Genomic DNA, 46,129 nt, shown 5'->3' with positions numbered 1-46,129 from the left:
GAGGGAGCGCCGTTTACAGGTGCCGGCTCTGCACCGTTCTGGCTGGCGTGCATTTCGTGGCAGTTGTCGCAGTTTCCCCGTGAATAACCAATCATTGAATTTCTTTTTACACCGTAAGTCCCATTGCCGTGGGCTGATAAAAGATACATGTGAACATTGGCAGCAAATGATATATAAACGGAAAGAACCACCAGGAAAGCTGTTAAACCAACAACTTCCAATCTATAACTCCTTATAATTAGCAAATCTACAAATTAAATATACATCAAAACAAGCAAATCAGCAAGAAAATTTAAAAAATTATGCAAAATCTAAATCTTAACACAATATTAATTCAGAAAACTTTAATACAATATCCTCCTCTACGTGGATCCCCCGCACCTTGAAAACTGGAATTAACAGCCTGGACACCGCCAAAAAAGAGATTTAAAGACGAAAATTCAACCAAATCTTTATAAATCTTTCTTAGTTCCTCAAGAACTTTCCCCTCAAAACCCGGTTCTATAAAAACCGTCCCTTTTTCATAATGAATTCGCGGAGAATCAACAGCACTTTTAATATCCATTCCAAAAACAACACAGTTTAAAATAACATTGACAATAGCGCTTCTTATCTTGTTACTTCCGGCGCTTCCAAGCACAAGTTTTGGTTCTCCATTCTCAACGACAATTGTAGGAGACATCATTGATGGAAGACGAATATAAGGAGGCCATTTAAAAAAACCTTTCGGATTTAAATCTTCTTCACCCAACATGTTGTTCAACATAATCCCCGTTTCAGGAATAATGTAACCAGAACCTTCTCCATTAGTTGTCGTTATGGAAGCAGCATTCCCTTCCTTATCTATAACACTTACATGTGTTGTGTTCCCAAACCGATTAACTTTCTTTTTATATTCGGACAAAAATTCCTCTTTCAGAAACCCATAAAAATCTTCTGAAATTCCATCATCAACAAATTGCTCTCTGAAAACTTGAGTCTCCTCCATAGCTTTAACAAGCTTGAGCAGGTGCTCTTTCGACCCGAAAGAGACTAACTCTTCATTCTCAAGAAGTTTTAATGTAAAAGCTATAAGAATTCCACCTGGAAACGGCGGAGGATTTGTCAAAACATCAAGATCTTTAAACTTGAAACTTAAAGGCTTTCTTTCAACAACTTTGTACCTTTCAAGATCTTTCTTTCTTATATGCCCGTGATACCTTACAGAAAGTTCTTCTATCCTGTCGGCTACTTCACCTTCATAAAAAACCCATTGTCCTTTATCTATCAGTAATTTAAGAAATTCTCCATACTGGTGATTCTTAAAAACTGTTTTGTCATCAATCAGCCTTCCATCAGGAGCAAAAATCCTTCTTGAACCTTCAGTAGCAGTAAAAATCGGAGCAAGAAGCTTTACAAAAGAAGCCTGTAAAATAGAAAGATTCACACCTTCAGTAGCATATTTAATTGCCGGTTTCAAAACCTCTTCAAGCGGAAGTATTCCCTTTTCCTTGTGAACCCTTAAAAGACCAGCAACATTGCCGGGAACGGCAACGGCACCACAACCTATGTGAAAATCCTGAAGAGCATCTCCAAAATCGACCGTTATCTTAAAAAAGTCAGGTTCTTCCTCTCTATAAGGAGGAACATCAACGAAAAAATCATAAACAACAGGGGTCTTTCCCTGCTCAAATGCAAGTAAAAATCCCCCACCTGCAGGACTTGTAAGGGCAGGTTCAGCCATATAAGAAGCAAAAACAGCAGCAACTACCGCATCAAAAGCGTTACCGCCTTTTCTAAGAACCCCAGCACCTGCCTTGGCAGTTAATCTATCACCGGCTGCAATAATCCCTTTCATTCAGCCAATCCAAACTTTGCCAGCTTTCTAATAGATTCCCCTTTCTTATAAGCTTCCACCATCCTGTAAGAAATTGGAAACCCGCTCAGGACATTGTACAGATTATCGACTCTTATTCCAAGCCTTTCTATCAATCCTTCCCTATCAAACTCTTCAACAAGTCCGTGAATCCTGCTATTAATATTCTCAACTCCATCAGCATCGATAAACATACCCTCAAGACCGTGTCTTACAGCATTCCACCTGTTTTGCTTCACAACCTGGTGGTAAAACCTTCCCATCTTCTTATCTTTAGACCAGGCAACAAGCAACCTAAAAAAGTCAGCAATAGCCTCTATTCTGTTAAAATCGGGGATAGAATCACATACTCTCAGCTCTATTGTTCCATAGTCAGGCCTTGGTCTCACATCCCACCATATATCTTTTAAACTCTCAACGAAACCCGAATTTTTCAAAACGTTAAACATTCCCTCAAACTCTTCCGTTGAAAAAAACTGCTCCGGAACACCAGCCCTTGGAAGCTGTTCAAAAATTTTAAGCCTGTAGCTGTGAAGTCCTGTAAATCTTCCCTTATAAAAAGGCGATGAAGAAGAAAGTGCTATAAACAGGGGAAGATATTTAAGAGTCATGTTAAAAGCTTCCCATAGTTCTCTTTCCGATTCTACACCTACATGAATATGCAATCCAAAAATTAAAAAGTTCTTCAAAACTATCTGGAATTCTTTTAGTAATCTCTCATACCTTTTATCCTTTGTAATCCTTATCTCACACGGATCGGCAAACGGATGTGTCCCGAGCAAGAGAGGATAAAATCCTTCTTCCTCACCTATTTTTTTAACCTCTTCATAAGCCTCTCTCAAAATATTCGTTGCCTCTTTAGAAGAATTACACGGAGGAGAAACAATTTCAACCATAGACTGAAGAAACTCTTTATGTAAAACGGAAGATAATTTTTCAGAAGCCTTATCAAACAGAACAAAAGATTTTTCTGTCAGCTCGAAAGTAAACGAATCAACCAGCTGAACTTCAAGCTCAAGACCAACAGTATAAGGTTTAGAAGGATTAAATTTCACGACAAACCTCTCAAATATAATATTAGAATAATATTCTACCATAACTACTGTCGAGAATAAAATCATATAGCAGAGAAAATAGGGTAGAATTATTTTTACTTTTTCCATAAATTACTATCCTGCAAAACGGCTGATGGAGGCTTAAAATGTCTAAGAGAATTCCACTTGAAAAGGTTGTAGAAAAAGTTGGAAATTACTACGAAACTGTTCATGTAGCTGCGAAAAGAGCCCGTTTCCTTTACGAACAGGATTCTTACACGTTCGGAGTCGATATTAAGGGAGAAAAGCATAAAAAAACCGTAATCGCTCTTCTTGAAATAGCCGAAGGAAAAATCTGCCCTAAGGAAGAGTGATGAAGGTTAAAGTAGTAGAAAACAGACAGTTATCCGAAAAAGATTTTCTATTATCTGTTTCGCTCCCGGAAAAAGAGATTAAGGCGATTAAACCAGGGCAATTTGCCATGGTGCAGGTTAGAAAAGAAAACCAGCTCGACCCACTACTAAGAAGACCGCTTGGAATATTTGACGTGGAAAGTGACATTGTAAGTTTTATATACCGGATCGTCGGAAGAGGAACAAAATTTTTAAGCGAAATTAAAGACGAAGTTGATGTAATTCTCCCCTTAGGTAACTACATAGAAGAAAATGTCGAAAAATATCTGTTCATAGCAGGTGGAATAGGTATAGGAGGTATTTTTCTGGCGGCGAAAAGATTCCATCAAAAAGGTAAAAAAGTAACTGTCATCTACGGTGGCAGGAAAGAAAACGACCTTTCGGCATTGCCCTTTTTGGAACAATACCAGATACCTTACATAGCAATGACAGAAGACGGTTCAAAAGGGAAAAAAGGACTGGTTACTGACATTCTAGAAAAATTTAAAGACCACAGGTGGATAGCATGCGGACCTACTGGAATGCTCAAAGCTGTTAAGGGAAAGGCAGACAAACTTAAAGCTGACTGTTTTTTATCTCTTGATACACGTATGGCGTGCGGTGTAGGTAGTTGCCTTGGATGTGTTATAAGAACAAAAGAAGGATACAAAAGAGTCTGTGTTGATGGCCCGATATTCAAAGCCGACTTTGTAGAGCTTTAGGGAAAGAGGAGCTTTATGGATAAAAAATTCCTTCAGATAAAGCAGGAATGGCTTGATAGATGTGTCCGTTGCGGTTCATGCAGAAACGTATGTCCCGTATTCAATGCTACAAGAGAGGAACCTTCTGTATCAAGAGGGAAAATTTCTCTGATTGATATGATACAGAAAGGATACGGAAAGTTAGACAGAGAAGCGGCTCTCCTTTTTAAAAAATGCACGACCTGTCTGAGATGCCAGGAAATATGCGCAATGGACGTTCCATACGAAGAGATAATTCTTAAAGCAAGAGAGGTCGCAACAGAAAAATTTGGCCTTTTTCCTCAGGAGAAAGCGGTAACAACAATCCTGAAAAACGAAAAACTGTTTGACAGCGCCGGGAGTTTTTCCCGACTATCCTACTTGCTTTTTAAACCTTCAAAAAGCCCTCAAAACTCAGTAAGCAAATTTCCGATTCCCGGAAAAGGAACTGCGGTAATTCCAGCAATAAAGGAAGGAAAATTTAACTACAAAGACCGCAACTTTCCTGCAAAGACAGAAAGACAAGGAAAACTTATATACTTTCCAGGATGCATGTTCAGCAGAGCCTATATAGACACATCAAAAAACATAATAAAAGTTTTAAATAACCTTGGTTATGATGTATTCGTGCCATCTAAAGTAGTCTGTTGCGGAGCTCCTTCACTTCACGCAGGAGATAGAAAAGGTTTTGAAGAACTGAAAAGTAAAAATATAAAAGTGTTAAACAAAATAGAAGCTGACGGTATTGTAACCGGATGTGCAACATGCTGCCATAACTTAAAGCATAATTACAAAGAACTTAACAAACCAGTATTACAGTTTCTGGAAATTTTAGAACAAAACATAGAAACAATAAAACAATGGAAAGTTAAAAAGCCTATGAAAGTGACATGGCACCATCCATGTCATATAGTTAGAGGACAAAACATTTCTAAAGATCTCCCCCAAAAATTATTTGAATCTATCGATGGAATAACATATATTGAAATGGAAGAAGCAGATAACTGCTGTGGAATGGGAGGCTCATTTAAAATGCTCCACCCGGCAGTTTCTGATAAAATACAAGAAAAGAAAACACTAAACATAACCGCAACTGGTGCCGATACTGTAATAACAGAATGTCCTGGCTGCATAATGAATATTGCTGAAGGGCTGGAAAAGGTAAATAGTAGTATGCCTTGCAATCACACAGCTGATATCCTGGCAAGGTGCATTGAAACAATTTCCGAGTAAAGGTGTTTATGAGCGAAAAAAAAGGACTTGCTGTAATAGCGGGTTTCCTTATATTAACCGCTACATTTCTGCTATTCTCCGGATGCAAAGAATACACGGAGATTAACATACTTGCAGAAAACAAGTATATACTTTTGCCTTTTTATGCAGAGAAAGCCTACGGAAAGTTAAACATAAAAAACAGCATAATAACCCTTAATTACAGCAAGAATAGTGCTGAATTTATAAAATTATTAAACCTAAGCAAATATAACGTCATAATTGTGGACAATATAACCTATGATTTTATAAAAGCGATAGACAACAGCTGGATAAAAATCTGCTCTGTAGGGAAAAAATCTCCTGCAATATTCAAAATGACAAAAACAAATTCACCAGCACCAAACCTATTCTATGCCCTCAACACCCCTTTATATAGATACTTTGCTGATAACAACACCGTCTACATAGACTCTTTTCGGGAGCTGTTAAAAAAACATGGAATATACTTTAAGGAACCTCTAAAATCTTATAAAATAATAGAAAATATAGGAAAAGTAAAATATTTGCTATGTATAAGGAAAGGAAGTCCCGCAGCAAAGCTTAAAAACTTAAAAAAAATTCTGCTTTTATGGCAAGATGGAACAACATACATTTTTGATCCTGCAGCAATTAAGTACATAATGGTTAAATACAACATAAAACAACGAAAAGACATAAACTTCCTAAATTGTATATGAAGCGGAGTTCTCAGATCCTATGAAAGAATACCAAAAACAAATAGAAATAACAAAATATTGGACATTACTCATAGTATCCATAATCATCTCCATATCTATCAGCTTTTTTTCATTTATACTCGTAAAAAAAAGTATCAGATACTCTATGGAAAATCGAATAATCAAACTTACTAAAGCAGATTTAGAATCAAAAGCCGTGATTATTAAAAGCAAAAAAGACCTAAGACCAGAAATACTTAAAGAAACACCCTGTGTAAAGAATATATATATAGGTAAACTCCCGTTTAAGGTTCCAAATAAAGAAAGTGAAACTATAGAACGCGATGGAAAAATAATTGTTTATAAGAAATTTATATTTCCAGACGGAGTAGTTCCAGTAGCTGTAGAACTAAATAGCGAAAAGATAGAAAACGATACATCGGTTCTCGCAGCAAAAATAAGTCTTACCGAGTTTGTAATGGTATTCATCTTTCAAGTAGCACTTTTACTAATAATACGAGACCTGTATCTAAAACCGCTGCGACAGATAAAAACAGACATAGAAAAGATATCAAAAGGAAAACTCTCCATACTTCCTGTATCAGGCAGCGACGAATTCGGAGGAATCAGAAGAAAAATAAATGAAATGATCGAAAACATCAAAGACAAAATGCAAAAAGAAGACCTGATGTATCAGTTCATACACCTGCTAACTGCCGGAAAGGGTTTTAACGGTGAATTTGTCGAACTGATGAGAAAGTTAATAAAAACAAATAAAATTGACGGCGTAATAATAGGACTACCTAAAGATAACTTTATAGAAACAAAAATAATCACAAAAGATAACAAAATAACACGAAAAACACTTCCTGATAATCTCGAAGGTATCGAGAGTTACATGAATACAATGAAAAGAGAAATTGAACTTACAGAAGACAAATTGAGTTATTTAAGCGATTCCGAAAAAAACTCGGAATAAAATATCTGGTTGGATTTCCTCTTTCTACCTTTTCTAAAAACAACGGTTATGTCATATTCTTCAGAAAAGTTAACCAACCTTTAACAGAAGACGAAAAAATTTATCTAAAAAATATTGCGAAATCAATCGCCGTTGCCGCAGAACTAAAAGAACTTATAGAATCTCTTGAAGAAAAGATAAAAGAAGAAAAAGAACTGCTTGAGTCAACTATCAAATCAATGGTAAGAGGTATTGAAATCCGTGATTCATATACAAGAGGACATTCAGAAAGAGTTGCTTTCTATTCCAAAGAAATTGCGAAAAATATGGGACTAAACGAACAGCAGATCGAAAAAATCTATATGGCAGCACTGCTACATGATATTGGAAAAATAGGAATTCCTGACAGCATACTCTTAAAACCCGGAAAGCTTACAAAAAAAGAATTTGAAATCATTAAACTTCATCCGGTTTTAAGCTATGAACTCCTAAAAGACATCAAACCTCTTAAACCTATTGTTGACAGCATTAAATACCACCATGAAAGAATCGACGGATCAGGATACCCTGACGGCTTAAAAGGTAAAGAAATACCTCTCCCCGCAAGGATAATAGCTGTGGCTGACTCCTTTGATGCTATGACAAGTGATAGAATATACAGAAAGGGAATGCCTAAAGAAAAGGCTATAAAAGAGCTAATAAGTCTCGCCGGCGAAAAATATGATTCAGATGTAGTTCATGCAGCAATACCCATCTTTAAAAGCGAAACACCCCCTATCACTAAAAGTCAAGACTTTAAAAGTCTCTCTGAACTTGAAAAACGAAGGCTTGATTACTTCTTCAGAGACTCACTCACAGACGCATTTAACAGAAACTACTTGTTTTTCCTGTTTAACAATCTAAAAGAGAAAAATACACCTTTCAAAGTCATAACAGTGGACATCTTAAAACTGAGAGAATTAAACCTTGAAAAAGGTTGGGATTACGGCGATGAGATCCTTAAAAAACTTAAAGAAATGCTTGAAAGGACTTTTAATCCAATTGCCATAATAAGATATTCAGGAGATAACTTTGTTGTCTTTATAGACAAAAAGATTAAAAACACAGAAATACAGGAGAAAATGAGAAAGCTGGAAGAAGAGCTCGGTGTAATACTAAGCATTCACACAATAAACGAAAAGGACACCGAAAACATAGAGCTTTTAACAAAAACACTAACAAAGATAGAAACAAAAGGCTACCCTGACAGAACTTGAAAAATCGGGCTCAAATATTAATTTAACTGTGAAAACATCAAAGGCAGGAGGTATCATGCTTATTGAAAAGCTTCAAGAATTAAAAGAGGAATATGGAAAAGTTAAGGATAAATACAATGAACTTCGGGGGTATTTTTGACTTAGTCAGGGAAGAAAAGAAGCTTAAAAAACTTGAAGAAGAGATGTCTGCTCCCGGCTTCTGGAACGACAGAGAAAGAGCACAAAAGATCTCCCAGGAAAGGAACCGTATAGAATCCGAAATAAAAATGTGGCAAAACTTAGAAACAGACATAGAGGATGTCGAAGTTCTTTTTGAAATGGCAGAAGAGGAAAACGATGAAAGTCTTCTTGAAGAAGCTGAAGAAACAATAAAAAAACTCAAGAAAAAACTGAACAATCTTGAAGTGAAAACACTCCTCTCCGGCGAAATGGACAAAAACAACGCAATCATTACAATTCATGCAGGAGCTGGAGGAACAGAAAGTTGTGACTGGGCAGGTATGCTTATGAGAATGTACCTGCGCTGGGCAGAGAAAAAGGGATTTGAAACAGAAATTATAGACCTCCAAGAAAATGAAGAAGCCGGTATAAAAAGTGCAACCATTGCAATAAAAGGACCTTACGCATACGGCCTTTTGAAAGCAGAACACGGAACACACAGACTTGTAAGAATATCTCCGTTTGACTCCAATGCCAGAAGGCACACATCGTTCTGCGGCGTTATAGTCGTTCCAGAAATTGAAGACGATATAGAGGTAGAAATAAGAGACGAAGATCTAAGAATAGACACTTACAGGGCTTCTGGAGCAGGCGGACAGCACGTCAACAAAACAGATTCTGCTGTCAGGATAACCCATCTTCCAACGGGCATCGTTGTAACCTGTCAAAGTGAACGTTCACAGATACAAAACAGAATGAGAGCAATGAAAATCCTGAAAGCAAGGCTATTTGAACTTGAAATGAGAAAGAGAGAAGAAAAACTGGCTCAGGCGAAAGGAGAACACAAAGAAATATCCTGGGGCAACCAAATTCGTTCTTATGTCTTTCAGCCCTATCAAATGGTAAAAGACCACAGAACAGGCATAGAAACCTCAAACATCAATACCGTAATGGACGGTGATATAGATATGTTTATAGAGGGATATCTCAAACAGAAAGCCGAAGCAGCAAAGTAAGGGGAGAGCAATGATAAAGGTTTACAACACGCTTACGGAAAAAAAGAAAGTATTTATCCCTATTGAAAAAAGAAAGGTAAAGATGTATGTGTGCGGTCCCACAGTTTACGACGACGCACACATAGGACATGCAAGAAGTGCCGTGGTTTTTGACGTCATAAGGAGATGGTTCGAGTATAGAGGTTACGAAGTTATTTTTGTTAGAAACTACACAGATGTTGACGACAAGATAATAAAAAGAGCAAAAGAAAGAGGCATAACCTGGAAAGAGATAGCAGAAAAATATATAAAATCTTTTGAAGAAGATATGAAAGCCTTAAACGTAAAAGAGCCGACCGTAGAGCCAAGAGTTACAGAGCACATTCCAGAAATCATAGAGATGGTGAAAAGTCTTATAGAAAAAGGACACGCCTACGAATCAGGGGGTGATGTTTACTTCGCGGTTGAAACATTTCCAGAGTACGGAAAACTGTCAAAGAGAAAAATTGACGAACTAATGGCAGGAGCAAGAATTGAACCGGGAGAAAAAAAACGAAACCCTTTAGACTTTGCACTCTGGAAAAAGTCAAAAGAGGGAGAACCTGCCTGGAATTCACCGTGGGGTAAGGGAAGACCGGGCTGGCATATAGAATGTTCTGCGATGTCAATGAAATATCTCGGAGAAACGATGGACATTCACGGTGGAGGTCTGGACCTGATATTTCCTCATCACGAAAACGAAATTGCCCAGTCCGAAAGCTACACCGGTAAAACTTTTGTAAGATACTGGATGCATAACGGTTTCGTAATGGTAAACAGTGAAAAAATGAGCAAATCTCTCGGAAACTTCTTCACAATAAAAGAAATTCTGGAAAAATTCTCTCCCGATGTTTTAAGGTTTTTTCTCATATCAACACATTACCGCAGCCCCATAGACTTTTCATTTGAAAGATTAAAGGAAGCAAAAGCCGCTTTTGAAAGGATTAAAAACTTTCTCAACACCCAAACAATTATAGAAAATATCCCTCAAAACGATTCAAAAGGCTCACCTGTTGATGTTGAAAAATACATAAACGCATTCAACGAAGCTATGGATGATGACTTCAACACCGCAAAAGCATTAGGTACACTTTTTGAAATGATAAAAGAAGCAAACATCTTAAAAAACAGAGCTGTTAAAGAACAGAAAATCTCCAGAGAAGAAAAGAAATCTCTCCTTAAAGCGGTGACTTTCACAAAAGAAATGATGAAAACTCTTGGATTTAAACTTGAAGAGGAGAAGACGTCAAACGACTTAGAAGATAAACTGATAAAGCTTCTCATCGAAATCCGGCAAAAACTCAGGAAAGAGAAAAACTTTATACTTGCCGACGAAATAAGAGATAAACTGAAAGAGATGGGAATTGTTTTAGAGGACCTGCCCGGAGGAACAGTTTATCGAAAGGGGGATTAAAATGGGCATTTACGACAGAGATTACTACAAAGAAAAGAAACAGAAAGAAGATAGAGAAATCGCCTTTTACAGAAAGTTTGCCGTATTTATGAAGTGGCTTTTAATCATTTCTGCAATATTTTCTTTTATTATCTGGCTACTTGCCGTATTTACAAGAGGAAGTGGCTATTAACACGGAGGCAAAGATGATTATCAAACCGTTTAAAGGATTAAATCCGGAAATTGGAAAACGTGTTTTTATAGCTGAAGATGCAGTAATCATAGGAGACGTAAAAGTAGGTGACGATAGCAGTATATGGTATGGAACGATCATAAGAGGTGACGTAAACTACATCAGAATAGGCAAATGCACATCGGTTCAGGACGGAACAGTAATACATGTAACAAACAAAACGGCCCCTACAATAATCGGAAACTACGTTACAATCGGACACGCAGTAAAGCTCCACGGTTGCGAAATAAAAGACAACTGCCTAATAGGAATAGGAGCTATAATCCTTGATAACGTCGTTATAAACGAAAACTCTATAGTAGCAGCTGGAACACTGGTGCCGCCCAGGAAAAAGTTTCCCCCGAACAGTCTTATAATGGGATTTCCGGCAAAAGTTGTAAGAACACTATCAGATGATGAGATCAAAGAATTGAAGGAACATGCTCTAAGATATGTAAAATACAAAAACGAATACCTGAAAGACAAATAAAAAGGCGCCTTTAAGCGCCTTCGATTAACCTTCAAGAACTTTCGCTGCCTCTTTAGCAGTCTTTCCTTCATGGACAATCAGAGAAATTGCTCTAACTATCTTTTCAGGATCCTCATGCTGGAATGCATTTCTTCCGATGGAAACACCTGCTCCACCTGCCTTCATCGCACCTTCCACCATCTCAAGAATCTCCATATCATTACCCATTTTCGGACCACCGGCTATAACAACAGGAATCGGGCAACCCTTAACTACCTTTCTGAACGTTTCAGGATCTCCAGTATAAGCTACTTTGACAATGTCAGCACCAAGCTCGGCAGCCACCCTTGCACAGTGGGCAACCACATCTGGATCAAAAGGATTCTCTATATGCTCTCCTCTTGCATACATCATAGCAATAAGAGGCATTCCCCACTCAAGACAGCTTTCTGCAATAGCTCCAAAATCCTCAAGCATCTTATCTTCATTTATATCACCCAGATTAACATGAACGGAAACTCCATCAGCACCTATCTTTATCGCCTCTTCTACGGAACAAACTATAACCTTAGTGTTAGGCTTCGGAGAAAGAGAAGTACTTGCAGAGAGATGAATAATCAGACCGACATCCTTACCTCTTTTTCTGTGTCCGTGTCTAACAAGACCTTTATGAATGATAATCGCATTGGCTCCACCATTCGCAACCTTATCTATTGATTCCCTTATGTTAATAATTCCCGGAATTGGGCCCATTGAAACACCGTGATCCATTGGAATTATAACGGTTTTTCCCGTTTCTCTGTTTATTATCCTTTCAAGTCTTATAGCTTTTCCTATCTTCATTTTTTCCTCCAGACAGTAAATCGTTTGAAGGGAAATTATACCACTCTTTTTTAAATAAAGTATAAACTCTAACAGACTGAAAGATTAAGCGCCGAACATTGATTTTTCTATAAAATCACATAAAACATGCCCTATTGTTATATGAACTTCTTGAATCCGAGGTGTAGAAAATGTTTTAACAACTATCGGATAATCAACCAGATCCTTTAGCTTACCTCCGTCTTTACCCAGAAAACCGACCGTCAGCAAGTCTTTTTGTTTAGCTTTTAAAACCGCCCTGACAATATTCTCCGAATTACCGCTGGTGCTTATACCTATCAAAACATCACCTTTAAGACCCAAAGCTTCAACCTGCCTTTCAAACACGGCATCAAATCCGAAATCATTACCAACAGCGGTTAAAACAGATGTATCGGTTGTAAGAGCAATTGCCGGCAGAGCTTTTCTGTCAAGAAGAAATCTTCCCACAAGCTCGGCAGCTATATGCTGAGCATCCGCTGCACTTCCACCGTTACCACATATAAGTATCTTCCTGCCATCTTTTATACAATTCAAAATCTTAGAAAATACCTCGTAGAGGTATTCTTTATTCTCTTCTATAAAGTTTCTTTTCAAATCGGAACTTTCAAGGAATGAATAGTAGATAAGCTCTTTCATTATATCCTCATCAGGCGTTCATCGCCTTCAGAAAATCCTCATTGGTCTTATACTTTCTCAACTTCTCCAGCAAAAACTCCATAGCCTCAACAGGAGACATAGATGTAAGAAGTCTTCTTAAAATCCAGACCCTGTTAAGCTCCCAATCAGAGAGGAGAAGCTCTTCTTTTCTTGTTCCTGACTTCTGTATATTAATAGCAGGAAATACTCTCCTTTCAACAAGTTGTCTGTCAAGGACGATTTCCATATTACCTGTTCCCTTAAACTCTTCAAAAATAACATCGTCCATTCGGCTTCCTGTCTCTATAAGAGCTGTAGCAATTATTGTGAGGCTTCCGCCCTCCTCTATGTTTCTTGCAGCACCGAAGAACCTCTTCGGCTTATGAAAAGCATGAGCATCAATACCACCTGAAAGAATCTTTCCGCTCGGTGGTGTTAAAGTATTGTAAGCTCTTGCAAGTCTTGTTAAACTGTCAAGGAGAATGACAACATCTTTTTTATGTTCTACCAATCTTTTCGCCTTTTCAATTACGATCTCAGCAACCTGAGCATGCCTCTCCGGTGGCTCATCAAAGGTTGAGCTTATTACTTCATCAGCAAGAGTATTTCTTTTCATATCTGTAACTTCTTCAGGACGTTCATCTATGAGAAGGATAATCAAATAAGTGTCTGGATCATTGGTCTTTATAGCATTGGCAAGCTTTTGAAGAAGAACCGTTTTTCCTGCTCTCGGAGGAGCAACAATAAGCCCTCTCTGCCCTTTACCAACTGGTGTTATTAAATCTATAACCCTTGTAGAAAGCTCCCCAGGAACTGTTTCAAGCCTGAACCTTTCAGTAGGATGTAAAGGTGTTAAGTTATCAAAATTCGGCCTTGTTTTTGCCTTTGATAAAGGTTCCCAATTTACAGCATCAACCTTCAAAAGTGCAAAATATTTTTCACCTTCTTTTGGAGGCCTAACCTCCCCAGCAATAGTATCACCAGTTCTGAGCCCGAATTTTCTTATTTGTGAAGGAGAGACATATATATCTGTTGAGTTAGGAAGGTAGTTATTCTCAGGAGATCTTAAAAATCCAAATCCGTCCGGTAAAACTTCAAGAACTCCAACCCTGTATATGGCGCCTCTTTTCTTTGCACTTTCTTCAAGTATCTTTAATATCAACTCCTGTTTTTTCACAGACTTTACGTCAAGACCTAAAGACTTTGCTATTTTCCTTAAATCAAAAATACTCATGTTTTGCAGTTGTTCAAGAGAGAGAACCTCAGTTTCCTGAGCCATTATGCTTTTGCCTCCGTTCAGGTTTTAAGATTTTAAAAATGAATACACAAACAGCCTTTTCCCGAAACGTTAAGTAAGTTTATTTTGAAATTCACTTAAAGAACATTACCCTTCCTTACTCCCTAAAACCTTTGCAACTATTATGCTTAACTCATAGAGAAACAGCAAAGGAACAGCCATCATTATTTGAGAGACCACATCGGGAGGTGTTAGAATAGCCGCCACTATGAATATTATAAGTATAGCAAACTTTCTGTTCTTTTCAAGCAATTTATAATTTATAACCCCCAATTTTGCAAGAAGACCCACAACGACAGGGAGCAGAAAAACAAACCCGAACGCAAGAGTAAGCTGAATAACAAAAGAAATATAGTTGCCAATTCCAATTTGAGGAACCAAAAGGTTACCCATAAATCCGAGCAAGAATCTCAGAGCGAAAGGTATCATTATAAAATAGGCAAAACAAACGCCTATTGAGAAAAACAAAAAGGAGAAAAACAGAAACGGCACGACAAACTTTTTTTCATGAGGATAAAGGGCCGGCTCTATAAACTTCCACACCTGATAGAGAATAAAAGGCATAGCTATTATCATTCCGCCAAAAAAGCAGATTTTTAGGGCAGTGAAGAAGGCCTCGGGAGGAGAGAAGAAAACAAGCTTCCCTTTCAAATAGTCAGGAAGCGGTCTTTCAAGAAAGAGAAGGATGTCTTTCCTGAAAGGCCAGCAGATAAAAAAACCTATAAATATGGATACAATCGATTTGAAAAGCCTGGTTCTTAACTCTTCCAGATGGTAGGTTACCGGTGCCTCTTCCGGACGAATCCTCTCCTCAGACATAAAACCACCTTTTACCGTTAATTATGCATCTTTTGAATCTTTGACTTTTATCTTTTCCAGCTCTTCATCTCTTGTAACTTTCTTAGGTTCTTCTTTTTTCTTCTCGTCCTCATCTATAATGCCGGAAGATGCCTTTCTGAATTCATTTATAGCTTTTCCCATTGACTTAGCAAGGTCTGGAAGTTTTGAAGGACCAAAGATAAGCAGTGTAATGATAAGAATAAGTATAAGTTCATTAGTTCCAATTCCACCAAACATTATTTCCTCCGTTAACCGTTATTTGAAGCTTCCTTTATACCATTTTAAGCTCTTTCAACAGCTCTTCAAGTCCAAATTTATCCATCGCTTCTATATTTTTTACAACAGCACTTCCCACTACAAAACCGTCAGCAGCTTCATAAAGGTTAATTATATGCCTTTTCTTTGATATGCCAAAGCCCACGACAACTTTCCTACCGGTGACCGTTTTTACTCTCCTAATATCCTCATTTATAGCGTCAAAGTCAAGCTCTTCCCTTGCTCCCGTGGTACCTGTAAGAGAAACATAATAAATAAAATCACCTGTAACTTCAGCAATTAACTTCAACCTTTCATCGGTACTCGTCGGAGCAGCAAGAAAAATAGGGCTTAAACCTTTACTTTTTGCAAGATCCGAAAATGATTTTCCCTCTTCCGGTGGCAGATCAGGAACAATAAAACCATCGGATCCTGCATGAAAAGCATCTTCTACAAACTTCTCTTCCCCGTAAACAAATATCGGATTGTAATACCCCATTAATAATATCCCTTTATCAGGAAACTCTTTTCTTAATACAGAAACAAGCTCCAGAACTTTCCTTGTATTTGCACCGGATTTCAAAGCTCTTTCGTGAGCCTTTTGAATCGTAGGTCCGTCGGCAAGAGGATCAGAAAAAGGCATTCCAACTTCAACAATATCAGCATACTTCAGAATAATCCTGAAAAACTCGAGAGAGGTATTAAAGTCAGGATCACAGGCAGTAGCATAGATGATTAAAGGTTTTTTCTCTTCAAACGCTTTCTCTATTCTTCCCATAACGTCTCCAGATGAAATATCCCACAAAAGATATAAAAATCAAAAAAGTAGCTAAAAGCTTATTGGTAATAATAATGGATAAAATCTTATCTATCAAGTCACCAACAATAAGGTAAAAAAGTGCCCATAAAAGAGCGCCTAAAACGTTCCAGACAGTAAAGGAAAAGAACGGAACCCTAAACGCTCCCATTACCACAGGAAGAATTGAACGAAAAACAGCAATAAATCTTCCAAAAAGGAGCGTCACTTCACCTTTTTTTACGACAAACTCTCTGACTTTTTCATAATTTTCAGAACTGACTTTAAACTTTCTCAAAACCTCTTTAAGCGTTTTTTCTCCTGCCCAATATCCAAAAAAATAACTCACAGTATATCCGGCTATTGTCCCGATAGAAACTGACAGAACAAAATTAACAGGCGAGATATAACCCTTGGCAACAAGGACGCTACCGAAAATTAACACTTTCTCAGCCGGAAATATAAGCCCAAGCAACAGTGCTGTTTCCAAAAAAGCCCATAGACCTATTATCAGACCGGCTATGTGAGGGTTAGCCTCAAGATACTTCAACGATTCATTGACCACATTAGCAACATCCACTTGACACCTGCTGACCTCTAAAATAAACTTTCATACTGCAATTCATAAAACTGAAAACCAATTATACAGGAGGTTCACATAATGAAAGAAGGAATCCATCCAGAATACAAAGAAACAAGAGTTATCTGTGCATGCGGAAACACATGGATAACAAGATCAACAAAGTTTCCTGAAATTAAAGTGGAAGTTTGCAACAAGTGTCATCCTTTCTTTACAGGTGCTCAAAGAAAGGTATCCATTACAGGTAGAGCAGAGAAATTCAAAGCCAAGTATGGAGACAAATATTAATGGAGATAAAACTTATCTCCTCAACGCAAAACATTCTAAAAACGGTATCTACAGCGGCCAGGGTATGCTACTCTGGCCTTTCCGTTGATGAACTTCTCTCAAAATTCTCACCGGAAGATAACCAGAAACTTATAAAAAAAGTAACGGGTATGGGACATCTTTCTGTTGTTGAACACGCCGTGTTTACCTTTTTTGTCTCCAAATCCTTAAAAGAGGAACTTTTCTCCATTATTACGGAAAAACCATACCTTTCTATCAGCCATATAGAAAACGGCTTTATCGTCACTTTAAATCTAAGAACGATGAAGGAACTCCAAACTCTGTTTCCTGAATTTAAATTTACAAAAGCTGTAGCAGAATATATCCCGGACTGGCTTTTCTGAATTATCCCTTTACATTGTAAATCGGTCTGACGAATCTTTCAATCTCAACAGTTTGAGGCAGAAATTCCAGGATTTCATCAGGATCCTTATAAGCCATGGGAGATTCATCTATCGTTCTGGCAGAAACTGTTGAAGAATAAATTCTGGCATTCTTAACTACATTTTTAAAATCTTTCAGAGAAAGGCTCTCTCTGGCTTTTCTACGGCTCATTTTTCTGCCAGCACCGTGAGGGGCGGAAAAGTTTAGCTTTTTAACACCTTTGCCTCTTCCTATAATAAGACCGTAAACAAGATTAAATGGAATAACAACTTTCTCATCTTTATGGGCTGAGATAGCACCTTTCCTAACGCAATAGTCTCTATCAACATCTATATAGTTGTGAACGCTTTTAATCACTTTAGATTCATCAAATTCCTGTCCGAAAAAACTCTCAACAATCAATCTAAGCATAACTTTCCTATTAATATCAGCGTACGCTTGAGCCAGTCTCATCGCCTCTATGTAATCTCTTCCACCTTTGTTTAAAGGAAGAAAAGAGAGGTCCTTATGAAGGTACGGCATAATCTTTTGAGTGTATTCAACAGCCTTTTTGTGAAAATAAATACACACTCTCAAACCTAAATTCCTTGAACCTGAATGAACTGTCAGATAGTAGTTACCTTTGTCATCCATTCCTAGTTCTATAAAATGGTTCCCGCTTCCAAGCGTTCCCACCTGAAGCAAAGGCTCGTTAAGACCTATTCCATACTTTTTCGTTAAAATCACCGTCATCTCTTTCAAAAACTTCTTTTCATCCTTTAGCAACGGAATCTTTTTGGCGTTACTCTTTGTTCTACAGGCAAGCCCAAGAGGAATATTGCCTTTGACAAAAGCATCTAACTTTTGAAGGTTAACCCTTTCCAGCCTTCCGAGTGGATAGGTATAGACTCCACAACCTATATCAACACCTACAATATTTGGAATAACAACCTCATCAAAGTAGCCTGTAAAACCTATTACGCAACCTTTACCTGCGTGAAAATCGGGCATTATCACAATTTGTTTTTTAAAAAACGGTATATCTTTTATCATGTTAAGCTGCTTCATAACTTCAGGGACAATATTCTTTCCATAGACATAAATAGGAATCTTCCCTTCTATCAACTGCGTTCCATAAGCTCTCTCCTACATGCAGACATGCAAAATAGATTTGCACAAAAACAAAAAAGAAGCAAAGTTTTAAAAGAAAGTATATTTCAACAAACATTAAAAGGAATATATCTATACAACCAAAAAATAACCACAATCAGGATCTGGAAATAGTGGATCAATATTGGCATAAAAGTTGCTGTACCAGAACATGCATCAGGTACATAGAGAATAAGGCTAAATGTTGATTGGATAATATGTTAAAATTGTTAAGAATCTTTAATAATTTACTTCTTGACACAGGAAAGGTTAAAATGGTAAATTTTGATACCGACAATAAACTTCAAAAAGAAGGGAGGTTTTTAAGGATGAGAAAAGCACTCACAGCAGTAACTCTTATGGGACTTGTAGCTGCATTTGCAATTCCTGCACAAGCTACAGAAGTAAACGTAGGTGGCCAAATTAAAACAACTATCACAACTGACAACCAGACAGACTACAACCATTCTGTAGAAGTAAAGGTTCAGGTTAATGCAAAAGTAAACGATGACATTACGGCTCATGTAAGGTTTCTCGCAGACGATGATAAGATGAACTTTACAATTGATGAAGGTTACTTCCAGGTAAACAACCTTTTCAACATGCCTAATCTTCTTGCAAAAGTAGGTTACCAGGATATCGTATTCGGCGACAGCAAGATTATGGATGCTACTCTTGACGCTGTAATCGCAGGATACAACACAGATTACGGACTTGCACTTGCAGGAACAGCAGAAGAAAGAGGAAGCGCTACAACATGGGCAGTAGGTGCTTTTGAGGGTAACCTTAAAGCACTTGGCGTTGACGGTGCATACGAACTTGTTGATCTCTACCAAGATGCTAACGACATAAATCTTGCTTATGCAAAATTTGCTCCAGCTGTTGCAACAGATTTCGGAAAAGTAGGCTTCAGAGCTGAAGCTGCTTACCTTAAAACAAAAGGAACAGATAACAACGGAAAATTCTACGGCGTAGGTGCATCTCTTGATGCTGGAATGTTTGGAGCTAAAATTGGATATGACGTTTACAAAGACGGATTCGTAGCTAACTACGTTACAGCTACAGGTTTCCCGGACTATGATTATGCAGAAGTCCTTGATTACGACAATGGAAACTTTGTAAATCCTAAAATTCTCACTGTAGAAGGAAGCGTTAAGCCTATGGATAAAGTGACTTTGAGCGCTGCTTACGTAAACTTTGATGGTGACAATACTGGTGTTTACAGCAGCGAACATGAAGTTGACCTCAAGGCTAAATATCAGTATGATAAGAATTTGTGTATTCAAGCAGGACTTTATCTCCCAAGTGCAAAACTTGATTATCAGGGTGAGCTTAAACTAACACTTAAATTCTAATCTTTGCATCGAAACCAGAAAAAAGGGGGGCTTAGGTCCCCCCTTTTTTTTTACACTTAATCTATATATAACGGAGACGCAAATGCCAAAAAAATTTAAGCTTACAGACTTATTCCGTTGTGTAATCAAGCATAAATTTATATTTCTTTTATTCACATTTTTAGGTATTATCACGGGAATTTTAATTTCATTCTTTTATACACCGACATACCAAATTACAGCTATACTCTCTACACCACATACAGTTAATAAAGTTCTAATTCCCTATTCACTAACTAACTCTTTAATAGAAGAGCTAAACAGAGAAGCTCAAGAAAAACAGTTTAAACAACTATCAGCAAGACTTAAAATAAAAAAGAACTATATAAAAGGAATTAAGCATATAGGCCTTGAGAACTTATCAAAAAACAGCAAACCAAGATTCATTAAATTGGTAATATTAACAAAATATCAGAAAGATACTGCAACAATTATAAAAGCTTTTGTAAATTACCTTGCAAACCAAAAATTTATAAAAGATAAACTGCAAAAGGAACGTAATATTGCACTTAAAAATCTCTTAATTCTCAAAAAACAAGTTCCAAAATTAACACTAATTGCAAACAAAACGAAAGAAAAGCTGTTAAACAGTAAAGATTTTTTCATCGGATTTAATCCAGCAGATCCAGATATTAGTTTAGTAGAAATTAAAAAAGAAATAGAATCTCTAGAATATATGCTCAAAAACATAGATAATTTTAAGCTTATCAACACTTATACCGAAATAAGCCCTCTCTCTGCATCTAAAAAAACAATCATAATAATCTGTGCTTTCATCGGTTCTTTAAGTGGCATTCTCATCATTTTTCTAAAATACTGCCAATAATCTGTTGACAAAGGAAAATAATCTCATAACTTAACGTATGAAGTGAAAGGACGGGCCTTGAAGGTGTGCCGTTTCTGCTTTCAAGGCCCTTTTTCATTTCAAGAACACTAACTTAGAGAGGTTTTTTAACATGGAAAGATTTACAGGAACAGTAAAGTGGTTTGACTCAAGCAAAGGATACGGTTTCATCACAACAGATGACGGACATGATGTTTTCGTTCATTACACAGGAATTAATGGCGAAGGATTTAAAACAATAGAAGAAGGCGAAAGAGTTATTTTTGACATCACAGAAAGTGATAAAGGACTTAAAGCTATAAACGTAGAAAAAGCTTAAGTTAATTTACAAAGATTAAAGCCCGGTGCGGTAGAAACGGCTCACACCGGGCTTTTTCTATTTACAGAAAAGTTAATTACACAGCTTCAGGAACAGAGGCGAAAGAAACACCAACAATCTTTGAAATCCCTGGAACTTCCATCGTAACGCCATAAAGAATATCGGCAACTTCCATTGTAACTTTTTTGTGAGTAATTACTATGACCTGCGTCTTTTCAGAAATGGTTTTCAGAAGTTCTGTAAATCTGAGTATGTTAATCTCATCAAGGGCAGCATCTATCTCATCAAGAACAAGGAACGGCGCTGGATGAATTGAATAGAGGGCGTAAAGCAAAGAAATAACAACCAGCGTCCTCTCACCACCTGAAAGCAGGTTAATGTTTGAATGTTTTTTGCCTGGAGGTTTTGCCTCTATTTCTATTCCTGATTCTGTGGGATCTTCAGATGTTAAAACGAGCCTTGCAGAACCACCGCCGAACACTCTTTTAAAAGTCTTCCTGAATTCCTTGTTAACGGCTTTAAATGTTGCAAAGAATCTTCTGTTTATTTCTTCATCTATCTTTTCTATTGCGTCTTTAAGGTCTTTAATGGATTTTACGAGATCTTTTTCCTGTTCCAGAATAAACTCATATCTTTCCTTGACTTTATCATACTCTTCTATAGCAAGAAGATTCACAGCTCCCATCCTTGAAATCTTTTCTTTAATGGCAATTAATTCTCTCTTTAACGCATCTTCATCCTCAACGTCGGCAGCAGCCTCTATTGCTTCAGTAACTGTTGATTCTATCGCCAGTATTTTCTGAATGATTTCCTCTTCTCTAACATTTAGTTTTGCTATTTCTATTTCATACTCTTTTATCTTTTTCTGAAGCACCTTCAAGTCGTTCTCTTTCTGCTTCAAAGCCTCTTCTTTTTGCTTTATGATAACTGTCAGCTCGTTTCTTCTACCCTCCAGGGCTTCAAGATCATTTTTGGTGTCTTCTATTGCCTCATCTATACCTGACAGAATCTTCTCAGCCTCTTCTATACCTCTTCTTGCTTTTTCTAGCTCGGAAATCAGCTTTTCTCTTTTTTCGGTAATAGCCTTTATCTCATCTTTAATAGCTTTTACCGCTCTTTCCTTACCTGCAAGTTTTTCTTCAAGGTTTCTGAACTTTTCACGGTACAGGGAAAGATCTGATTGAAGAGATGAAAGTATCTCTTTTACAGACTCAATCTCTTTTTCAACTTCTTTTAAGCTTCTCTCCTTTTCAACAAGTCCTTTTTCAAGCTCTAACTTTTTGGAAGCCAGTTCGGATAACTTGTTCCTGTAAAGCTCATCTCTGTTAGAAAAAGAAGCAACTGCTTCCCTTGCTGTTTTCAACCGCTCTTGCAAGACTTTAATATCTGACACAAGAGCCTTTATTTTATTCTCGGTCTCTCTGATTTTCCCTTCAATCTCAACCTTTTCAACACGCAGAGACTCAGACTTTATATTTATCTCTGATATAGCTTCTTCCACCTGAGAAAGCTCTTTCCACGCAGGCTGAAACTTACCTTTTATCTCTTCAAGCTCCCTCTCAAGTTCTATCTTTTTCTGCTTAAGATTCTCAATCTCTTTTTCTATTTCCAGAATACCACGGGCTTTAAACTTTCCTATAAAAGAACCTTTACCGCTATAAATATTAAGCTCTTTATCAATAAACACGCAGTCGGGATGCTCTTTCGCCAGCTTTTCAGCATTGGAAGATGTAAAAAAAACATTTGAAAATACAACAGAGACGAGATCTTTTACCCTGGTGTCAATCGGTTTTACGTGAGTAATAAGAGGTGTTGCATCTTCAATGTATTTACTTTTTACAGGTGCAACATTTGCAGCAAATAAAAGAACTCTACCGTTCCCTTTTATCCTTTCTTTTATCCATATAACATCGTCAAACGTTTTAACAACAATACCTGCCCCGAAATTTGAGAGAAAAGACTCAACTACTCTTTCCCAACCTTCATCAACCTTTATAAGATTGATTAAAAGGCCTATGTAACCTTTTACTTTTCCGTGCTTACCGCTCTCCACTATACTGTTTTCAAGTTTGCCAAAATCAAGTGTTTCAAGCAACTTTTCCATACTCTCTATTTTTGAAGCGACAGAAACTATCTCTTTTTCTTTCTCCTGGATAGTTCTCTTTATCTCAGAAACCCTCTCCTCTTTCTCATCTTTTATAAGTAAAAGCTTTTTCTTCTCCTCTTTTAAAGCTTCTATCTCTTTTAAAACAGAATAAAGCTTTTCTTCTAATCTCTCTTTCTGTTCAAGATAGTATTTTTTCTCTTTTTCAGCATTTTCTATCTCAAGAGGAAGTTTTTCTATCTGGCGGGAATAGGACTTAACCTTTTCCTCTTCCCTTACCATCTCCATTTCAAGCTTTGAATATCTGGCAACAGCTTCAGAAATTGAGCGGCGAGTTTGCGAAATCTTTTCTTCAAGCTCCTTTCTTTTAAGCTCAAGTCTCTTTAATTCTTCCCTTTTTAAAGCAACTTCTTTTTCAAGAGAAGAAACCTTCTCTTTTAATCTTTCCTTTTCTGACGATAGATCTTCTATCTCTTCTTTTATTCTTTTAAGTCTCTCTATTTTCATAAGCTCTTGAGCATCAATTTCTTTCAACTCGGACTCTATACGCTCTATCTCTTTGCCCAAAAACTCTCTTCTCACAGAAGATTCTTTCTTTGTCTTTTCAAGCTCATAAAGCTCTTTTGAGGTTTCCTCTATCTCCTTAGTGACAGTCTCTACTTCTTTTCTTAAATTTTCAAGCCCCACCTGTAAAGTGGATAGCTCTTTTTCAAGAGAAACCCTATCTTCTCTTAAAACGGTAAGTTCTTTTTCCATGAACTCTTTTTTTACCCTTATTTCTCTTATTTCAAAACCTAAAAGTTTCTTTTCAAGCTCTCTTTCTTTCTGTTTCAAAGATCCAAACTTCTTCGCCTTTTCCGCCTGATTTTTAAGAGTTTTTAAGTTTCTGCCAACTTCATCTATAACCTTTCTAACATTTTCCAGATTGGTTTCTGCATCTTCAAGTTTCTTTAACGTTTCTTCCTTTTTTTCCTTAAAAGGCCCTATCCCTGCTGCATCGTCAATCAAACTTCGCCTTTCTTCAGGTTTGAGTTTTAAAATTCTGTCTATCTGTCCCTGCTCAAAAAAGGCATAATCTTTATGACCAAGGCCTATGGACGAAAAAAAATCCTGAATGTCTTTAAGCCTTACCTTTCTGTTGTTTATCAGAAATTCAGAATCCCCGTTCGATTTTATTCTTCTTGTTACGGTAACTTCATTCTCTTTTATAGGAAGCAGTTCATCTCTATAAAGAGTTATTGAAACCTCAGCAGTTCTCGCAGCCCTTCTTCCGACAGCCCCCTTAAAAACCATATCCTTCATGTTGGAGGCTCTCATTCCTTTTGTGGAGGTGTCACCTGTAACCCACTTGAGAGCATCAACTATGTTGCTTTTCCCACAACCGTTAGGACCCACTATACAGTTTATTCCTCTTGAAAACCTGACTTCTGTCTCATCTGCAAAAGATTTAAACCCCTTCAAATTTAAGGACTTAATGTGCATTGTTCCTCCGGGAAAAACCTGTAACCGTAATTATAGCAGAGAGGGGAATATTCCCCCTCTCTAAATTAATCTTCAAGTGTAGAAAGGTCTCCCGGATCCATTCCAAGCTCTTTAGCCTTAAGAACTCTTCTCATTATCTTACCACTTCTTGTTTTTGGAAGCTTATCAACAAACTCTATTTCTGAAGGCACGGCAAGGGCACCAAGTTCCATACGAACATGATATTTAAGATCCTCTATCAATTTGTCAGATGGTTCATGACCGGATTTAAGGATGATAAATGCCTTTATCGCCTCTCCTTTTACAGGGTCAGGTTTACCGATAACAGCTGCTTCAGCAACAGCTGGGTGAGAAACAAGGGCTGACTCTACTTCCATCGTCCCGATTCTGTGTCCTGAAACGTTAATAACATCATCGGCTCTACCTAAAATCATTATGTAACCGTCTGCGTCTTTTGTCGCAACGTCTCCTGCAAAATAGCAGTTCGGAATAGTCTTCCAGTAACTTTCATACTTTTCAGGATTCTTATGAATCCTTCTCATCATGGAAGGCCATGGATATTTAACGACAAGGAAACCGCCTTTATCTGCCTCTACCGGATTTCCTTCTTTATCAACAACATCGGCAATCACACCTGGCACAGGTTTACCGGCTTTACCAGGCTTCATAGGAAGACCGTCTATGGTCGTTATCATGACTGCACCAGTTTCAGTCTGCCACCAGGTATCAACAATTGGACACTTCTCCTTACCTATTATCTTATAATACCAGAGCCACGCTTCAGGATTTATCGGTTCACCAACAGAACCTAAAAGCCTGAGAGAAGAAAGGTCATACTTATTGGGCCATTCTTCTCCTGCCCTCATAAACATTCTTATTGCGGTAGGCGCCGTGTAAAAGATAGTTACACCATACTTTTCAATTAACTTCCACCATCTTCCAAAGTCTGGATAGTTTGGAGCACCTTCTGCTATAACCTGAGTTGCACCTGCAACAAGCGGTCCGTAAACGATGTAGCTGTGCCCTGTAATCCAGCCAGGATCAGCAGTACACCAGAAAATATCGTCATCTTTAAGATCAAAAACTGTCTTCATAGAGTAGTAAGTCCCGACCATATAACCACCGGTTGTATGTATGACACCTTTGGGCTTTCCTGTGGAACCGGAAGTGTAGAGCATAAACAGAGGATCTTCTGAATCCATAACTTCAGGCTCACAGTAGGAAGGCTCGTTTTCTATAAACTTATAAAAGTCAATCTCTTTCTCACCTATAAGATCAACCCTGGGCTTTAATCTCCTTAGAACAACTACCTTTTCAACTGTTTCGAGGTCTCTAATAGCCTCGTCAACTATCTGTTTTAGAGGAATCGCCCTTCCTCTTCTAATCGTAACATCAGCTGTAATTACCATTTTTGCTTCTGCATCTTCTATCCTGTGTCTCAAAGCAGGAACGCTAAAACCGGCATAAACAACAGAATGGACAGCACCTATTCTTGCACATGCAAGCATAGCTGCAACCTGTTCAATAACAAGAGGCATATAAATTACAACTCTATCTCCCTTTTTTATACCAGCCCTTTTAAGGGCATTGGCAAGTTTATTAACAAGCGTGTAAAGACTTCCATAAGTTACAACCTTTTCATTGCCGAATTCGTCTTCCCAGAAAAATGCTACTTTATTTTTCTTTCCATTCTTAACGTGTCTGTCAAGAGCATTTACTGTTATGTTTGTCTGAGCGTTAACAAACCACTTAGCGTATGGAAGTTCCCACTCCAAAACCTTATCCCACTTGCGATACCAGAAAAGTTCTTCTGCAACTTCCGCCCAAAAAACTTCAGGATTGTCAAGAAATTTCTTATACTCTTCCTCGTAGCTTTTAACGTTTGCATTTTTTACAAACGATTCTGGAGGATTGATTACCGTTGATACATGCAACAAATTTTGAAGCTTCTCTTCACTCATACTTACCTCCCGTAAAATGTGATTTATGGATTTACATTAATTTTACAATATTTAGCTTATATAAGGGAGTCTGCAATGAATAAAGTTCTTTTAACCGGTACAGCAGGATTCATAGGATTTAAAACGGCACAACTTCTTTTAGAGAAAGGATATGACGTAGTCGGCGTTGATAACATGAACGACTACTATGATGTCAGAGTAAAAGAATACAGACTAAACCTACTTAAAGAATATCCAAACTTCAAGTTTTACAAAACAGACATAGAAAATCTGGAAGCTCTGGAAATAATCTTTAAAGATCACTCCTTTGATGGAGTAATAAACCTGGCGGCAAGAGCCGGCGTAAGGTATAGCCTGGTTGATCCGTTCGTATACGTAACAACAAACACTCTGGGAACAACGAATCTACTTGAACTTATGCAAAAATATAATGTGAAAAAGTTTGTCTTAGCATCAACTTCTTCCCTCTACGCAGGACAGAAGATGCCATTCATAGAGGATTTGCCGGTCAATACCCCCATATCTCCTTACGCAGCAAGCAAAAAAGGCGCGGAAGCCATGGCATACACATATCATCATCTATACGGAATAGATGTTACAGTATTAAGATACTTTACCGTTTACGGACCGGCAGGAAGACCTGATATGAGTGTATTCAGATTTATAAAGTGGATAGAGGAGGACACACCTATAACAATATTCGGCGACGGAACCCAGAAAAGGGATTTCACTTATGTAGATGATATAGCAGAAGGAACAATAAAAGCTTTAGAAACAGAAACAGGTTATGAAATAATCAATTTAGGTGGCAATAAACCTTACAAACTAAATTATATGATAGAGTTGATAGAAAAATTTACCGGAAAAACAGCCAAAAAGGTTTATAAAGAATTTCACAAGGCAGACATGAAAGCTACATGGGCAAACATAGAAAAAGCAAAAAAACTCTTAAAGTGGCAACCAAAAATTTCTCTGGAAGAAGGGATAAGAAGAACTGTAAAATGGCACAAAGAGAACGCCAAATGGCTTAAAGAGGTTAAAGTTTAACAGTTTTCACCATTACTTTCCCAGGCTTTATCAAAGTAAAAAATATAAGGTTCTATGAGAAGAGAATTTTCCGTATAAAAACCGTAAGGCATGTTATCATTGTCAACATAAACCATCAAAAGTTTTTTATCATCAACAATAAGCTGATATCTGAAAGATACATCCGCCTCTTTAAACTCTCCTTTTAATTTCTTAATTTCATCTACACACTCTTTATCAAACCTTCCCATTGCAAATAATTTTACACCCTGTCTTACATACTTCTCTAAACTACCTTTGCATCCCAACACGTATAAAGGTTTAATGCCGCTTATTTTAACAATCTTTTCTGCAGAGGAAAGCATCTCTATTACCTTCGAAACGATAGCTTCGTTTCCTTCAAGTATCATCACCTGAGAACCGGTATAACTTTTATCTCTGACTTCAGGAACTTTCCCTTCTATAACGGGAATAAGCTTTTTTAACTCCTGTTCTTTTAGTTCAAACTCAAGTTTCAACTGCGTAATCCTATTTTCAAGGGCTTTTCTTGGACTAAAAGGCAAAAACTTTTTGGGATTTGTATGTTTTATATGGATAAAACCTTTCCTTTCCAGCGCTGAAAGAGCATCATATACCCTCTGTTGAGGAATACCTGCCCACTTAGCAACATTTGTAGCCGTTGCTTCTCCAAGAATTAACAATGCATAATAAGCCTTAGCCTCGTAAGACGTTAAACCGTATTGATTTAAAAGCTTAACAAAGGTTTCATCAATTGATATCTTCGGCATTTTTTCCTCTCCTTGTAAAAAACAGACAATCTTTACTAAAAAATATTACATCAGAAATCAGAACAAAAGCAACCTCTATTATTTGAGTATAAGTTTTTATGAAAAAGAAATCCACGAATGAGTGGTGGAAAGAAGAGAAAACTTTATATATAATTAATCGATGTTAAAAATTTTGCTAAATAATTGGGTCCTACAGAGAGGTATTTTGATGAAAAAAAACTTAAAAGTCTTTTTAATAGTTACTTTTTCAATAATTTTGTCCGTTAATTTTTTAAATAAGGCTTTTGCAAAAGAGACACCCGTATATACAATACAGCTAACCAACACAAAAAGCAAGAAGGAAGCAGAACGTATTTTTAATAAAATCCGAAATCTTGAATATTCCAGAATAGATAAAGTAAAAACAAGATATAAAGTAAGAGTGGGTCTGTTTAAAACAAAACAAGAAGCCAGAAATTATTTGAAAAATCATCCAGAAATCAAAAAAATATCTCCAAGTGCTTACATAACATTAAACTACTACAGCCCTGAAAGGACAATAAAAAAAGGGCATTTTCCATCTGAAATTAAGAAAGCGGAAATAAAACAAACAAAGCAAGAGAAACCGCTCAAACAAAAAACAACTCCTTCCACAGAAAAGAACACTTCAGAAAGTGAAAAGAGCATGACAATCAAAAAACCGCAAAAAGCAGGTAGAAAGGTCCCCCAAAATACTATAACCACAAAAACCATAAACCTGAATAATCCAACACTCAGAAGGTACTTGCTCTGGATAATAATGGCAATATCTGGAACAGTTGCAGCTATTACTGCAGTAGTGTTAGTTAGAAAATTCAATGTAGAAGAGACATTATGCTGTATCACCGATAAATTTCAAAATGTATACATTAACGCACTAAAATGTATTCCCCTTAGAACTTCAAAGAAAATCCTGGAATATCACTACAAAAAAGTAGGTGATTTCCGTTCTTTAATTTTAATGAAATTACAAGACCAGGATTTCAACTTTATACTTAGAGAAACTCCCAAGTATCTTCTTAAACATCCAGAAGATATACTGGTATGGAAAATATACATAGAGGTCCTTGCCCAATTAGGTATATACTCAGAAGCAGCAACAGCCTGTGAAAAACTCGCCGAAATACTGAGAAAAAATGCCCGCCCGGAAGCTGCTGAAAATTATCTCAAAAAAGCGGAAGAATACAGAAAAAAAGTAGCTAAGCCAATAGAAAATGCAGACTAAATAATTTTTGAAAATCGTCCTTTATATCAACAGAAAGACCACCTTTCACATAGAAGGTTTTCCAGTTTAAATTTACCCCTCTGGGAACACCAAACATACCTCTGCTTCCGTTGAAAGAAACAAAAGAAATTTCCGAACCAACAGGAAGTTTAAAAGTTCTGGAATTGGAAACGATAACACTCCTGCCATTTATATTAAGAACAGCACTGACACTTTGTTTGCTTCTGTTTTCTTTCAAAAACGCCGTATAAAGGTCGCTGAAAGAAGGTTTTATCCTAACACCGTATATATCAAAAAACTTACTTAGCATCAAAAGATGAAACCTAACTTTCTCTTTTAAAGAAGGAAGCTGTTTGGAAACTTCCAGACAAAACGCAGGAGTGTCACACTTTGACAAACAAAAATAGGTAAGAGATTTCCGCTGCTCCTTATGTTTTGTATCAGGACTGAAAGTTCTTGTCGAATAAACTGGAATTTTCCACTCTCTTCTGTTTATAAACTTATTAACATAAGAAGACACAGCAGAAGCTACAGAATAAAGATTAAATCTTTTATATACCTTCTCATCTATAACAATACATTGGCCCCACGCGTTTTTGTTAACTGAATGAAACCCAAAACCGTCATGAAGAGAAAGAACAACATCAGGTTTATACTTCTCAATAACACTTTTTATTCTTTGAACATACGGATAATCAGGATCTCTATTTGAAATAAAAGCAAACTTCCTGTTCATATCCCCGTTGTAACCTCTCTTAAAAGCCAGAATAGAAGTGAAATTACTACGGGGTAAAATTATCAATTCACCTTTTTCAACTTCGACATCCATAAGCATATCAGCAGCTTTATAGGCACCCGGTTCGTTTCCGTGAATTCCACCTATTACAATAATCCTTCCACCTTTTGTCTTACCATACCTGTAAGAAAACTCCATAGGTTTATCAGGAAAAGAAAAGTGAAGTCTGTTTCTTTTTTTTCCGGTAGATGCCCAGGATACAGCTGGTAATGAAGCTAAAGAAAACCCAAGCATTTTAATAAAATAGTCTTTTAGAAGCTCTCTTCTCCCAATATTTTCCATTTTTCACCTTCTTTAGTCACATAAAGTAGTTTATGCCCCTGCCAGTTATAATTGTTTGAACGATATTTCATATCAAACGATATTAAATATAATCTTCCGAAGCTTAACAATCTACCATCTCTTGTAATCGCCAGGTTCGATATCTTTATTTTAATCCATTTTTTGCCAGCTGTAACCCTTTTCTTATACTTTTTCCATTCATTAAAGCTGTATTTGTCTGTGACAAAATTCTTGGAATAGAAAGAAAAATACGTTTGTAAATCCTCAGGAGAATTTTCCCACGCCGCTTTCCATTTATAAACAAAATCTACAAGTGAATTTCTTTCGGAAACAAAATTTTTAAAAGGCTCCTTACAAAGTTCATCAACAATTATTACAGGTGTTTCTTTTGGGGTAATAAATTTCCTGAGCCTCTTCAAATCCTTGTTTTCAAGCACTATACAACCGTTGGTGCTGTGGGGTGGCCGTGACGGTGTATCCATACCGTGAATCCATATACCGTGTCCCCCTCTACGGAGAATTTTTCTATCTATCAAATTGGGATAATTTAAGACAAAAGCTCCCGGACCGTAAATTTTAGGAAGATGTCCTCTCCAGTAAAGAGGAATATAGATACCTTCCGGTGTCCTTTGATCTCCCTCTTTTAACTTATCTCCTGGCTTTTTACCGGTAACACAGTCAAATTCTGCAACTATTACGGGCACCCCAGATTTTTCTTTTATAACATACAACTTTTCTATTACTTTATTAACAACCAAAGCATCTATTCCATCTGGTAGATATAGCACATTGCAGGGAATATAATTTCCAGAGAGCAATTCTGCATCGGTTAACTTATCCTGATGAAGCAGGAGGAGAATTTCTAAAAGTTTTTTTTCCTCTTGAGACAGATTTTTCTGAAGATAATAGGCTTTTTCTACCTCACCTTTTTTCAAAGCTTTTATAACATCATCAAGAGTTGAAGCTGATGCTGAAATAAAGAGAAAAATAACTATAAAAAATACCGCCGTAAGTTTTTTCACAATTCCTCCTAATATCCAATGCTAAATAATAGCTATAATTTTAACAAAAAAAAGACCCAGTTCTCTATACTTCAATAAATTTCTTTATATGTTGACAAAAACTTACCAGTAAGGTATAAAATCTTTACGATTCTAACCGGTAAAGGTTGAAAAAATGAAGAGAACGGGAAAGGCTATATTTGCAGCTATTTTGATTGGGCTGGGAATAGGAACGTCCGTTTACGCCGAGCCTTCTGTAAACTATAAGAACATCAAAGTAAAAGGATATCTTTACTCTTACGAAGTTGGAACATTTACAAATAAAAACAAAGCTTTTGAATTTATTCTTAATTTACCCGAAAATCTAAGGAAAAGTGCCTACTTATACCAAATAGGAAATAAATACAGTGTTCGCATATTTTTGGCAACATCTCCATCCATTTTAACCGTATACAAACCTATACTAAAGGCCCTAAATCTGCCTGTAAAAGTGGTTAAAACTCCTGATATCTTTCTTTATTCAATCCAATTAATAACTGCAACAAAAAGAGATGCTGCTGAGCGTCTGTACAAAAGATTACCTCCTGAAATAAAAAAAGAAGCTTTTATATATAAAACAGATTCTGGATACTACACGGTAAGAGTTTTTTTGGCCAGAACCAGAAAAGAGGCGAAGAAATTACAAAAAAAACTGACATTTTTACCGATTAAAACAGTTATAGTTCCAACATCACCTACCAAACTGGGATTGGAAAAACAGCAGGAAAAATTAGAGAAAAAACCAAAAGAACTTGTCCCTTCATCCATTCCTATAATAAAAGCTCCTATTGTTCCAGGGAAAAAAGCAGAAGTTATAATACAGGCCGTTCCGCCAACAGTAAAAGAAAAAGTTAAAAAGATAAAGTTAAAGGAAATTCAAACACCTATAGTCCAATCACCAGAAAACAAAACTCTTTCCGAATTTAAAATTCAGAAAAAGCTGAAAAAAATCGTCCTGAGCTCGGAAAAACTTATAAAAGGGAATAAAACAAAAGCAATAAGGACAAAAACATCCGGAGAAGTTGTGGTTCCTAAAAAAGAACCTTACAAAGCAGGAGAGATTGAATTTTCGAGTCTCCTCCCTCTCATTGACAGAACAGTAAATCTTTATGCTCAATGGCAATATAACACGGTATATAAAGACGGCGACAGAAGCTCTTTCTTTAACGAAAACTACAACTTTAACACACCCGGAGAGGTAACGGACGGCATAAAATATTTGATATCAGTAGGATATTCTAAATATCACACAGACGTAGATACCTGGCAATCAACATTCAGGCCGGCACTAAATACCAGACTAACTAATGACCTTTTCAATCTATCATCGTCAATAAGCCTTATTAATACAAAAACATCTTCGGGATATAACGGAAAAAACAAAAACTACGAACTGATATTTTCTTCAGCATGGAATCCCAAATATCCATACATTAGCGCGGCTGTATCAAAAAATTCCGTATCCTCTGATGATATAAATTCAGATACATACAGTAGAAGATTTTCAACAGGCTACACATATAAAAGAAACCTCACATTAGGTTATTCCTATACCCACTCAAAAACAGAGGATCATGTAAGAGATGTTTTCTCAGAAACAACTAACCACAATGCGAACATATCTGTCAGAAAAGCCTTCTTTAACGGAAAAATTTATCTGTCTGCAATAGAAAGTATATACTACTCTGACAACCGCTATTCTCTGAAAAGCGTTAACGGCTACTACTATAAGAAAGTCTATCCGGTAACCGGGCTAAGCGGCATAGACACGTCTCCTTCTATAGGAACTTTAACGCCAAACGCCCTTCTAACAGATGGAGATTATAACACCAGCGCCGGAATCAACTTACAAACACCGTATGAAAATATAGCAATCAATACAGATTACCAACCGGTTGATTTAATCACTCTCTATATAGGCGGGAATCTAACCACAACGGATATATCAACGCTTCAATGGGATCTATATACAAGTAGCGATGGAAATGTATGGAATATAGTCGCAACAAATGTTCCTTTCACCTATGACAATCAGACAGAAACCTTAAACTTCGTTCTTCCTCAGAGAATAGAGGACAACTACATAAAACTTGTTCTAACATCTACAGGAGCTACCAACATCGGTTATGTAACAGAAGTAGAAGCGTATGAAAAAGTAGCAAATGCCACAACAGTGATAAATGATTCTTCCACCCACGGAGATACAACCAGAGTTGGCATCAGAATCAAACTTCCACTAAATCTTGGATACTCATTCCAGTATGAAAGAACAGGTAGAGACGGAGAAGAAATAAGCAGTAAATTTTCTCACAACCTTTCCGGAATGTGGCGTTACAGGTATATCCAGATAGGAGCGGGTGCAGGAAGGACAGATTACTTTATAAAAGATCAGGACACAAGAAGCTCCCAAAGAGCTAACATCGATATAAAAGCAAAACCTTTAAACACACTTTCACTTAGAGCGGGAACCGGTTACATAGAAAACTTTATCAATTATGACAAAACATCTACTTCTTTTATAATAAGCACCGGGCTAAATGCAAGAATCTTTACAGGATTAAACGCCGGACTTTCAAACGATATTGTTAAAACTACAAACGAGGAAACCAATACAAGCGCTACAAGTTACAACACAAAGCTCAACATTAATGCAAAGCTCTTCCCAAGTCTTCTGGTTTCAAGTTCCATTCAGCACAACGTATCATCAACCACAACCGATATATATTCTGTATCTTCTACCTGGACACCGTCTGAGATTCTTAGATTAACCATCTCCGAAGGCTACATTTCAAGAGAAAATGATAAAAATAGCTCCACCACAAATATAAGCCTTTCAATAGTGCCAAGAGGAGGAGATATTAGATACAGTGTAAGTATGGCTTCAAGTAACGGGAAAGAATCTTATTCGGGGAACGTTTTCTGGCAGGTCAGTGAATACTTCACCGCAAATAGTTATTTAAGATACACACCTTCAGATGATAGCGTTTCTACCGGCGCTACGGTAAATGCGAGATGGTAAGCGAAACACAGGGCAGATTAGCCCTGTGCAAGCTCTTTTTCAAGTTCTGCAACAGCTTTAGAAATTCTTGACATTCTTCTTGAAGCTTCGTTTTTATGAATAACGCCTCTGGCAGCTGCCCTCTCAATATACTTCATAGCAATCCTGAGTTGCTCTTTAGCAAGCTCAAGATTCTTTTCTTCAACAGCTTTAAGAACCTTCTTTGATTCTGTCTTGAGTCTTCTCACATATATTCTATTTCTTTCGCGTCTTTTGATGTTCTGACGAAGACGCTTCTTAGCAGATTTTATATTCGGCATTAAAAACACCTCCTTTCTTTCTATTTTGCAGTGTCAAAGTTTATAGCAAAAGAGAGAACTTTTCAAGCTCAGCGAGACAGTTGAAGCTTTTTAACAACTTCAAACTCTGCTTTCCTATTTTCAACATCTACAGCCACAAGTCTCACGAGAACTCTATCACCTATCCTGAAAAGTGTTTTTGTCCTCTCTCCAAGCAAACAATACTGTTTAGGGATGCAGATGTAGTAATCATTTTTAAGAGCAGAAACGTGAACAAAACCTGGAATCAGCTCATCAACAGTTTCCACAAAAAGGCCCTGTTCGGAAACACCTGTAACTATTGCTTCAAAAACTTCTCCTATTCTGCCGGCAGCATACTGAAGCTGCTTAAGCTGAATAACATCTCTTTCTGCCTCATCAGCATTAATAGATCTTTCAGTAATATGTTTACATATTTTTTCAAGTTCTTCCTCCCAGAAAGGTATGTTTTCACTGTTAAATTTACCTTTTAATGCCATTTTTATTAAGCGGTGAAGTTGAAGATCGGCGTAACGTCTTATCGGAGATGTAAAGTGAGTGTAACAGGTAGAAGCCAGACCGAAATGTCCTATGTTGTCAGGAGAATACTTTGCCCTCGCCATAGTCCTCAACATTAGATAGTTAACAAGCTTCTCTTCCGGCTTTCCGGTAACCTGCTCCAGTATTTTCTGCAAAAGTTTTGGCTGAATATCATTTTTAATGTTTGGAACTTTTATACCTAAAGACTTAACAAAGTTAAGAAACTCCGCAAGTTTTTCCCTGTCGGGAGATTCGTGAATCCTGTAAACAGAAGGATAATCTGCCCAGAACATAAACTCTGCGACTGTCTCATTAGCAACTATCATAAACTCTTCTATAAGTCTGTGAGACCAGAGCCTTTCTGCCTTGTATATATCTACCGGCTCACCTTCGGCATTAAGAACAACTACCGGTTCTGGAAGATCAAAATCTATACTGCCTCTTTTATATCTCTTTCTGTGAAGAATTTGAGCAAGTTCATACATGTGCCTGAGAGATTCAACAACGTGAGGAAACTGCTTAACAGCTTCTTCATCACCGTCTATTATCCTTTGAGCTATGTCATAGGTAAGTCTTGCCTTACTGTGAATAACGCTTTCGTAAATTTTATAGTCAATAACTATCCCGTGCTTATTTATTTCCATCTCACAGGTAAAGGTTAACCTATCAACGTCAGGATTAAGTGAACAGATACCGTTGGAGAGTCTTTCAGGAAGCATAGGAATACATCTATCCGGAAAATAGACACTTGTTCCTCTATTGTAAGCTTCTTTATCAAGGGCACTTCCCGGTTTTACATAGTTGGAAACATCAGCAATATGAACAAAAAGTTTATAGTTACCGTTAGGCAACTTCTTTATTGCAACCGCGTCGTCAAAATCTTTAGCCGTTTCACCATCTATCGTAAACGTTAACTGCTCTCTTAAATCAACTCTTCCCTTTAAATCTGATTCGGAAACTTCCTGAGGTACTTTTTCCGCCTCTTCAAGAACTTCCGATGGAAACTCTACGGGAAGGTCATACTTCCTGATAATCAATTCTATGTCCAGTTTAGAACCACTTTTGCCAAGGTTTTCCACAACCCTGCCTACCGGCCCTCTTGTTTCAGAAGGATAAGAGATTATCTCCGCAACAACATAATCCCCGTCTTCAACATTCTTAAAATCTTCCGAAGTCAGAATTACATCGTAACGAATTCTTCTGTCTTCCGGCACAACGAAACAGTGTTTTTTATATTTTTCCACTCTACCAACAACCTTTTTAACTGCCCTATCAATTATGGAAACAATCTTCCCTTCTCTCTTTCCATCTTTACCTTCTTTCGTAACCTGAACGGCAACTATATCCCCGTTCATAGCACCTGCCATGTTTCTACCGGCAACAAAAACTCCTTTACCGCCTTCAAGCGGATCAACAAAACCAAACCCTTCTTTATAGGCACACAATTTTCCAACAATAAGATTTAACTTCTCCGGCAGGGCATATTTGGCACCTTTGAGTTTTACAAGCTTTCCGTTTCTGGCCATCTCTTTTAGTTTCTCTCTTAAAGCTTCCCGCTCCTCAGGCGGTATACCCAAAAATTTAGCTATCTCTCTTGCCTTAAGAGGCTTATTCAATTTATGTAAAGCTTCAAAAATTTTTTCTTCCATCACTCCTCCTGAAAATAAAGAAGCGGAAGTTGCTTTTGATATAACCCGCCTCTTAATGATTAAATTTTGCCCCTAATTTGTGACTTTTTTATAAAATTTCAACTCTTTAATATTTCCTTTTCAATCCTGTCACCGGTCAAAAGCTCATCTTTCAAATCTTTTGTCAACAAAATCAGAAATTCTTTATTTCCCTTGGGACCCCTTGGCTCAGACAGAACAATATCAACAGGATAAAGCCCTTCTTTTTTCGCAAAAGCAGCAATCTTATCTATGGCTTTTCTGTGAAGCTCAGGTGATCGGATAACCCCTTTACCTTTATCTACCTCCTTTTTTGAAAGTTCAAACTGCGGTTTTATCAGAGCAATTATTCTGCCTCCATCCTTCAAAAATTTCTTAACAACAGGTAATATTTTTGTTAAGGATATAAAAGACACATCTATAACTATCAGATCAACCTTTTCAGGAACTTCCTTCTCTGTCAAATAACGCGCATTAAACTGTTCTATGGAAATAACTCTATCATCGTTTCTCAACTTCCAGTCAAGTTGCCCCCTGCCAACATCAACAGCATAAATCTTTCTCGCACCGTGCTTTAGAAGACAATCTGTAAAACCTCCTGTTGAAGCACCAACATCAAGACAAATCCAATTTCCAGGATTTATGTTAAAGGCCTTCAATGCAGTTTCTAACTTTAATCCGCCTCGCGAAACGTAAGGAATATCTTCTCCCTTCAGTTCAACCTTCGCATCAACAGGAATCTTTGTTCCTGCTTTATCAACAATGCTACCATTAACCAAAACTTTCCCAGCCATTATAAGGGCACGTGCCCTTTCTCTACTTTTAACAAGATTCCTATTGACAAGGATCTTATCCAATCTCTCTTTTTTCATACCACTCTCAGGAATCTTGTATAGAGATACATACCCGTAACTGTTGCTGTAAGACACAAAGATACATTGAAAACGATGTTCATTATCCCTTGAAGAAGCATACCATCTTGAATAAGTGCAACTGTTTCATAACTAAATGATGAAAATGTAGTTAAAGCTCCTAAAAAGCCAGTGATAAAGAATCCTTTCCACTCAGGAGCAATTATGTCTTTAAAGAGCATGGCAAGAATACCGATAATGAAGCTTCCAAGAACATTAACGGTAAGAGTACCAAAAGGAAATGTGCTACCGGTAAGCTTTTGAACAAAACCTGCAATCAGGAATCTTGAAATAGCTCCCAGGAAACCTCCAATTCCAACATAGAGAAATATCATGATATCTCTACCTCTCTAAGTAATCTGTCTGTTATAACCTCTATGGCTTTTTGCCTTGCTTGATCAAAGTCTATGTTATCTATTATAGGGATTCCTTCTTCTTTCGCAAGTTTATAGAGGTAATTCTGAATAAGCCTTATGGATTTGAAGTTTTTCAAATATTTTTTACTGGTTCTTTGAGAAACCTTTTCTCTAGTTTTGAAACGGCTCTTATGGATATCCTCATCAAGAGTTGTGAGAAGAATGGGAACAATATGAGCTTTTTCAATTTCACGAGATTCTTTAAAAGCTCCGGGAATAAGGTGAATACCTTCAACAATTAAACTAACATTCTCTTTTATCGCCCTGTCTATAATTGCCTGTACACCTGTCAAAACTTTTTCCGATTGATCAAGATAACCGTAAACTATCTTTTCCTCTTTTGACATCTCTCCAAAACGATATATAACTTTCCCAGCTTCATAACTTGAAACGTGAATAGAAGGAACAAGATCTTTTGAAATCATCTTCCGCATAACTTCTCTGACTGAATCGGTAGAAACCATTCTGTTTATGTCAAAAATTGTCGTAAGCTCGGCGGCAAGCTTTGATTTTCCCACACCGGTAGCACCAGATATCAAAACAATTATTGGTTTCTTAAGGTTTTTTAATTTTCTCCATACAAGATACCGAGCTGCCACATCCCTACCGTATCTTTCAGTCAAAATTCTTTCGACAAGAGATCTTATTTCCTTTCGCTTTACACTCTGCTTTCCCGAAAGTCTTAAAACCTTCTCAACACTCTTAGCTATTTGAAAGGCTTCAGCAGTATCTAAGCCAGCACTTCTTATGGAGTTTGCCAAAATCCCTTTTGAAAAAGGAACAGAAGCTCTGCAGTTGTCTTCTTCAACCAGTATTTCTTTATTTTTAAGATAGTTCTTATATTTCCTTGCTATCTCCTTACCGTAAGATTCTTTAAGCTCTTTGTACACTCTCTTTGAAAGTTCTTTAAGAGTAATTTCATCTTTAAATGTCCTGGCGATTCTGTCAGCAACTTTATAAGAATCATCTATTGAAAGTCCCAGTTTCATGAGAGATTTAACCAAAACACCTCGAGAAAATGGATATTTTTCTCCCGAATCACTTATAACATACTTCCTCTTCTTCACATCTCCTCCGGGACTATTTTACATGTCTATTGTAATACTTTCTCATCTTTCTCAAATGTTCTTTGTAAGTTTTAGAAAAAACATGTTTACCATTTACGGCAAAAAAGTAAAGAAATGTAGTATTTACAGGATACATAGCAGCTCTTATGGATTTTATCCCTGGATTGCATATAGGAGTCGGTGGTAATCCTCTAACTAAATAAGTATTAAACGGAGATTTTATTTTCTCTATATCTTTGCCATTCAACCTTTTCTTAAAAATCCCTTTTAGCCTGTATGCATATATAACAGTAGGATCACACTGAAGAGGCATCTTCCTTATAAGTCTTTTATAAATAATACCTGCAATGATCGGTCTTTCAGGTTCCAGAGATGTCTCTTTTTCCACAATGGAAGCAACCGTAAGCAATTTCTTAACAGAAACAGAACCAAGGGCCCTTTTAACAAGAGCAGGTGGGTTATAAGTTTTAAAAAGAGGGTTAACCTTCCTGTTAAAATTGGAAACCATTCCAGATACAATCTCGCTGCATGTAGCTTCTCTATCGACAAGATATGTATCCGGGAAAAGGAAACCTTCTAGTGATGTTGAATTAATACCCATAAAACGGACAAATGTAGAATTGAAAGCAAGCCGTAAAAACCGCTCTTTATTGCAATTTGGAAAATGGGAATCAAGAACACCGGCAACATCAAAAAGATCATAACCTTCCGGAATAACAAACTTTACATAGTGAACCTGCCCTCTGGAAAGAATTTTCAAAATATCTTCATCAGAATACGTACCATTCAATATATATTTACCGGCTTTTACCTTTACATTATTAAATCTTGCATAAATCTTTGAGATGAACGGTTCCTTTATTACATGCTCTTTTGCTAATCTATCAATAACAGCATAGGTAGATTCACCTTTTCTAACAGAAAAAGAAACATCCATTTTCCTTGAGGTTTCAAACGAAAAAACCATGCCAAATAGCAGCAGAAAAATAATCAGACATACGAAATAAAAAAAACGCCTTTTCAACTTTAAGATTCTCTCTTGAGAATTTTAATAGTATAGAAAAATCTTTGAAAAGCAGTAAAGTTTGAAAAAAGAGCTAAAAAAAGTAGCATAGAATCAACAAATCCTGTAAAAAGGGCAAAAAGAATGATAAAAAATCTTTCAGGCCTTTCAATCAAACCAACTTTACACTCTACTCCAAGGGATTCAGCTCTTGCCTTGGCATAACTTGTAGCAAATGAACCCATAATGGATAAAAGTCCAAGAACCGCCATTGTTGTATCTTTTCCTTCAACGGCAAGGACAACAAACGCAGCAAGAGGAAAAAAGTCAGCATACCTATCAAAAAAAGAATCCATAAAAGCTCCTGCTTTTGTAACCCTTCCTTTTACCCGTGCCAGTATACCGTCCAGCATATCGCAGGCGCCGGCAAACAGAAAAACAAAACCGGCAATTGCAAACATTCTCCTGTATATCAAAAGCGCACTGATCAGGGAAAGAGAAAAACCCATAAGCGTTAAAATGTCCGGAGTAACTCCCACAGTATCAAAAGCTTCCGCAAGAGGTTTTAACATCTTTTGAATTTTAACTTTAATGTTAGTAGAGCTTATCATGACAACCACCCTGTAAAGTGTTAGATGTATTATATGCTATAGAAGAAGGAAAATAAAAAAAGGGGCGGAAATTCCGCCCCTTCTCATGCAAAACTTAAAATTAAGATTACTGACCGGATTTCATTCTCTTCATTGTTCCATTCATTGTCCCATTCATCGTTCCATTCATAGTGGCATTATCCATACCTGTGCAGTTTCCTGCTCTCGTTCTCTGCCTTATTTGATGCTCTTCACCATGATTCTGAATCATTATGCTCTTCCCACCACCATTCCTGGAAGAACCGCCCTTTGAACCTTTACCGGCAAAAGCCAACGGAGTAAGAGCAGCAAGAATAACAGCCGTAGCAACAAAAAACTTTTTCATAATTTTCCTCCTGAAAGTTAGTCTAATATTAATTTATAGAAATTAGAAAGTGATTGCAAATTTCTTTCAACAATTATCTTTTAATGCCTTCTGTTACAATTTTGAAGATAGTCTCTTCTATAGAATTTATATTTTGCTTAATTCGTCCCTTAGCCTCTGAATAAACCAGATTTTTTACGGCTCCGGAAAGAAAAAGCATAACAATCTTACTGTCAAAATCTTTGAAAATACCCTCCTTTTTCCCTTTTTCTATCATTTTAGTAAGTTTATTTATAAAATTATCATACCAGAAAGATAAACCAAATTTTTCAAGATCTGCAACGGAAAAAGTTCCTACATCACGTAAAAAAAATTTAAAGAAATCTTTATTTTCTTCAAAAAATTTAAAAGCCTCATGAATATAAGCCCTCAAAGCATCAAGCGGCGGTTTATCAGAAATAGCACTGACTATCCTTTTTTCCATCTCAAACAGCTTCATCCTGACGACTTCTCTGTAAAGCTCGTCTTTGCCGCTGAAAAATCTGTATATAGTGCCTACGGCAACGCCCGCCTCGTGGGCGATCATGGCAACTTTGGCTTCATGATAACCATAAGTAGAAAAAATCTTATCTGCAGCCTTCAAAATGGTATCTTTCATTACGTCAACCCCTGAAAGAATAAAAGTTTAGAATTTCAGAGTTTAATTATACATAAACCATGTGTAATCCCGATTTAACATTACCAAAAGGTATAATTCTATTTTACAACTAACCATGGAGAACGCAGATGAAACTGGAAGATGTAAAAAGCTTGGTCTCAAAAGGATTCAACCTTATACCAATATATAGAGAAATAGTGGCAGATTTTGAAACGCCTCTTTCGGCATTTGTAAAACTTAAACCAATAGGAGCGAACATACTGTTAGAAAGTGTCGAGGGCGGCGAAAAGTGGGGAAGATATTCAATAATAGGTATCGGGAATCTGGTTACTGTTAAAAGCAAAGAAAGATTCGTAGAAATAAACCGCAACGGTAGAATAGAGGTAAAAGAAATAAAAACAGATCCCCTGGAAATTCTCAGGGAAGAGTTCAAAAGATATAAGCCTTTCAGAGACAAGAATTTGCCCAGAATGTGGGGCGGATTTTTTGGATATTTAGGTTACGATACCGTAAAATTTTTTGAGCCGAGAGTAACCTCCTTTTCGAAAAAGAATAAAGAAGATTCCATGTTATACGATATGGTCTTTTCAATACCAAGAAATTTAATAATTTTTGATAACGTTTCAAAAACAATGAAAATAATAGGTTACATAATAGAAAGGGACTACTCTCCGATAGAAGAAATCTATGAAGAAACCATAGCATCCATCAATGAAATAGAAAAACAGCTGACAGAAAGTATTCCGGCAGATAGGGAAGCCACAGGAGCAAAAGTAACCCGAAACTGGAAGGTAAACTTTTCAGACGGCGAATTTGCAGGAGCTGTTAAAAAGGCAAAAGAATACATAAAAGCAGGAGATATTATTCAGGTTGTTCTGTCAAGACGTTTTGAAAAACCATTTAAAAGTGACGCCGTTACACTTTACAGGGCGTTGAGATTTATCAATCCATCACCTTACATGTATCTACTTGATTACAATGACTTTCAGATTGTCGGTGCATCTCCTGAAGTACTGATAAGACTAACCGACGGAAAGATCGAAACAAGACCCATCGCTGGAACGAGAAGAAGAGGAAAAACCGAAGAAGAAGACCTTGCAATGGAAAGAGAACTACTTTCAGATGAAAAAGAAAAAGCAGAACACATAATGCTTGTTGACCTTGCAAGGAACGACGTAGGTAGAGTAGCCAAAAATGGAACGGTAAAAGTAACAGACCTTATGATCATAGAGAGATACTCCCACGTTATGCACATTGTTTCAAATGTTGTAGGAAAGCTTAAAAAAGGCTTTGATGCGTTTGACGTTTTGAAAGCGTGCTTTCCGGCAGGAACAGTATCAGGCGCCCCAAAGGTTCGTGCAATGGAAATTATAGAAGAGATGGAACCTTCCAAAAGAGGCGTTTATGCAGGTGCGGTAGGATATTTCTCTTTCGATGGAAATATGGATACTGCAATAGCCATAAGAACAGCTGTCGTCAGGAAAGATAAAGTTTACGTTCAAGCAGGCGCCGGCATAGTTGCCGATTCCAAACCTGAACTTGAAGTAAAAGAAACACTCAATAAGGCAAAAGCTATTTTTAAAGCCGTTGAGTTTGCCGAAAAAGGACTTAAATTTCACAACTGAAATTTTAAAAGAGGTATTCCATGAAACCCTTTGACATAGAGGCAGAACTTAAAGTTCTTGGAACGGTGATTATTCAGCCGTCCTTTGTATTTAGAGCGGTAGAACTTCTTAATCCTGAAGATTTCTTCAAAAAAGAGCATAAAGAGTTTTTCAAATTTATCAAAATACTTTTAGGTGAAGGTTATACGGAAAAGCAACTTAACGAGATATCTTACAAAGATGAACTGGAAAAAAGAGGCCTTCTTGAGAAAGTGGGCGGCGAAGAATACCTCTCCTACATGATAGAGTTTGCTCTAGATAACTATGAAAAGTTTGAATCTGCCTGCAAAATAGTAAAAGACAAAGCACTTCTAAGAAAAATCCTTGAAATCACGGAAGAGATACCTAAAAAGATAGAAGAGACTCCAGACCCGGACATTCTCATAGATAACATAGAGAAAAAGGTTTTTGCCCTATCAGAAGAGAGAATAACAAACAGCTTAATACCTGTTTCTGAAATTATACAGTCGGTAATAGAAGAGATAGAAAAGCTGGCGGTAAAAAGGGAAATGGTAACAGGTATTCCCACAGGCTTTTCCGACCTTGACACAAAAACGTCAGGACTTCAAGATTCAGACCTTATAATCATAGCCGCAAGACCTTCCATGGGTAAAACTGCTTTTGCACTTTCCATAGCCTACAACGTTGCCATAGAGAGAGGCAAAAGCGTAGCCATTTTCTCTCTTGAGATGTCAAAAGAACAATTAATAACAAGGCTATTGGCACAGGCTTCCGGTGTTCCTCTACATAAAATTCGATCTGGATTCCTTTCTTCTCAAGAGCTTGACAGACTTATAGAAGCAGCCGATACGGTAAAAGAAGCACCAATCTATATTGACGATACACCAGGCATATCTGTTCTGGAAATGCGCGCCAAAGCAAGGAGACTTAAAAGTGAAAAAGGGCTTGACCTTATAATTATTGACTACCTCCAGCTTATGAGGGGAATAAGAAAAACGGAAAACAGACAGCAGGAAGTATCCGAAATTTCCCGTTCCCTTAAAGGACTGGCAAAAGAGCTAAATATTCCTGTGATAGCCCTATCTCAGCTTTCTCGTCAGGTTGAACATCGTTCAGACAAAAGACCGCAACTTGCAGATCTGAGGGAAAGTGGATCCATAGAGCAGGACGCGGATGTCGTAATGTTCATTCACAGGCCCGAAGTTTACAAAAAAGATCCCCCGCCGGAAGAAAGAGGCATAGCAGAAATCATAATAGCAAAACAAAGAAACGGCCCCACAGGAACGATAACACTTTCCTTTATAAAAGACCTCACAAGATTTGAAAACCTGAAAGAAACAGAATTAATTAAAAATGAAGAAGAATCTGCCGAAGAAGAACCTCCCATCATAATGGAAGAATCACAACCTTCACCCCCACCAGATTTCACCTTTGATGAGGGAGACGAAGATTACGGTTTTGAGTTCTAAATTTAATTAAACCAACTTGATATTCTGATTATCTTATGCTACATTTTAATTAAAGCATCTTGGGGAATCTAATGAAGAAAATAATAGCAACATACCTATTATTGCTTACCCTTACAGGAAGTGCTTCTTCAACAGAAAGTTTAAAAAGACTATTTGAAAACCAAAATTACGATGAAATAATTGGAATTCTTCAAACTATTCGGTAGTGTACGATATTTTGTGTAAGCTTGAGAAATGGGATAACCTCCTGGGGAACACCCCACAAATACCAACCCCAGGAGGCAAAAATGGAACTACAGAAGATTTTACCAGACCTAGTTAAGGAAGTGGTAAAGCAAACCTTAGAGTCAATCATGACGGCTGAAAGAGAAGTGTTTCTTAAAGAACATGGAGGAACAAAGAACGGCTTTTACGTTAGAAACTTAGATACTGTTATCGGTAAGCTTGAAAATCTGAGAATTCCAAGAGATAGAGAGGGAAAATTCAGAACAAAGTTGATAGAACCTTATAGAAGAAGAGATATCAATCTTGAAGACTTAATACTTGGGATGTTTGCCTCTGGTATGAGTGCAAGAGCAGTAGCCCAGGCTCTTGAAAGCGTGTTTGAACTTAAATACTCACCCTCAACCATAAGCAAAATATCGCAGGTAACCTTAGAGGAAATA

At 37.1% G+C, this 46,129-nt stretch carries 47 protein-coding genes; 22 read left to right on the top strand and 25 right to left on the bottom strand.

The window, feature by feature from the left end:
* From BLW93_RS04145 to BLW93_RS04135, 3 genes are all read right to left on the bottom strand, one after another.
* Positions 1–221: hypothetical protein (locus tag BLW93_RS04145; RefSeq protein ID WP_144444003.1), on the bottom strand; the 221-nt coding region annotated here is incomplete at its 3' end.
* A 113-nt stretch (positions 222–334) separates the two neighbouring features.
* Positions 335–1,837, bottom strand: a complete 1,503-nt coding sequence (locus tag BLW93_RS04140) for a gamma-glutamyltransferase family protein (protein WP_076712850.1) — start codon at positions 1,835–1,837, stop codon at positions 335–337.
* A complete protein-coding gene (locus BLW93_RS04135) occupies positions 1,834–3,018 on the bottom strand; it encodes a carboxylate-amine ligase (protein WP_078058128.1) in 1,185 nt (394 codons plus the stop codon). Before BLW93_RS04135 ends, BLW93_RS04140 begins: the two co-directional genes overlap by 4 nt.
* A 38-nt stretch (positions 3,019–3,056) precedes the next feature.
* Between BLW93_RS04135 and rpoZ the strand changes: the two genes are divergently transcribed.
* The 10 genes from rpoZ to BLW93_RS04090 all read left to right on the top strand — a co-directional run bounded on the left by rpoZ (position 3,057) and on the right by BLW93_RS04090 (position 11,474).
* On the top strand, positions 3,057–3,263 hold the full coding sequence (gene rpoZ / locus BLW93_RS04130; RefSeq protein ID WP_076712848.1) for a DNA-directed RNA polymerase subunit omega: 207 nt from the start codon (positions 3,057–3,059) through the stop codon (positions 3,261–3,263).
* Positions 3,263–4,003 carry a dihydroorotate dehydrogenase electron transfer subunit gene (locus tag BLW93_RS04125; RefSeq protein ID WP_076712847.1) on the top strand — a complete coding sequence of 247 codons (741 nt, stop codon included), beginning with the start codon at positions 3,263–3,265 and terminating at the stop codon, positions 4,001–4,003. Before rpoZ ends, BLW93_RS04125 begins: the two co-directional genes overlap by 1 nt.
* Before the next feature lie 15 nt (positions 4,004–4,018).
* Positions 4,019–5,254 carry a (Fe-S)-binding protein gene (locus BLW93_RS04120; RefSeq protein ID WP_076712846.1) on the top strand — a complete coding sequence of 412 codons (1,236 nt, stop codon included), beginning with the start codon at positions 4,019–4,021 and terminating at the stop codon, positions 5,252–5,254.
* 8 nt (positions 5,255–5,262) lie between these two features.
* A complete protein-coding gene (locus tag BLW93_RS04115; RefSeq protein ID WP_076712845.1) occupies positions 5,263–5,973 on the top strand; it encodes a hypothetical protein in 711 nt (236 codons plus the stop codon).
* 19 nt (positions 5,974–5,992) lie between these two features.
* The gene (locus tag BLW93_RS04110; protein ID WP_076712844.1) at positions 5,993–6,931 is read left to right on the top strand and encodes a methyl-accepting chemotaxis protein; all 939 of its coding nucleotides are present in this window, start codon (positions 5,993–5,995) and stop codon (positions 6,929–6,931) included.
* A gap of 218 nt (positions 6,932–7,149) precedes the next feature.
* Complete coding sequence (locus BLW93_RS04105; protein WP_076712843.1) at positions 7,150–8,166, top strand: HD domain-containing phosphohydrolase; 1,017 nt, start codon at positions 7,150–7,152, stop codon at positions 8,164–8,166.
* Between the two features lie 55 nt (positions 8,167–8,221).
* A protein-coding gene (gene prfB / locus BLW93_RS04100; protein ID WP_216818659.1) for a peptide chain release factor 2 occupies positions 8,222–9,341 on the top strand; the annotation gives its coding sequence in 2 pieces (ribosomal slippage) (positions 8,222–8,299 and positions 8,301–9,341; 1,119 coding nt in all).
* A gap of 10 nt (positions 9,342–9,351) precedes the next feature.
* On the top strand, positions 9,352–10,773 hold the full coding sequence (cysS, locus tag BLW93_RS04095; RefSeq protein ID WP_076712841.1) for a cysteine--tRNA ligase: 1,422 nt from the start codon (positions 9,352–9,354) through the stop codon (positions 10,771–10,773).
* 1 nt (position 10,774) lies between these two features.
* Positions 10,775–10,945: a hypothetical protein gene (locus BLW93_RS08805; protein ID WP_158025376.1), complete on the top strand. Its 171-nt coding sequence runs from the start codon at positions 10,775–10,777 to the stop codon at positions 10,943–10,945.
* Between the two features lie 13 nt (positions 10,946–10,958).
* On the top strand, positions 10,959–11,474 hold the full coding sequence (locus BLW93_RS04090; protein WP_076712840.1) for a gamma carbonic anhydrase family protein: 516 nt from the start codon (positions 10,959–10,961) through the stop codon (positions 11,472–11,474).
* Positions 11,475–11,498: 24 nt separating this feature from the next.
* On the opposite strand, the gene BLW93_RS04085 is transcribed toward BLW93_RS04090, so the two are convergent.
* From BLW93_RS04085 to BLW93_RS04055, 7 genes are all read right to left on the bottom strand, one after another.
* Entirely contained in the window at positions 11,499–12,296 is a 798-nt protein-coding gene (locus tag BLW93_RS04085; protein WP_076712839.1) for a 2-amino-3,7-dideoxy-D-threo-hept-6-ulosonate synthase, read from the bottom strand.
* Between the two features lie 84 nt (positions 12,297–12,380).
* The gene (gene gmhA, locus BLW93_RS04080) at positions 12,381–12,953 is read right to left on the bottom strand and encodes a D-sedoheptulose 7-phosphate isomerase (protein ID WP_076712838.1); all 573 of its coding nucleotides are present in this window, start codon (positions 12,951–12,953) and stop codon (positions 12,381–12,383) included.
* Between the two features lie 10 nt (positions 12,954–12,963).
* A complete protein-coding gene (rho, locus tag BLW93_RS04075; RefSeq protein WP_076712837.1) occupies positions 12,964–14,232 on the bottom strand; it encodes a transcription termination factor Rho in 1,269 nt (422 codons plus the stop codon).
* Between the two features lie 105 nt (positions 14,233–14,337).
* Positions 14,338–15,069, bottom strand: coding sequence for a twin-arginine translocase subunit TatC (tatC, locus tag BLW93_RS04070; RefSeq protein WP_076712836.1), 732 nt, complete (start codon positions 15,067–15,069; stop codon positions 14,338–14,340).
* Positions 15,070–15,090: 21 nt separating this feature from the next.
* The gene (gene tatA, locus BLW93_RS04065; protein WP_076712835.1) at positions 15,091–15,327 is read right to left on the bottom strand and encodes a twin-arginine translocase TatA/TatE family subunit; all 237 of its coding nucleotides are present in this window, start codon (positions 15,325–15,327) and stop codon (positions 15,091–15,093) included.
* A gap of 34 nt (positions 15,328–15,361) precedes the next feature.
* A complete protein-coding gene (gene trpA, locus BLW93_RS04060; protein ID WP_076712834.1) occupies positions 15,362–16,123 on the bottom strand; it encodes a tryptophan synthase subunit alpha in 762 nt (253 codons plus the stop codon).
* On the bottom strand, positions 16,098–16,721 hold the full coding sequence (locus BLW93_RS04055) for a DedA family protein (protein ID WP_076712833.1): 624 nt from the start codon (positions 16,719–16,721) through the stop codon (positions 16,098–16,100). Before BLW93_RS04055 ends, trpA begins: the two co-directional genes overlap by 26 nt.
* An 81-nt stretch (positions 16,722–16,802) precedes the next feature.
* On the opposite strand from BLW93_RS04055, the gene rpmE reads away from it, so the two are divergent.
* Together rpmE and BLW93_RS04045 are read left to right on the top strand one after the other, a co-directional pair.
* Complete coding sequence (gene rpmE, locus BLW93_RS04050; protein ID WP_076712832.1) at positions 16,803–17,009, top strand: 50S ribosomal protein L31; 207 nt, start codon at positions 16,803–16,805, stop codon at positions 17,007–17,009.
* On the top strand, positions 17,009–17,392 hold the full coding sequence (locus BLW93_RS04045) for an FAD-dependent thymidylate synthase (RefSeq protein WP_076712831.1): 384 nt from the start codon (positions 17,009–17,011) through the stop codon (positions 17,390–17,392). The genes rpmE and BLW93_RS04045 overlap by 1 nt, the downstream gene beginning before the upstream one ends.
* A 1-nt stretch (position 17,393) precedes the next feature.
* Here BLW93_RS04045 and BLW93_RS04040 read toward each other — a convergent pair whose 3' ends face one another.
* Complete coding sequence (locus tag BLW93_RS04040) at positions 17,394–18,536, bottom strand: RtcB family protein (protein ID WP_076712830.1); 1,143 nt, start codon at positions 18,534–18,536, stop codon at positions 17,394–17,396.
* Between the two features lie 353 nt (positions 18,537–18,889).
* Between BLW93_RS04040 and BLW93_RS04035 the strand changes: the two genes are divergently transcribed.
* From BLW93_RS04035 to BLW93_RS04025, 3 genes are all read left to right on the top strand, one after another.
* Complete coding sequence (locus BLW93_RS04035) at positions 18,890–19,915, top strand: porin (RefSeq protein WP_144444002.1); 1,026 nt, start codon at positions 18,890–18,892, stop codon at positions 19,913–19,915.
* An 82-nt stretch (positions 19,916–19,997) separates the two neighbouring features.
* Positions 19,998–20,780, top strand: coding sequence for a Wzz/FepE/Etk N-terminal domain-containing protein (locus tag BLW93_RS04030; RefSeq protein ID WP_076712828.1), 783 nt, complete (start codon positions 19,998–20,000; stop codon positions 20,778–20,780).
* A 130-nt stretch (positions 20,781–20,910) separates the two neighbouring features.
* Entirely contained in the window at positions 20,911–21,117 is a 207-nt protein-coding gene (locus BLW93_RS04025; RefSeq protein WP_076712827.1) for a cold-shock protein, read from the top strand.
* A gap of 76 nt (positions 21,118–21,193) precedes the next feature.
* Here BLW93_RS04025 and smc read toward each other — a convergent pair whose 3' ends face one another.
* Positions 21,194–24,703 carry a chromosome segregation protein SMC gene (gene smc / locus BLW93_RS04020; RefSeq protein WP_076712826.1) on the bottom strand — a complete coding sequence of 1,170 codons (3,510 nt, stop codon included), beginning with the start codon at positions 24,701–24,703 and terminating at the stop codon, positions 21,194–21,196.
* Between the two features lie 65 nt (positions 24,704–24,768).
* Positions 24,769–26,664 (bottom strand): acetate--CoA ligase, encoded by a 1,896-nt coding sequence (gene acs / locus BLW93_RS04015; RefSeq protein ID WP_076712825.1) that lies wholly within the window; start codon positions 26,662–26,664, stop codon positions 24,769–24,771.
* 75 nt (positions 26,665–26,739) lie between these two features.
* Here acs and BLW93_RS04010 point away from each other — a divergent pair, with 75 nt between their 5' ends.
* Positions 26,740–27,711, top strand: a complete 972-nt coding sequence (locus BLW93_RS04010; RefSeq protein WP_076712824.1) for a GDP-mannose 4,6-dehydratase — start codon at positions 26,740–26,742, stop codon at positions 27,709–27,711.
* Here the strand turns inward: BLW93_RS04010 and BLW93_RS04005 are convergent.
* Positions 27,708–28,478: a TrmB family transcriptional regulator gene (locus BLW93_RS04005; protein ID WP_076712823.1), complete on the bottom strand. Its 771-nt coding sequence runs from the start codon at positions 28,476–28,478 to the stop codon at positions 27,708–27,710. The genes BLW93_RS04010 and BLW93_RS04005 overlap by 4 nt on opposite strands.
* A gap of 208 nt (positions 28,479–28,686) precedes the next feature.
* Here BLW93_RS04005 and BLW93_RS04000 point away from each other — a divergent pair, with 208 nt between their 5' ends.
* Entirely contained in the window at positions 28,687–29,721 is a 1,035-nt protein-coding gene (locus tag BLW93_RS04000; RefSeq protein WP_076712822.1) for an SPOR domain-containing protein, read from the top strand.
* On the opposite strand, the gene BLW93_RS03995 is transcribed toward BLW93_RS04000, so the two are convergent.
* Both BLW93_RS03995 and BLW93_RS03990 read right to left on the bottom strand, forming a co-directional pair.
* On the bottom strand, positions 29,696–30,799 hold the full coding sequence (locus BLW93_RS03995) for a M99 family carboxypeptidase catalytic domain-containing protein (protein WP_076712821.1): 1,104 nt from the start codon (positions 30,797–30,799) through the stop codon (positions 29,696–29,698). The two genes, BLW93_RS04000 and BLW93_RS03995, sit on opposite strands and share 26 nt — an antisense overlap.
* Positions 30,769–31,821 carry a L,D-transpeptidase family protein gene (locus BLW93_RS03990; RefSeq protein ID WP_158025375.1) on the bottom strand — a complete coding sequence of 351 codons (1,053 nt, stop codon included), beginning with the start codon at positions 31,819–31,821 and terminating at the stop codon, positions 30,769–30,771. The genes BLW93_RS03995 and BLW93_RS03990 overlap by 31 nt, the downstream gene beginning before the upstream one ends.
* 154 nt (positions 31,822–31,975) lie before the next feature.
* On the opposite strand from BLW93_RS03990, the gene BLW93_RS03985 reads away from it, so the two are divergent.
* Positions 31,976–34,858 carry an SPOR domain-containing protein gene (locus BLW93_RS03985; RefSeq protein ID WP_076712819.1) on the top strand — a complete coding sequence of 961 codons (2,883 nt, stop codon included), beginning with the start codon at positions 31,976–31,978 and terminating at the stop codon, positions 34,856–34,858.
* Positions 34,859–34,875: 17 nt separating this feature from the next.
* On the opposite strand, the gene rpsT is transcribed toward BLW93_RS03985, so the two are convergent.
* From rpsT to BLW93_RS03940, 9 genes are all read right to left on the bottom strand, one after another.
* Positions 34,876–35,157 carry a 30S ribosomal protein S20 gene (gene rpsT / locus BLW93_RS03980; protein WP_076712818.1) on the bottom strand — a complete coding sequence of 94 codons (282 nt, stop codon included), beginning with the start codon at positions 35,155–35,157 and terminating at the stop codon, positions 34,876–34,878.
* Between the two features lie 68 nt (positions 35,158–35,225).
* Positions 35,226–37,343, bottom strand: a complete 2,118-nt coding sequence (gene rnr, locus BLW93_RS03975) for a ribonuclease R (protein WP_076712817.1) — start codon at positions 37,341–37,343, stop codon at positions 35,226–35,228.
* 98 nt (positions 37,344–37,441) lie between these two features.
* Positions 37,442–38,233, bottom strand: coding sequence for a TlyA family RNA methyltransferase (locus tag BLW93_RS03970; RefSeq protein WP_076712816.1), 792 nt, complete (start codon positions 38,231–38,233; stop codon positions 37,442–37,444).
* Complete coding sequence (crcB, locus tag BLW93_RS03965) at positions 38,230–38,607, bottom strand: fluoride efflux transporter CrcB (RefSeq protein ID WP_076712815.1); 378 nt, start codon at positions 38,605–38,607, stop codon at positions 38,230–38,232. Before crcB ends, BLW93_RS03970 begins: the two co-directional genes overlap by 4 nt.
* Positions 38,604–39,755 carry an ATP cone domain-containing protein gene (locus BLW93_RS03960; RefSeq protein WP_076712814.1) on the bottom strand — a complete coding sequence of 384 codons (1,152 nt, stop codon included), beginning with the start codon at positions 39,753–39,755 and terminating at the stop codon, positions 38,604–38,606. Before BLW93_RS03960 ends, crcB begins: the two co-directional genes overlap by 4 nt.
* A gap of 13 nt (positions 39,756–39,768) precedes the next feature.
* The gene (gene mltG, locus BLW93_RS03955) at positions 39,769–40,779 is read right to left on the bottom strand and encodes an endolytic transglycosylase MltG (RefSeq protein ID WP_076712813.1); all 1,011 of its coding nucleotides are present in this window, start codon (positions 40,777–40,779) and stop codon (positions 39,769–39,771) included.
* Positions 40,780–40,781: 2 nt separating this feature from the next.
* On the bottom strand, positions 40,782–41,369 hold the full coding sequence (locus BLW93_RS03950; protein WP_076712812.1) for a CDP-alcohol phosphatidyltransferase family protein: 588 nt from the start codon (positions 41,367–41,369) through the stop codon (positions 40,782–40,784).
* A 106-nt stretch (positions 41,370–41,475) separates the two neighbouring features.
* Positions 41,476–41,733, bottom strand: a complete 258-nt coding sequence (locus tag BLW93_RS03945; protein WP_076712811.1) for a hypothetical protein — start codon at positions 41,731–41,733, stop codon at positions 41,476–41,478.
* A gap of 73 nt (positions 41,734–41,806) precedes the next feature.
* A complete protein-coding gene (locus BLW93_RS03940; RefSeq protein WP_076712810.1) occupies positions 41,807–42,370 on the bottom strand; it encodes a TetR/AcrR family transcriptional regulator in 564 nt (187 codons plus the stop codon).
* 128 nt (positions 42,371–42,498) lie between these two features.
* Between BLW93_RS03940 and trpE the strand changes: the two genes are divergently transcribed.
* The 4 genes from trpE to BLW93_RS03925 form a co-directional block, all read left to right on the top strand.
* Entirely contained in the window at positions 42,499–43,995 is a 1,497-nt protein-coding gene (trpE, locus tag BLW93_RS03935; RefSeq protein WP_076712809.1) for an anthranilate synthase component I, read from the top strand.
* A 20-nt stretch (positions 43,996–44,015) separates the two neighbouring features.
* Positions 44,016–45,464, top strand: a complete 1,449-nt coding sequence (gene dnaB / locus BLW93_RS03930; protein ID WP_076712808.1) for a replicative DNA helicase — start codon at positions 44,016–44,018, stop codon at positions 45,462–45,464.
* Positions 45,465–45,535: 71 nt separating this feature from the next.
* A complete protein-coding gene (locus BLW93_RS09000; protein ID WP_281246666.1) occupies positions 45,536–45,670 on the top strand; it encodes a hypothetical protein in 135 nt (44 codons plus the stop codon).
* Positions 45,671–45,691: 21 nt separating this feature from the next.
* Positions 45,692–46,129: transposase (locus tag BLW93_RS03925; protein ID WP_245791970.1), on the top strand; the 438-nt coding region annotated here is incomplete at its 3' end.

Source organism: Desulfurobacterium indicum (assembly GCF_001968985.1).
GTDB classification, from domain to species: Bacteria; Aquificota; Aquificia; order Desulfurobacteriales; family Desulfurobacteriaceae; genus Desulfurobacterium_A; species Desulfurobacterium_A indicum.
Note: the sequence above shows the minus strand (reverse complement) of the source record. Positions and strands in the feature narration are given on the sequence as shown.

What these genes read in the sequence shown, in the direction of transcription:
- BLW93_RS04090 (WP_076712840.1), top strand. Translation starts at nt 10,959, where the DNA reads ATGATTATCAAACCGTTTAAAGGATTAAATCCGGAAATTGGAAAACGT.
- rnr (WP_076712817.1), bottom strand. Translation starts at nt 37,343, where the DNA reads ATGGAAGAAAAAATTTTTGAAGCTTTACATAAATTGAATAAGCCTCTT.
- BLW93_RS04045 (WP_076712831.1), top strand. Translation starts at nt 17,009, where the DNA reads ATGGAGATAAAACTTATCTCCTCAACGCAAAACATTCTAAAAACGGTA.
- tatA (WP_076712835.1), bottom strand. Translation starts at nt 15,327, where the DNA reads ATGTTTGGTGGAATTGGAACTAATGAACTTATACTTATTCTTATCATT.
- rpsT (WP_076712818.1), bottom strand. Translation starts at nt 35,157, where the DNA reads ATGCCGAATATAAAATCTGCTAAGAAGCGTCTTCGTCAGAACATCAAA.
- BLW93_RS04105 (WP_076712843.1), top strand. Translation starts at nt 7,150, where the DNA reads ATGGTAAGAGGTATTGAAATCCGTGATTCATATACAAGAGGACATTCA.
- BLW93_RS04085 (WP_076712839.1), bottom strand. Translation starts at nt 12,296, where the DNA reads ATGAAGATAGGAAAAGCTATAAGACTTGAAAGGATAATAAACAGAGAA.
- BLW93_RS04120 (WP_076712846.1), top strand. Translation starts at nt 4,019, where the DNA reads ATGGATAAAAAATTCCTTCAGATAAAGCAGGAATGGCTTGATAGATGT.
- crcB (WP_076712815.1), bottom strand. Translation starts at nt 38,607, where the DNA reads ATGATATTTCTCTATGTTGGAATTGGAGGTTTCCTGGGAGCTATTTCA.
- BLW93_RS03945 (WP_076712811.1), bottom strand. Translation starts at nt 41,733, where the DNA reads ATGAAAAAGTTTTTTGTTGCTACGGCTGTTATTCTTGCTGCTCTTACT.
- BLW93_RS04025 (WP_076712827.1), top strand. Translation starts at nt 20,911, where the DNA reads ATGGAAAGATTTACAGGAACAGTAAAGTGGTTTGACTCAAGCAAAGGA.
- BLW93_RS03950 (WP_076712812.1), bottom strand. Translation starts at nt 41,369, where the DNA reads ATGATAAGCTCTACTAACATTAAAGTTAAAATTCAAAAGATGTTAAAA.
- BLW93_RS08805 (WP_158025376.1), top strand. Translation starts at nt 10,775, where the DNA reads ATGGGCATTTACGACAGAGATTACTACAAAGAAAAGAAACAGAAAGAA.
- cysS (WP_076712841.1), top strand. Translation starts at nt 9,352, where the DNA reads ATGATAAAGGTTTACAACACGCTTACGGAAAAAAAGAAAGTATTTATC.
- BLW93_RS04005 (WP_076712823.1), bottom strand. Translation starts at nt 28,478, where the DNA reads ATGCCGAAGATATCAATTGATGAAACCTTTGTTAAGCTTTTAAATCAA.
- rpoZ (WP_076712848.1), top strand. Translation starts at nt 3,057, where the DNA reads ATGTCTAAGAGAATTCCACTTGAAAAGGTTGTAGAAAAAGTTGGAAAT.
- BLW93_RS03985 (WP_076712819.1), top strand. Translation starts at nt 31,976, where the DNA reads ATGAAGAGAACGGGAAAGGCTATATTTGCAGCTATTTTGATTGGGCTG.
- trpE (WP_076712809.1), top strand. Translation starts at nt 42,499, where the DNA reads ATGAAACTGGAAGATGTAAAAAGCTTGGTCTCAAAAGGATTCAACCTT.
- BLW93_RS04125 (WP_076712847.1), top strand. Translation starts at nt 3,263, where the DNA reads ATGAAGGTTAAAGTAGTAGAAAACAGACAGTTATCCGAAAAAGATTTT.
- gmhA (WP_076712838.1), bottom strand. Translation starts at nt 12,953, where the DNA reads ATGAAAGAGCTTATCTACTATTCATTCCTTGAAAGTTCCGATTTGAAA.
- BLW93_RS04030 (WP_076712828.1), top strand. Translation starts at nt 19,998, where the DNA reads ATGCCAAAAAAATTTAAGCTTACAGACTTATTCCGTTGTGTAATCAAG.
- BLW93_RS03995 (WP_076712821.1), bottom strand. Translation starts at nt 30,799, where the DNA reads ATGGAAAATATTGGGAGAAGAGAGCTTCTAAAAGACTATTTTATTAAA.
- trpA (WP_076712834.1), bottom strand. Translation starts at nt 16,123, where the DNA reads ATGGGAAGAATAGAGAAAGCGTTTGAAGAGAAAAAACCTTTAATCATC.
- BLW93_RS04140 (WP_076712850.1), bottom strand. Translation starts at nt 1,837, where the DNA reads ATGAAAGGGATTATTGCAGCCGGTGATAGATTAACTGCCAAGGCAGGT.
- BLW93_RS09000 (WP_281246666.1), top strand. Translation starts at nt 45,536, where the DNA reads ATGAAGAAAATAATAGCAACATACCTATTATTGCTTACCCTTACAGGA.
- tatC (WP_076712836.1), bottom strand. Translation starts at nt 15,069, where the DNA reads ATGTCTGAGGAGAGGATTCGTCCGGAAGAGGCACCGGTAACCTACCAT.
- BLW93_RS04110 (WP_076712844.1), top strand. Translation starts at nt 5,993, where the DNA reads ATGAAAGAATACCAAAAACAAATAGAAATAACAAAATATTGGACATTA.
- BLW93_RS04035 (WP_144444002.1), top strand. Translation starts at nt 18,890, where the DNA reads ATGAGAAAAGCACTCACAGCAGTAACTCTTATGGGACTTGTAGCTGCA.
- acs (WP_076712825.1), bottom strand. Translation starts at nt 26,664, where the DNA reads ATGAGTGAAGAGAAGCTTCAAAATTTGTTGCATGTATCAACGGTAATC.
- BLW93_RS03970 (WP_076712816.1), bottom strand. Translation starts at nt 38,233, where the DNA reads ATGAAAAAAGAGAGATTGGATAAGATCCTTGTCAATAGGAATCTTGTT.
- BLW93_RS04010 (WP_076712824.1), top strand. Translation starts at nt 26,740, where the DNA reads ATGAATAAAGTTCTTTTAACCGGTACAGCAGGATTCATAGGATTTAAA.
- BLW93_RS04115 (WP_076712845.1), top strand. Translation starts at nt 5,263, where the DNA reads ATGAGCGAAAAAAAAGGACTTGCTGTAATAGCGGGTTTCCTTATATTA.
- rho (WP_076712837.1), bottom strand. Translation starts at nt 14,232, where the DNA reads ATGGCTCAGGAAACTGAGGTTCTCTCTCTTGAACAACTGCAAAACATG.
- dnaB (WP_076712808.1), top strand. Translation starts at nt 44,016, where the DNA reads ATGAAACCCTTTGACATAGAGGCAGAACTTAAAGTTCTTGGAACGGTG.
- BLW93_RS04000 (WP_076712822.1), top strand. Translation starts at nt 28,687, where the DNA reads ATGAAAAAAAACTTAAAAGTCTTTTTAATAGTTACTTTTTCAATAATT.
- BLW93_RS04135 (WP_078058128.1), bottom strand. Translation starts at nt 3,018, where the DNA reads ATGGAAAAAGTAAAAATAATTCTACCCTATTTTCTCTGCTATATGATT.
- smc (WP_076712826.1), bottom strand. Translation starts at nt 24,703, where the DNA reads ATGCACATTAAGTCCTTAAATTTGAAGGGGTTTAAATCTTTTGCAGAT.
- BLW93_RS03940 (WP_076712810.1), bottom strand. Translation starts at nt 42,370, where the DNA reads ATGAAAGATACCATTTTGAAGGCTGCAGATAAGATTTTTTCTACTTAT.
- rpmE (WP_076712832.1), top strand. Translation starts at nt 16,803, where the DNA reads ATGAAAGAAGGAATCCATCCAGAATACAAAGAAACAAGAGTTATCTGT.